We start from the raw sequence: 56921 nt of genomic DNA, 5'->3' as shown, positions 1-56921 counted from the left end.
TGCCGCTTTACCAACAGGATGATCAGCCAACCCATGCCCAGGATTCTGATTGTTGAAGATGAAGCGATTATTCGCAGCGCGCTAAAGCGCCTTCTGGAACGCCACGACTATACGGTCAGCGAAGCAGGCAGCGCTGAGGAGGCCAGCCAGCTTGAGCTCGCAGGGTTCGACCTCATCATCAGCGACCTGCGTCTGCCGGGCGAACCGGGCACCTCGCTGATCACCGCCGCAGCCCCCGTGCCGGTATTGATCATGACCAGCTACGCCAGCATGCGCTCTGCGGTGGAAGCGCTCAAACAGGGGGCCGTGGACTACGTTGCCAAGCCCTTTGACCACGCGGAGCTATTGGAGACCGTTGAGCGGATCCTGCACAAGCAGTCGATGCAGCAGAGTCCGCCCCCGGATATCACCGATGCAGGCGGCAGCCGGCAAACCATGATCGGCAACTGCGTTGCCATGCAGCAGGTCTACACCCGCATTAGTAAAACCGCCCCGGCCGATGTCACCGTATTGATTCTTGGCGAGTCAGGTACCGGCAAGGAGCTGGTGGCACGCGCCATTCACCAGCAGAGCAAGCGCGCCAAGGCACCATTGATCTGCGTCAACTGCGCGGCGATTCCTGAAACGCTGATCGAATCAGAGCTGTTTGGCCATGAGAAAGGCGCTTTTACCGGCGCCAGCGCTGCGCGCACCGGGTTAGTCGAAGCCGCTGATGGCGGTACGCTATTTTTGGATGAGATTGGTGAACTACCGCTGGATGCCCAGGCGCGTCTGCTGCGCGTTCTTCAAGAGGGTGAAATCCGTAAAATTGGCTCGGTGGAAACCCGCCACGTCAATGTCCGCCTGATTGCGGCCACCCATCGTGACCTGCGAGCACTGTCAAAAACCGGTGAGTTCCGCCTTGACCTTTACTACCGGCTGAACGTAATGCAGATCGAGCTGCCGCCGCTGCGCGAGCGCGAGGATGACGTGCTTGAGATCGCCGACATTCTGCTCGACAAGGCGTGTAAACGCCACGAACGCACGGGCCTGCGTTTGTCCCGCGCAGCCCGCCAGGATCTGCGCGACTACCCTTGGCCGGGTAACGTTCGCGAGCTGGAGAATGCCCTTGAGCGCGGAGTGATTCTTGCCGAGGGGCATCTGATCCATCCGGATGACCTGGGTCTAGCGCCGACCACCCCACGCCCCCATCCGTCCTCTGGCGCGTCCAGCACACCTGCTGCCAGTGGTGGCGGTGATAAAAGTGCTGAAGAGAATGAAGATGATCTCTCTTTAGAAGATTATTTTCAGCACTTTGTCCTAGAACACCAAGACCAAATGAGTGAAACCGAATTGGCACAAAAACTGGGCATTAGCCGTAAAAACCTTTGGGAACGACGCCAGCGGCTTGGCATACCGCGCAAAAAAACCGCCCGGCGCCCAGGTTAAGCACCTGGGCATTCCCATTCCCTCCTGTCTCCACACTACCCCTACGACCATCGTCTAATATGCTGATTTAAATAAGAAATATTCTGCCTTTCGCTACCCTGGCACTGTTACCTTCCCACACAATGCCGCGCACAAACGGGCGCGAAAGGGGTAACACTTCTCGCGCCGTAAAGTTCCGCAGCGACTTAAAAAACTCCAACCTTCTGAAATTTATAATTTATTAAATAGGTGGCACAGGGTCTGCAGTATTACTGGGTAAGAAAAACAAACTGGGCATAGCGCCAGGTCACCAACAAAAACAACATGACCTCGCCACAACCTGAGCCACAACAAAAACAACAGGGCCAGGTAGAGATAACGGTACTAACAAGAACAACAGGCTTGAATCTCATTACTTGCTTGCGCAGGCAACACAGGCGCAGCGAACAACAACAAAAGTTAGCAAGTGGCCCGAAAGGACGCGACGTACAATGTGACTTGGCATCCTAACAACAACAATAGCTGTCAGTGTGTACACCCCGGCGCCAATAATAATACCCCGGGGGGAGAAAAGTTCGCGGTTGGATTATTGTTTTGAATACGAGGCGGTCGGAACCATCGTGATCCTTACGCCTACCGACTGCGGTGCGTATTCAGGGCGATGTGCCATCATGAAGAAAAATAGCAGCACGGACGCTGATTAATTGCTTGATAGGGGAGGCTCTTTTAGCCTCCCCTTTCCGTGTTTGAAACCTGGGTTTAAAACCTGGGTTAGCCCCCGCCAGCGTCAAGTGCTTTGCAAGCCGCTACTTTGCAAGCCGCTCTTTGCAAGCCATGAAGGGTCGGCTACACTCAGCCACTCGTGGTTTATGTTCAGTACTCGTTTGAAGTGTTTTCTAACGACTATTTTTACGACCATTTTTTCGTACCTGCGAGTTGAAATCGTCGCATGTTTAAAGGATTTACCCGTTTCCTACACAGCCCGGGGGAGCAATTGAAAACCTTGCTTGATCCCCAAGAGAGCACCACCAGCGCCCTCACTCCGCGCAACATCCCTCGGTCCGAGCACCCTGTTTCTCGCCAGCATATTAGCGATGCCGCGTTAAAAGTGCTTTATCGCCTTAGCGGCGCGGGTTTCGACGCCTATTTGGTGGGCGGTTGCATTCGTGATGCGCTGCTGGGCAAGATGCCCAAAGATTTTGATGTCGCCACCAACGCCACGCCAGAGCAGGTTCGCGATCTATTTCGTAACTCGCGCCTGATCGGCCGCCGTTTTCGGATTGTCCATGTGCGCTTTGGCCGCGAGGTCATTGAGGTCACCACCTTCCGTGGCAAACCCCAAGACGAGCATGGCGACCACATTGCCCACCAGTCCGATGAAGGGTTACTGCTGCGCGACAATGTATGGGGCAATATCGAAGAAGACGCGCTGCGCCGCGATTTTACCGTTAATGCGCTCTACTACAATATCGCCGACTTCAGCATCACCGATTTTGCCAATGGTGCCGAGGACATTAAGACCCGCACCCTGCGCCTGATTGGCGACCCGGCGACACGCTACCGCGAAGACCCGGTACGTATGCTGCGGGCGGTGCGTTTTGCGGCTAAGCTGGATTTCACGCTAGACCCCGCCACTGAAGCGCCGATGTACGATCAGGCGCCGCTGCTGCTGCAGATTCCCCCAGCGCGGCTATTCGATGAAGTGCTCAAGCTGTTTATGTCGGGCCACGGCTTGGTTACCTTCCGGCTGCTCAGCCACTACGGCCTGTTCGGTATGCTGTTCCCCGAGGCCGAAGAAGCCATGGCCGATGCCGCCTGGGCCGAAGAGCTGATTGAGCAGGCGCTGACCAATACCGATAAACGTATCGCCGAAGAGCGCCCCGTCACCCCAGCGTTTCTGCTGGCTGCGTTTTTATGGGCACCGGTCAAACATCACCAGGAAGCACTGGAGCAGGAGGGCATGCCGCCCATTCCTGCGCTTCAAGCGGCGGCTCAGCAGGTGGTATCTCGTCAGTTAGAGTTCACATCGATTCCCAAGCGCTTTGGCATCCCGATGCGGGAAATTTGGGAATTACAGCAGCGCCTACCCCAGCGGCGCGGTAAAAAAGCCTTTCAAACCCGCGAACATTCGCGTTTCAGAGCGGGCTATGACCTGCTGCTGCTGCGCGAACAGGCGGGCGAGATACCGAGTGGTTTAGGCGAATGGTGGACGGCGTTTCAGCGCGGCGATGAGCACGAACAGCGCCGCTTACTGCAAAAAGTTGGCGGCGACCCCGCCAGCCAGGGCGATCGTCGTCGCAAACGGCGCCGTAAGCCGAGCGCGCCAGAGTAGTGGGTGCTCCTCCCCAGCTCGCCTATATTGGCTTGGGTAGCAATCTAGAGTCGCCTATCGTGCAGGTTCGCGAGGCCCTCAACGAGCTGGCAATGCTACCGCTAAGCCGATTGGTGGCAGCATCATCGCTTTACGCCAGCCGCCCGGTGGGGCCGCAAGATCAGCCGGACTTTATCAACGCGGTGGCCGCGCTGGAGACACGGCTCTCGCCGCTGGCGGTACTCGACCAGCTTCAGGCGTTAGAGCAGCAGCATCGCCGCCGCCGCCAGCGCCGCTGGGGGCCCCGAACGCTCGATCTTGACCTGCTGCTCTACGCTAATGACACTATCGATACGCCACGCCTACGCGTGCCGCACCCGCAAATAACTGCCCGGGCCTTTGTACTGCTCCCCCTCGCAGAGATCGCCCCCTCTCTAGACCTCCCCCAACAGCCGCTATCCACGTGGCTTGAGCAAGTTGAGAACCAAGGTTTGGAACGCTTACCCTGCGCCTAGTTGCGGCTAACGCTACCATTTGACACAAATCTCGACACCGACACCCCATTCAGGTAACAATTGCCGGTTACGCCACTTCGCGCATGCAGGGATGCAGCATCAATAATGGTCGGCTGCCTATGTCGCAGCGGCCTCACGTAAAACATGAGAGCACGCCATGAAAACCGTCACCCTAAGCACGCTGCAGGCCTATAAGCAGGCTGGCGAGACATTCAGTTGCCTAACCGCTTACGACGCCTCCTTTGCCCATGCGGCAAGCCAAGCAGGCATTGATGTCCTGCTCGTCGGTGATTCGCTGGGCATGGTGCTACAGGGCCATAACAGCACTCTGCCCGTCACTATTGAAGACATCGTTTACCACACCCGCTGCGCTGCGCGTGGTAAAGGCCATAGCCTGCTGATGGTAGACCTTCCCTTTATGAGCAACGCCACCACCGAGCGCCTGTTGGAAGATGCCGGTGCCGTGATGCGCGCGGGCGCGGAGCTGGTCAAACTGGAAGGCGAAGCGTGGATGGCCGATGGCATTCGTGAACTTACCCGCCGCGGCGTACCGGTATGTGCCCACCTGGGCTTAACCCCACAAACCGTGCATCAGCTAGGTGGCTATAAAGTGCAGGGGCGCGACGCTGCTCACGCTGAGCGCATCATTAATGACGCAAAAGTGCTTGTCGAGGCGGGCGCCTCGGTGATTCTGCTTGAGTGCGTCCCTGCCAGCCTGGGCAAAGCGGTCACCGAAGCGCTGGATGTACCGGTGATTGGCATTGGCGCAGGGCCGGATACCGATGGTCAGATTCTGGTAATGCACGATGTGCTCGGCATCACCCATGGCCGCACACCGCGCTTTGTAAAAAACTTCATGGCTGAGGCTGATAGCATTCAAGCAGCTTTCCAGGACTACCACGAAGCCGTCAAAACCCGCGCCTTCCCGGCTCAAGAGCATTGTTTTTAAGAACCGTTTTTAACAACTGTTTTTAAAACAGCTCGACTATCGACCATTTTTTGTTATTGACGCGAAACGACTATGCGCACTTTGCGAGACATTGATCAGCTACGCAGCACGCTGCGAGATTACCGCCAACGCGGCCAGCGTATTGCCCTGGTACCCACCATGGGCAACCTACATGCCGGGCACCTAGCGCTGGTCGACTGCGCGCGCCAGCACGCCGATATCGTGGTCGCAAGCCTGTTTGTCAATCCGATGCAGTTTGGCCCAGGCGAAGATTTAGACGGCTACCCGCGTACCTTTGATGCCGACCAAGCACAGCTTATCGAGGCCGGCTGCAACGTGCTGTTCGCCCCGACGGTGAGCTCGCTCTACCCCAACGGCTTGGACGCCCAGACCCGCGTGCATGTGCCCGTGGTGGGTGAGGGTCTGTGTGGCGGCTCACGACCCGGCCATTTTGACGGTGTCTCCACCGTGGTTAGCATGCTGTTTAATTTGGTGCAGCCCGACGTCGCCTGCTTTGGGGAGAAGGATTACCAACAGCTGGCGGTGATTCGTAAGCTGGTGTACGACCTGCACATGCCGATCGAGATTATCGGCGTGCCCATCGTGCGCGCAGAAGATGGCCTGGCACTGTCATCACGCAATGGCTATTTAAGTAGCGAGGAGCGTGCAATCGCCCCTGCGCTTTACCGCACGCTGTGTACGCTTCGCGATGCGCTAGAGCGCGGAGAACCTATCGAAAAGGTACTACACCAGGGCAACACCGCGCTGTATGATGCGGGCTTTACGCTAGACTATTTGGAACTGCGCGATGTCACGCTAGGCCCCATTAACCTAGCGACCCGCCATGCGGTACTGCTGGCCGCCGCCAAGCTGGGCCCGGCGCGATTAATCGATAACCTCACTGTTCAACTCCCGGCCAGCGCTGCCACTACTGGCAGAGAATAAACAAACAACGGGTAAAAATAGGAACTCACATGCATACCATCATGCTCAAAGCCAAGCTGCACATGGCACGCGTCACTCACGCGGTACTCAACTACGAAGGCTCTTGCGCCATCGATGGCGACCTGCTGGATATGGCGGGTATTCGTGAAAATGAGCAGATCCAGATTTACAACGTCGAGAATGGCGAACGCTTCACCACTTACGCTATTCGCGGTGAGGAAGGCTCCAAGCTCATTTCGATCAACGGCGCTGCGGCCCACCTCGCTGCCCCTGGCCACCGGATCATTATCTGCAGCTATGCCCACTACTCCGAAGCCGAACTGGAAAACCACCAGCCTGCTTTGGTGTATCTCCAGGAAGGCAACCACGTCAGCCACACCAGCAATATTATCCCGGTACAGTTGGCCTGATCACAACTGGCCTAATCTTAGCGCCTCTAATGCTTTCTTCTGACGGGCCACATGTTGGCCCGTTTTTATTTGCCCATAAAGGTTTATTGCCGCAACGCACCACCTTCCCCTATGCTGAAGAGACGGCTGACAGAGTACGAATAAAAGAGTACGGCTGACAGAGCACGCCTATCGGGCATCTGGTATCAGACTGTCTGTTAATTACTCCAGGAGTCATCTTATGCAAGAAGTAGTCATTGTTGCGGCACGCCGCACCGCTGTGGGCGCTTTCGGCGGCTCCCTCGCAGGTATTCCAGCGAGCGACCTAGGCGCTTTGGTGATCAAGGATATCCTTGCCTCAACCGGCGTTTCTCCCGATCAGGTTGACGAAGTACTGCTGGGCCAGGTGCTCACCGCGGGCGTTGGTCAAAACCCGGCGCGCCAAGCGGCTATTAAAGGCGGCCTACCGGACTCGGTACCGGCCATGACCATCAACAAAGTGTGTGGCTCAGGCCTTAAGGCACTGCATCTCGCTACGCAGGCCATTCGCTGCGGCGATGCCGAGCTGATTCTGGCCGGCGGCCAGGAGAATATGTCCGCTTCGCCCCATGTACTGCCCAATTCTCGCAACGGCCAGCGCATGGGCGATTGGAAGGCAATTGATTCCATGGTGCACGACGGCCTGTGGGATGCGTTCAACAACTACCATATGGGCATTACCGCCGAGAATTTAGCCGAGAAGTACGGTATCACTCGCGAAGCAATGGATGAGTTCGCCGCAGCCTCGCAGCAGAAAGCAGCTGCCGCCATCAAAGAAGGTAAGTTCAAAGGCCAAATCGTGCCGGTGGAAATTCCCCAGCGCAAAGGCGACCCGGTGGTGTTTGATACCGACGAGAATCCACGGGAAGTGACCGCGGAGAAGCTTGGCGGCATGCGCCCTGCGTTTAAGAAAGACGGCACCGTTACCGCCGGTAACGCCTCGGCGCTCAACGACGGCGCGGCGGTGGTTATGCTCTGCTCCGCCGAAAAAGCTAAGCAGTTGGGGCTAGAGCCACTGGCACGCATAGCGGCTTACTCCAACGCAGGCGTTGACCCTGCCATTATGGGTATCGGCCCCGCACCGGCCACTCGCCGCTGCCTGGAAAAAGCCGGCTGGAGCCTGGACGACCTGGACTTGGTCGAAGCCAACGAAGCGTTTGCCGCCCAGGCGCTATCTGTCAACAAAGAGCTCGGCTGGGATACGTCTAAAGTGAACGTCAACGGCGGCGCGATCGCTCTAGGCCACCCCATCGGTGCCTCCGGCTGCCGCGTACTGGTCACGCTGCTCCACGAAATGATCGCCCGCGACGCCAAGAAAGGCCTCGCGACGCTGTGCATCGGCGGCGGTCAGGGCGTAGCCTTGGCTATCGAGCGGCCTTAAAAACCTACCCTTCGCTCGCTTAACTAAGAACTAATATAAGCCCTTGTCAATTGACGAGGGCTTTTTCCGTTCGGGATGCACAAACCTCTTTATCTTGTTCTACTAACATCATCATTACCGAGCTAAATGGCACTAGTCGCCATTGGCCTCTGACGCGACAAGAGAAAATCGTTGTTGAGTCACCCATCTCCCCTCAGTATTCACGATCAACGCAAAATTTTTGCAGTAACACTGAATCGCCCTCTGTTTCGCCATCAACAAACGCACCTCATCTTCTATTCGTTCGAGTGCCTCTGGCCCACTCTCTCTGGCGACGGTGAGGTGAGGTATGCTGCCCGTATGGAGACCACCGTAGGGTGGGTAGTCTGGGAAGGCATCGACGAATGCTTTAATCAGCGAGATAAAAGGAGCGCTAGGGCTTGGCTGAAGATACACCGTGTCCGTGAATCGTCCCACACCCGATAGCCAAAACTCAAAAGCCGTGGTTTGTTTAGCAATCGCTTTAAGCTTGCGAAGATCTTTCTCGACAATCTCGTTAGGTGATACAAAGGGATAAAGTAGCGTTATGTGCGCGGGCACGCCTATAGCCGCTGTGGCATCATAGCGCTGACGAAGCTCGCCAACCACGGGTTCGGCTTCGCGAACAGGAACGATCAAGGCCGCTTGCGGTGCCACTCGGGTCATGACTGCATCGTCCAGTTCGGCGCATCCGTGCCAGGTGGCATCGAGGGCCGTGCGTAGCCTGCTGGCGTGCGCAGCAGTTGCGCGCTGGGACGCACCGCGCGTAACAGGCCGAAGCCAGAAATATCACTTGTCAGCCAGGGCGCAAAGTCGGGCCTAGCAGAGTCAAGACCTCCCTCGACGCGCCCCAACCCGCGCAGCCAGTGACCAGTCTGCGCCAACGAAACCTGCACATGCCAGCTCCCCCCTTCGTGCTGCTGATGCCACAGGGCGGCAGCTACCCCGAAGGCCATCAGGAAGCCACTGGCCTGGTCGAGAATCTGCATCGGCAGCGCACGTGGCTTGCCGTCATCGGCCGCTTCACCCTCAGCATGATTGAATCCCATCGCCGTCTGCACCAGCGAGTCAAAACCGCGGCGGTTGGCCCAGGGGCCCTGAGTACCGTAGGCGGTGAGCGACACGCTGACAATGCCGGGCCTACGAGCAGCCAGGGCCTCAGGAGAAAAACCGAGTGCGGCTAGCCCGCCAGGGCGGTAGCCCTGAGAGAATACCTGGGCATCCTCAATGAGCCGCCATAGTAACTTTCGCCCGGCAGCGGTGCGTAAATCGATATGCGCCGAGCGTTTGCCCCGGCTGGTCTCGGCGATGGCAGCGATATTGGGAAGGTTAGGTGAGTTCACCAGCATCACATCCGCACCCAATGAAGCTAACGCCCGCCCTCCCACCGGCCCAGCCAGGATGCGAGTGAGGTCGAGCACCCGCACTCCTGTGAGCGGACGGGCGTTATTTGCCAGAGTTGGCAGCGCGCGAGGCGGCGCATCGCCGATGCGGGTGATCGTCATCAGGGGCTGCGATGCGATGGCCTGGCCCTGGGGCGTTACATCCCACTCATCGAAGCGACGCAGCGCCGTGGCCACTAGGCCACGCTCAGCGCTCGCCTGCTCGAACGCCAGCGCCTGCCAGCGCAACAGTGCTTGCGCGGCATCTTCGCGTGTCGCCGATCTCTTATCCAGGCCCAGTAATCGGAGCGCGCCATCGCGATGGTGACGAAAGTTGGTGTGTACACGAACGTGCCCGTCGGCGCAGCGATATAAGCCGGAGAACGGATCCCAGAGGCTGGGTTCCTGGTCATCCAGGCTGAACCACCCCAAGCACTCAGCGGCAGCGTGCGCCATCTCCACCGCGACTGGCTGGCGGGAAGCCCCGCGTGAATGCCCCAACTCGCAGGCGGCAAGTGCCGTGGCAGCGATCGTCGTTTGCGCGGCGGCGCCAACGGCAAACGACGATGGGAAAACGGGATCATGGCCGGTCAACGTGATCTTGTCCAAAGCCTCCGCCGGCAAACCACCCAGTGACCAGAGCGCAGTCAGTGCATCGCGTGCTGTCATCGTATGAAAACTCATGCTAATGCCTCCAACAACGCCCACCCCTGAGGCCACTCCCCCAACTGACTTGCGGCGTTGATATGCCCGCAGGCGCCCACGTCAACAAAGTCGGCTTGCCATGTCGCAGCCTGCTGCCGGGCATAGTCCGTCGTCGCGTAGGGGTCGTCACTGCTGGCTACAACCAGCGCTGGAAATGGCAGAGGCCGAGCAGGAGCGTTGCGGAAATCGCTCGCTTCGGGTGGGAAAGCCTTTGCGCCAGGGTCAGGTACTGCCACCAGCAACGCGCCGCTTACCTGCGCCAATCGATGAGCTCTTTCATCGCTGCTATTGGCCTCCTGTACCCAGTGCGCCACCAGCAGGCACGCAAGACTGTGAGCAACGAGCAACACCGGTGCCTCAGCTTCATCAATGGCGGTATCCAATGCCTGCAGCCAATCGGTGAGATTCGGCTCATCCCAGGAGCCAGGCTGAAAACGGAGGCTATTAGGCCGCTTTAGCCCCCATAGTGACTGCCAGTGGTCGGCATCAGAATTGCCGAGACCGGGCAGAAATAGCAGCAGGGTCGCTGGCTTGTTAGTTGTCATTGCAGGTCTCCTTACGCGGTCGATAGCGCAGCTCGCCAGGAAAAGTCGTGGGCGGATTACCGGTGCGCAGCCACTCCATGGCAAGTGGCCAGAGCACGTCGCGAAAGCGCTTATGGAAAAAAGCGAAATGACCGATGCTTGGCTGGCCCACCGCAGTTGGCGCTAGCCGCAGGTGATAGCGTTCGCTACTACTGTAATACTCTAGAAGGCGATCAAGCGCGGGACGAGTGCCGAAAGGGTCATCATCGATGCCCAGCGCCAAAATCGGTGCCTGCACACGCGTGAAGCCCCGCACCAGCATCTCAGCTTCGGGCTCGCCCTCAGGTGTTTCACGTTTACGCCGCACGTTGTGCTCAAAGCGCGGCCCCATTCGCGCCCAATCCAGTGCTACGCCTTTGGGTGTATCTTCCATCCACCCCAGACGCTTGGCGGGTACGTAGCCGACCAAAAGTGCCAACAGTGGCATCGCTAGATGCCAACGCAAGAACATAGATCGCCGAGCCTCGGGTGCGTAGTCCCGCCAATAGGCATACTGTGCGCCCATGGTGAAGATGCGACGCACGCGATGGGCGGACTGGGCAAAGCCAATCACGAAACCGCCCGCAGAGTGACCCACCACATCGATAGGCTGACCAGGAAAACGTCTGGCGACGTAGCGTAGAACGCCTTCAAAATCATGCTGCCCCCAGTCGATCCAGTCGGCCTTGAGTTTGCGCAGCGAATGGTGGCGCGAATCGCCGATTCCCCGGTAGTCGTAGGTCACTACGTCCCACCCTTGCTGATACAAATAATCAGCAAAGGGCATGTAATAGCGTCAGCGCACCGAGGTGGCGGTGTTAATGATCACCACGGGGCCAGGGTGAGACGACGAAACACAAGGTCGGCGCCATACCCACCCGCGCAGCGCATAACTATCCGCCGCGCTGATATAGACGGGCTCAGGCATCAATGTTCTGTCGCCTTGCAGCTATACCGTTCTTAGCCCCAGTGACCGTAGCATGAAAGTCCGCAATCAGTTGCTGGGTGACAGGGCCCACGGGCCATTCGGTCTTCGCCTTATCTTCCACCAATGCCACAACCGGCTGAAGCTCGACCGAGGTGCCGGCAGTCAACACTTCGGTTGCAGCACGCAGTTCCTCGAGTGTAACCGCTCGCTCCTCTACCGACAGGCCTCTCTGACGTGCCAAACCCAACACATGGCGCTTGGTGATGCCATCAAGAAAACAGGTCGGCAGTGGGGTTACCAGTACGCCATCACTGACCAAAAGCAGATTAGTGGCTGTCGTTTCAGCGACTAAGCCGTCGCTATCGAGCAGTAACGCATCATCACAGCCTACTGCTATGGCCGCATGGCGGGCTAGCGTGCCGATCATATACAGTCCAGAACACTTAGAGGCAGTAGGCGCCGTATCAGGGGGCGGGCGTCGCCAGTTGGCCAGTTGCAGCCGAATACCTACCTCTGCCCGCCCCTGGGACGCCGCCGTAGGCCAATCCCAAGCGGCAATCGCCACATGGACACGTGCTTGAGGCGCCGCGATAGACACACTATCCGCGCCACGCCAGGCGATAGGGCGGATATACGCATCGGTTAGCTGATTGGCCCATAGCACCGCGTCAATCGCTTGGCTGAGCTCGCGGTGCGACCAGGGCAGCCGATAGTCCAGTAGTGCGGCGGAACGCTCTAAACGCTCCAAATGCGCGTCACCCAGAAAAACACGCCGCCCGTAGGCACGCATGCCTTCGAATACCGCTCCCCCCATGTGTAACGCATGGCTAAGCACGTGCAGGCGCGCCTCACGCCAAGGAAGCAGCTCACCATCGAGCCAGATCAACCCATCTCGGTCATCAAGAGCGTTTAGCATGGCCCCCACCCAGTAGCAGATTATCGATATCGTCAGTCTGTCCTCTGTATGTTTTAAAAACGAGTGAGTAAATCTCAAACTGGGCTGAGTTTTGCTCAGCGATTTTTACAGCGTGGTCAGCGCGGCTTCTTGTATGATCTGTTTATCAACCTTCGAGGGTGGGGGTAGCGATTATGCGGATTCCTGTGCCATTAAATGCTCTACGCGCTTTTGAGGCGACGGCGCGGCATCTTTCAATCAAGGAAGCGGCCATGGAGCTTTCGGTCACTCCTTCGGCCGTCAGTCACCAACTGCGCATACTGGAGGAGTTGTTTGGCGTCGTGCTTCTGCGCCGAGCAGGAACGCGTCTTGAGCTTACCGACGCGGGACACAAGCTAACACCTTACCTGCAACAAGGCTTTACGCAGATTGCCAAGGGGGTTGACTCACTTCGCCAAAAACGCCGTGACGGGCCGCTACGTCTCAACATGTTGCCTACTTTTGCAACCAACTGGCTGTCGCCACGGTTAAGCCTGTATCCCTTCGAGCGGCGTGGATTCTCGCTTGAGATATCCACTACGCAGGATGAGGTAGACCTTGCCGCGGGGGTGGCCGATGTGGGCATCTGGTACGGCAACGGGCATTGGCCGGAATTACAGGCCGATCTCCTCTTTGAAGCAACCATCGACCTTTATGCCCGTCCAGGCTTTGCTACCGGCTCCCATTGCGATCGCCTTGACCGTGTCAGCCAGGCCAATCTGTTTGTCTCCCGCCACTGCCTGACATGGCAACGCTGGATGGAGAGCCTTCCCGGCGGCCCCTTCAAACCCGCCGTGGTCACGCAGGTGGATTCCGGCGGATTAACCCTGCAGGCCGCCGCCGATGGGGTGGGTGTATCGATAGTGGTCTGCGAGCTGGCCGATAGCGCCGTGCGATTGGGGCGGCTAACGTCGGTATTCGAACATCCAGTCAACGCAGACGTTGGTTTCTGGTTAGTCTACCCAGATGCACTGCGCGAGGATCGCCGTTTGGATAATTTGCGTAGTTGGCTGCGCGAACAGCCAACATAGCCAGATACTTGCGCATTATTTATCGCTTACTTAACGACGCTTCTCCCCCACAATGCGTGACGGTGTTCGCCAGACCAACAGCGCCCCCAACAGAAATAACCCCGATGCGGCCCACATGGCAATGGGCAGGCTAGTGCCATCGACGATACGCCCGCCTAGCATGGCGCCCAGGCCAATGGACATATTGAAGGTAAACGCCATCAACGCCGTGGCGGCTTCGGTATTGGGTGCAGTGCGTATAATCCAGGTTTGAATGCTGACTGATACGCTGCCAAACACCGCGCCCCACATCATGAGCAACATGACACCGCTGCTCGGCTGAACACCCAGAAGAGGGAAAACAGCCACCACAATGAGCAGCAGGCTGGGAATCGCCAGCACCGCGCGGTAAGGGTGGCGCCCGGCAAACATGCCTGCCGCAATATTGCCCACAATGCCTGCCGCCCCATAAAGCAGCAGCAGGCTGCTCACATGGCGTTGGGAAATACCGCTGATCTCTTGCAGGATGGGGCTAATAAAGGTGTAGGCGGCAAAGTGGCCAACCACTACAAAGGCGGTGGTTAACACCGCGACTCGCACACCGCGATTGCTAAACTGCTGCGCCAATACCCGCAAACGCACAGGTTCTCGCGGTGGTAGCGGCGGTAGCCAAAACCACAGCGCAGCTGCCGTTAACAGGCTTAGCCCTCCCAGCGCCCCAAAGGCGACCCGCCAGTTGCTTAGATCCCCCAGCAGCGTGCCCAGTGGCACACCCAGCACCGAGGCCGCCGCGACACCACCAAAAATCATCGTCATCGCTTTTGGCACCTGAGCCTCTGGCACTAGGCGTGGGGCAATGCTGCCCGCCACCGCCCAAAAGCCACCAATACTAAGCCCCACAAGCACGCGGGCGGCAAGCAACAGGATAAAGCTGCTGGCCAATGCCGATAGCACACTCCCGGCCACCATTACGGCCATCAATGCCGTGAGCATAATGCGCCTGTCCAAGCGCCCCACCGCTACCGGCAGCAGCGGGGCTGAAAAGGCAGCGACCACGCCGGGCACGGTGACCATTAAGCCCGCCATGCCGGGGGTAACGCCCATGCTAGATGCCACCTGGGAAAGCAACCCAATCGGCAGCTGCTCTGCGGTCACCAGTAAAAAAATGCCGATCATCACGGCCACCACCGCCCACCAGCGCGGCGTTTGTTCCAGCTCCATCTGCAGCTCCTTGATTTTCTCTAAATCCCGGCTAACAAATCTATATCTGATACAAAGCCGATACCCCGCAAAAACAACGCCCCCGTAGCCAGAGGCTACGAGGGCGTTCTCAGAAACCTAGCTAGCGATTTAAATCGCCGCTTCAGTTTCCGCTGCTTCCGCGGTAAAAGCGGCTTTCTCTTCTTCGCTGATCTCTTTCATCGACAGCTTCACGCGGTTGCGGTTGTCGATATCCAGCACCTTAACGACCACGTCATCGCCTTCGTTCAAGAAGTCGCGCACGTTGTTAACCCGCTCGGCAACGATTTGCGAGATGTGAACCAGGCCATCGGTGCCGGGCATGATGTTAACGAACGCACCGAAGTCAGCAATACGCACGACCTTGCCGTGATACAGCTTGCCGATTTCCGCTTCAGCGGTAATCGCCAGTACGGTGTCGATGGCGCGCTTGGCGGCGGCTTTATCTTCCGCGTAAATACGCACGGTGCCATCGTCGTCGAGATCAATAGAGGCGCCGGTGTCTTCGCAGATTTTGCGAATGGTTGCGCCACCTTTACCGATAACGTCACGGATCTTGTCCGGATCGATTTTGATCGTTGCCATGGACGGCGCGTTGTCGGAGACATCGCTACGGCTCTGGCTGATCACGACATTCATTTGCTCGAGAATACTCAGTCGCGCGGTCAGTGCTTGCTGCAGCGCGAGCTCCATAATCTCTTCGTTGATGCCTTCGATCTTGATGTCCATCTGCAGGGCGGTGACGCCCTCTTCGGAACCGGCAACTTTAAAGTCCATATCGCCAAGGTGATCTTCGTCACCCAGAATATCGGTCAATACCGCAAAACCGTCCGGGTCTTTTACCAAGCCCATGGCAATACCGGCGACCGGTGCTTTTAACGGCACGCCTGCGTCCATCAGGGCCAGCGAAGAGCCACATACAGAGGCCATGGAGCTGGAGCCGTTAGACTCGGTAATTTCAGACACCACACGAATGGTGTAGGGGAAGACGTCTTCTGACGGCAGCATTGCCTGCACACCACGACGCGCTAAGCGGCCATGGCCGATTTCGCGACGCTTCGGGCCACCCATAAAGCCAGCTTCACCCACCGAGTAGGGAGGGAAGTTGTAGTGCAGCATAAAGCGGTCTTTACGCTCACCTTCCAGTGATTCGATTAGCTGTGAATCACGCAGCGTGCCCAGTGTTGCTACGGCAATCGCCTGGGTCTCACCACGCGTAAAGATGGCAGAACCATGAGCTTTCGGCAGCACACCGACTTCAATCGCCAGCGGGCGAACGGTTTGATTGTCACGACCGTCAATACGCGGTTCACCTTTTACCACCCGTGAACGCACAACGCGTTTTTCCAGGCTAGCAAAGGCACCTTTGACGTCATCTTTACTGAACTTGTCGTTAACGGGTTCGCCTTCATCGGCTGCCAGTTGTTCAATCGCCTGGTCTTTCAACTCAGCCAATGCATCCTGGCGCTGCATTTTGTCGGTGATGCGGTAAGCATCGCCCACTTTAGCTTCAAACGCATCGGCCATGGCGGCTTTGAGCGCCTGGTTCTCTTCGGCGGCCTGCCACTCCCAGCGCGGCTTGCCCGCTTCAGCAACCAGTTCGTTAATGGCACTGATCGCGACCTGCATTTCCTGGTGACCGAACAGAACGGCTCCCAGCATTTCGTCTTCGAGCAGCTCTTTGGCTTCAGACTCAACCATCAGCACGGCTTTTTCAGTACCGGCGACGACCATGTCGAGCTCAGAGGTGGCCAGTTCTTCAACCGTTGGGTTGAGGAAGTAGCCTTTCTCTTCGTTAAAACCAACGCGGGCTGCGCCAATCGGGCCACTAAACGGCACGCCAGAGATGCTCAGCGCTGCGGAAGTACCCAGCAGTGCGGCAATATCCGGATCGTGGTTACGGTCGGTGGAGAGAACGGTACAGACGACCTGCACTTCGTTCATAAAGCCTTTAGGGAACAGCGGACGGATTGGGCGATCAATCAGACGCGAGGTCAGCGTCTCTTTTTCAGTGGGACGACCTTCGCGCTTGAAGAAGCCGCCAGGAATCTTGCCCACTGCGTAGGTTTTCTCTTGGTAGTGTACCGAGAGAGGGAAAAAGGGTTGGCTCGGGTTTGCCTCTTTGCGAGCGACAACGGTACACAGCACGACGGTGTCATCCATGGTAACCATGACAGCGCCGGTAGCTTGGCGAGCAATACGCCCGGTTTCGAGCGTGACGGTGCTACGACCGTACTGGAACGTTTTCTTTACCGGATTCACAGCGACTTCCTTCAGCATTATCAATATCTACTTGTCTATTCGTTTAGGTCGTTTTGACTCGTTACCATTCTAGGCGCTGGAGCGCGATAGGGCTACCAGTTCCCTACTTGCCGTAAACACGAAACATAAAAAAACGGGCAGCTCACAAGGAGCTGCCCGTTTCTAATCGTTGCCGTTAACGCTTAACGACGCAGACCCAGACGCTGAATCAGGGACTGATAGCGTTCGAAATCTTTACGCTTTAGGTAGTCCAGCAGCTTACGACGCTGGTTAACCATGCGGATCAGACCACGACGCGAGTGGTGATCCTGTTTGTTGGTCTTGAAGTGATCCTGCAGGCCATTAATGTTGGCGCTCAGCAGTGCAACCTGCACTTCAGGGGAACCGGTATCGTTGTCGCCGCGGCCGTATTCAGTGACGATCTCGGCCTTCTTCTCAGCGGTTAAAGCCATCTGTCTCTCCAGTAAGCAATATGCCTAAAAATGAATGGGTGAGACCACGCATATTTGCAGTCTCAAGCTACTGTTTTCTACGTACACGTTTCGACGTGTACGTCGGATCTTGCAATTTTCACGTAGACGGTCGCCTCCTTGCAACGCTGTTTACGAGATAGCGACAGTGCTTAACAGTCGCTTAGGCGCCACTTCCTGAGCACCTTTCACTACGCCAAGGCCGATAAACGTCTCGGCGTAATAAAGTCGGGCTACTTCGTCCGCGGCTAATGCGCCGGTTTCGAGAGCAGCGGGCTGGCCATGGGCCAAACGAGAATGCGCGGTGTCGTCTACCGTCAGTAACGGTAAATGGTCCACCAACACATCCACGGGCATGAGCTCAGCTTCCAGTGCCGCTTGGTCGGCCAATGCTTCCAAGGCCTCTAGCGTCCACATCGCGTCGGCTAAAAAGGGCCCCGTTTTGAGCCTCCTTAGTTGACTGATGTGCGCACCACAGCCAAGCGCTTGGCCAATATCTTCGGCTAACGTGCGGATGTAAGTGCCTTTACTGCAGCTTACTTCCAGCTCAAAAGCAGTGCCTTCAAACGATAGCAGGCGCGCATCATACACGCTTACGCGCCGGGCTGCACGCTCTACCTGCTTGCCTTCACGGGCCAACTCGTAAAGTTTTTTGCCCTGATGCTTGAGGGCCGAATACATCGGCGGCACTTGGTCGATCTCACCGCGAAAACGGGTGAGCACAGCTTCCACGTCATCGACGCTTAGGCTGGGAACCTCATGCTGCTCAATAATCGTGCCTTCTGCATCGCCGGTATCCGTGATCACCCCTAGCTCTACCCGGGTGCGATACACCTTGTCGGCTTCCAGCAAGTGCGATGAAAACTTGGTCGCTTCACCTAGGCAAATCGGCAATAAGCCGGTTGCCATCGGGTCTAGCGTGCCGGTGTGCCCGGCTTTTTGAGCCTGGAACAGCCGACGCACACGCTGCAGCGCATGGTTGCTGGAAACGCCCTTGGGCTTATCCAGCAGCAGTACGCCATTAACCGGTAAACCTCGACGTTGACGCGCCACTAGCGAGTTTCCTCACTTTGCTGGGCGTCGCCGTCTGAGTCACTGTCTTGGCCAGCGTCTTGATAATCGTCATCATCGTTTTGATAGCGTGCACGATCCGTCGTCACCGCTTCATCAATCAATGAAGAAAGCTGCTGACCGCGCACCACGCTTTCATCGAAATGAAAACGCAGCTCCGGTACGTGACGTAGCTTGATGCGCTTGGCAATCTGGCTTCTTAGAAAACCAGCAGCACGCTTAAGCACCTGCAGATTCTCTTTAATACGCTCGGGCTCTTGCTCACCCAACAGAGTGACGTAGACGTCGGAGTAGCCAAGGTCACGGCTAACGGTGACACCGCTAACCGTGACCATGCCCAAACGCGGGTCTTTCACTTCTCGTTGGATCAGCACCGCCAGCTCCTTTTGGAGCTGGTCGGCTACCCGGTCGGTACGCTTAAATTCGCGCATGTTTAGCTCCTCGCAGCCTTACAGGCTACGCTCGACCTTCACTTGGTCGAAGACTTCGATCTTATCGCCGACTTGGACATCGTTGTAGTTCTTCACGCCGATGCCACACTCCATGCCGTTGCGCACTTCCTGCACATCGTCTTTGAAGCGGCGCAGCGATTCGAGCTCGCCTTCGTAGATCACCACGTCATCACGCAACACGCGGATCTTCTTATTACGATGCACGCTGCCTTCAACCACCATACAGCCGGCGATGGCACCAATCTTCGGCGCACGGAACACATCGCGCACTTCGGCAATACCGACGATTTCTTCTTTCCACTCAGGTGCGAGCATACCGCTCATCGCCTGTTTGACCTCGTCGATCAGCTGGTAAATAACGCTGTAGTAACGCAGATCCAGGCCTTCGCGCTCAACGATCTCGCGGGCAGCGGCGTCAGCACGGACGTTAAAGCCGACTACGATGGCTTCCGACGCAAGCGCCAAGTTGGCATCTGTACCGGTGATACCACCGACACCCGAAGAGACCACGGCGACTTCAACTTCACCGGTGGAGAGTTCTTCCAGGGCGCCTTTGATCGCTTCCAGAGAACCTTGAACGTCGGCTTTGAGGACGATGTTGACCTTGGCCACTTCGTCTTGGCCCATCTGGCTGAACATGTTCTCCAGCTTGGCCTTCTGCTGACGCGCCAGGCGCACTTCGCGGTATTTGCCTTGACGGAAGTTAGCCACTTCGCGGGCTTTCTTCTCGTCTGCAACGACCATAAAGTCATCACCGGCATCCGGCGTGCCGCCCAAGCCTTGAATCTCTACCGGCATGGCCGGGCCAACCGCATCGACTTGCTGGGCAAGTTCGTTGGTCAGCGCACGTACACGACCGTAGTGCAGGCCAGCCAGGACGATATCGCCTTTTTTCAGCGTACCGTTCTGAACCAGTACGGTGGCGACTGGACCACGACCTTTATCAAGGCGCGATTCAACCACCACGCCTTTACCCGGCGCAGAAGGAACGGCTTTAAGCTCAAGCACTTCAGAGACCAGTTGGATTGCTTCCAACAGTTCTTCAATACCTTCACCGGTCTTGGCGGAAACGTGAACAAACTGAGTATCACCGCCCCATTCTTCGGAGATCACGCCGTGCTGCGAAAGCTCATTCTTGATGCGATCAAGATCGATACCATCTTTATCGATCTTGTTGACCGCTACCACCATGGGCACTTCAGCGGCTTTGGAGTGTTCAATCGCCTCAATCGTCTGAGGCATCACGCCATCGTCGGCAGCCACAACCAGAATAACCACGTCTGTCGCCTTGGCACCACGGGCACGCATGGCGGTAAACGCCGCGTGGCCTGGGGTATCCAGGAAGGTCACGCCACCGTGGTTATCTTCCACGTGGTAGGCACCGATATGCTGGGTAATACCACCGGCTTCACCGGTCGCCACTTTCGCTTTACGGATGTAATCCAGCAGCGAGGTTTTACCGTGGTCAACGTGGCCCATCACCGTAACAACGGGTGAACGCGTGATCTCTTCGCCTTCATAGGAGATGCCTTCTAGCATTTCCGTTTCCAGCGCGTCATCTTTAACCAGCTTCGGTGTATGGCCCATCTCTTCCACCACGATCGCAGCCGTATCCTGATCGATGGTTTGGTTGATGGTAACCGCCGCGCCCATGTTAAACATGGCCTTGATCACTTCATTGGCCTTGATCGACATCTTGTCGGCCAATTCCGCCACGCTGATCGATTCAGGGATCGATACTTCACGCACGATCGGCTGAGTCGGCTTCTGGAAAGCGTGCTTGCCATTGCCGGTCTGGTTGCCACCACGGCGACCACCACGACGCTGTTCGGCACGTTTTACCTTCTTACCGCCGCCACCGCGCTTGCGCTCTTCGCGATCACCACGATCTTCATCGTCACGGCGACCTTTGTTCTTCGCCGCCGTCTTCTTGGGCGGAGCGGTACGACGGTCAGTGCGGCCCTCTTTCGGTGGCGCTGGCGGCATATCCTCACCGGACGGCGTATCGTCGATTTCAAGATTCGGCACAGGAATGTCTGGCGTAGCCGGTGCTTTGGCTGCTGCAGACGCTTTCGGCTTGGCTTCAGTCTCTTTATTGCTACGCGCCGTGTTACTTTGCGCCGTCGCTTCAGCCTCTTTATTGCTACGCGCGGTGGCTTCCGCTACCTGTGCAGCGCGGGCTTTCTTAGCAGCGGCTTTTTCTTCGGCTTCACGCGCATCAGACACTTTGCGCTCAGCTTCGGCTTCCGCCATATCGCCCACTAGCTGGCGCGGGCCGGTATAGCTAGGCTCCGGCGCTTTCGGCTTCTCATCTTCAGCGCTTTTGACGTAGGTCTTTTTCTTACGTACCTGCACTTCAATGGTTTTGCCGCGCTCGCCGGTATTGATACGGCTACGGGTTTTGCGTGTCAGCGTGATGCGGTTTTTGCCCGCTTCAGGGGTGTCGCTACCGCCGTGGCTCTTCTTCAAGAAACTCAGTAGCTTCTGCTTGTCTTCTTCAGACACAGCATCGCTTTCAGAAGCGTGCTTTAAACCCGCTTCTTTCATTTGCTCTAGTAGGCGAGGCACATCACGGCCCACCTTTCCTGCGAAATCTTTAACTGTCATATCTGACATATTGACCCTCCTCAGCCCGTGACCTGTTTACTGTGTGTTCGAATCCGATGCGTCATCGACTTCAAACCAGGGCGCACGGGCAGTCATGATCAGTGCCGCTGCGCGCGCTTCGTCCAACTCCTCGATATCGACCAGATCGTCGACAGACTGCTCGGCGAGATCTTCCATGGTAACGATGCCGCGACTGGCCAGAATGAAGGCCAGGTGGCGCTCCATGCCATCCATCTCCAGCAGATCTGCTGCAGGCTGGGCACCGTCTAGCGCTTCTTCCGTGGCAATTGCCATCGTCAGCAGCTCGTCTTTCGCACGTGCACGAAGCGCTTCGACTAAATCTTCATCGAACTCTTCGATTTCGAGCATCTCTTCCATCGGCACGTAGGCGACTTCTTCCAGGGTAGTGAACCCCTCATCCACCAACAGGCGAGCGACATCTTCATCCACATCGAGGTGCTGGATAAAAGAGTCAACCAGGCTATCAATCTCTTGATCGCGCTTAGACTCCGCTTCCTCTTCGGTCATGACATTAATGCGCCAGCCGGTAAGTTCAGAAGCCAAACGCACGTTCTGACCGCTCCGGCCAATCGCCTGAGCAAGGTTATCCTGCGCCACGGCCACGTCCATTGCGTGGGCGTCCTCGTCCACAAGGATAGACCCAACATCGGCAGGTGCCATGGCGTTAATCACCAATTGGGCGGGATTGTCATCCCACAGCACGATATCAACGCGTTCGTTTTGCAGCTCCGAAGAGACCGCCTGAACGCGCGAACCGCGCATACCCACACAGGCACCGACCGGGTCGATGCGGCGATCATTGGTTTTTACCGCAATTTTGGCCCGTGAACCGGGGTCACGCGCAGCACCTTTGATCTCAATCAACTGCTCTGCGATCTCTGGCACTTCAATTTTGAACAGCTCGATGATCAGCTCGGGACACGTCCGCGATAGCTGAAGCTGGGCACCGCGTGCATCGGGATCCACTTTGACCAACAGGGCGCGCACCCGCTCGTTCATGCGGTAACGCTCGCCGTGAATCATTTCATTGCGCGGCAAAAACGCCTCAGCGTTTTCGCCCAAATCAATGATCAGGCCATCACGTGTGGTCTTTTTAACGATGCCCGCAACCAGTTCACCTTCGCGATCGGCATATTGGCGCACGACTTCAGCCCGCTCGGCTTCGCGTACTTTCTGTACGATCACCTGTTTGGCGGTTTGTGCAGCAATACGGCCAAACGACGCATTTTCGATGCTTTTTTCGACCACATCGCCTAATTTCAGCGGCGGATCGCGCTGCTCGGCGATGCTCTCTTTAATTTCATAATCTGGCGTTTCGAATTCGTCATCTTCCACAACGGTCCAGGTGCGGAAGGTTTCGTATTCACCAGTGCGGCGGTCAATATGCACGCGCACATTGGCTTCTTCTCTTTCAAAACGCTTGCGTGACGCACTCGCAAGAGCGGCTTCTACCGCCTCGAAGATGACATCACGTGGGACGCCCTTCTCATTGGAGATCGCGTCAACGACCATTAAAATTTCTTTACTCATGCGTATGCCTCGCCAGAAAACCTATCCTTATGTGCATCACCCCGGCAGCCTGCCGGCAGCGCCGCCACCCGGTCAATCGTCGAACTGCGGTACAATGTGAGCAGAATCAATACTCTCAATTGGAAAGCAGTACTCTTCGCCATCCAGTTGTAGCAGTACTTCATCCCCCTCAACACCGACCAAAAGCCCTTGATACTTGCGCCGCCCGTCAAAGGCAGTGCGCAATTTCAGCGCGACGTGATGACCTTGAAAGCGGGTAAACTGATCCAGGGAATACAAGGGACGTGCCATGCCTGGCGAGGAGACTTCCAACCGGTACTCACCGGGAATGGGGTCTTCTACATCCATAACGGCACTGACTTGGCGGCTAATATCTGCGCAGTCTTCCACGCTGACACCACTCTCGCGCTCGATATAGATCACCAGCCGCGAATTTTTGCCCTGGGAAAGATGGTCGATGCCCCATAGCTCAAAGCCCATGGCAGCAACAACAGGTTCGATCAGCGCGTGAAGCGCAGCGTGTTTAGTGGCCACAGACAAAGCTCCTATAGCCGTTGCATCAGGCACCTGGCCAGGAGTTATTAGAAAAGCTAGGTGGCTGATTGGCGTTACTCGGGAATGTGTCTCCGGTTTTCCGGACGACATCCGCTATTAAGATATTCGTGCTAACGATATTCTGGCTAACAAAGCGGGGGGCGCCAATAAAACAGCGACCAGGCGCGCTTGCTAGTCAAAAGCTGCTAACAAAAAGCCCCTTCACTGGAAGGGGCTTTTTGAAAGAAACCTTGTGTACCATTTCTTAAGTACTACTTCCAGTACCGTCTTAGCAACATGTAACAGGCTGTACCTGAAATGACCGTTATTTCCAATACGTCTTAAAAATAACAATCTAGAACATGCTACTAGAAAATGGTAGCGGGGACCGGATTTGAACCGATGACCTTCGGGTTATGAGCCCGACGAGCTACCAGACTGCTCCACCCCGCATCAATCTAGGTCGACGATAATAGACACTAAAGCCACTTACGTCAAGAACTACTTGCTTCAAGAACCACTTACTTAAAGCTGTCTTTTTCGCCTCAGGTGCCAATGGGCATTCTGGTAACAAAAGAAACGTTCTGGGAAGCTGGCGTGCCAGCAAAACAGATGGTGCCGAAGGCGGGACTTGAACCCGCACGACCATACGGTCACTACCCCCTCAAGATAGCGTGTCTACCAATTCCACCACTTCGGCATCAGGGGAGGCTAAAAAACAGCAGCTGCTTACTCGCTGCTTTCCTCTAGCACTGGCGCGGTATTATCCACGTCCGCAGGCCTGTCGTCAAGCGTCGGGACGCTTTGCTGCTGCTCGATCAAGCGCGAATCGGGAATACCTGCTTCCGGTGCCTGGCCCGCCTGGGTGGCAAAGTAAGCTAGCGCCATTGAGGTGACGAAGAAACCCGCCGCCAAAATAGCCGTTGTGCGCGACAGGAAGTTACCACTACCCCGCGAACCGAATACCGTTTGTGATGCACCGCCCCCGAAAGCTGCACCGGCTTCGGCACCTTTACCCTGCTGAAGCAGAATGAGTACCACCAGGGCGACCGCAATCACCACATGAATCATAAGAATTGCAACTTGCATGGCGTTATCCTGCTGACTGACAAATGGCATAAAAATCATCGATCTTGAGTGAGGCTCCGCCCACTAGACCGCCGTCGATATCTGGCTGAGCAAGCAGCTCAGCCGCATTGCTTGCGTTCATACTGCCGCCGTAAAGCAAACGCAGTTGCTCGGCGAGGCCCTTATCGAAACCCGCCTGGTAGGCACGGATGCCTGCCATAACGTCCTGGGCTTGCTCAGGCGTTGCCGTGCGCCCAGTGCCAATGGCCCAAACAGGCTCATAGGCAATCACGACCTGCTTACGCTGGTCGGGCTCTAAGCGGGACATTACATGGCCCACTTGACGAAGCACCACATCCATCGTGCGCCCTGCGTCGCGCTCCTCCAGGGACTCACCCACACAGAGGATCGGCGTGATATCCACGCTCAATGCTGCTAGCAGGCGTGCAAAGATCTGTTCATCGCTCTCTTTGTAGAGCTGACGTCGTTCAGAGTGCCCCACCAATACGTAAGAGACCGCAAACTCTTTTAGCATGCGGCCACTTACTTCGCCGGTATGCGCCCCAGAGTGAATAGGGTTCAACGTTTGCGCGCCCAATGAAAGCACCGTACCTTCAAACGCGTGGCGCGCCGCATCCAAATAGGGGAACGGCGGAATGATAACGACATCCACGCTCGTTGGCGATACGGCGGCGGAGAAGGCCTGGCCGAATTCATTGATCAACGCCACGGAACCGTTCATTTTCCAGTTACCGGCGATTAAAGGCGTACGCATCGACTCTCCTCACTCAAGGTGGAGCGAAATGGTATAGGAGCGGCCTTGTCAAGACAACCGCTGTTATAGCCACAAGCTGGGTTTACCAAACCAGTTTACTGAACCGGTTAGCTGAACACATTTAATTAAGTAGCGCCTGAACCTGATCGGCCAAGCTATGCGCCAATTGATCGACGTCTAAATGGGCGCGTCCTTCCACCATTACTCGAATAAGCGGCTCAGTACCTGAGGGACGTAGCAACACTCGCCCCTCATCGCCTAACTCATGCTCTAACGCAGCCACTGCCTGCTGAAGCGGCGCAGATGCCATCACCTCTTTGGCGCTGGCATGAGCGGGCAAACGTACATTAACCAGCGCTTGGGGCACTTTCTCCAACTCTTTTAACAGTGTCGGGAGGCTTTTTTGCTCGCGCATCATCAGCGCCAATACCTGCAACGCGGAGACAATGCCGTCGCCGGTGGTCTGCACGTGGGCGCACACAATATGCCCCGACGACTCACCGCCCAGCTCCCAACCATTGGCGGCCATACGCTCCATCACAAAGCGGTCACCCACCTTTGCGCGCTCAAAGGGGATTCCCAGCTTATCCAGCGCCATCGACAGGCCAAAGTTTGACATCAGGGTGCCCACCACGCCGCCTTGAAGCAAGCCACGCTCGTGGCGATCTCGGGCAATCAGATAGAGAATATCGTCGCCGTCGACTTCGCGCCCGTCGCCATCTACCAGCAGCACGCGGTCGCCATCGCCATCAAAGGCGATCCCCAAATCAGCATTTTGCTGAATCACGGAAGCACGCAGAGCCGCGGGGTGCGTTGAGCCCACCTGCTGATTAATGTTTAACCCGTCAGGTGCAGAGCCAATGGTGGTGACATCAGCCCCCAGCTCGCGGAACACATTGGGCGCGATATGGTATGTGGCACCGTGAGCACAATCCAAGACGATTTTAAGGCCGTGCAGGCTAAGCCGGTCAGGCAAGGTCGATTTACAAAACTCGATATAACGGCCTGCAGCGTCGTCGATGCGTGTTGCCTTACCCAACTGCGCGGCCTCGGCCGTGGTCAGCGGCGCTTCCAGCATCGCTTCGATACGATCTTCCGTGTCATCGGGAAGTTTCTTACCCTCAGCGGAGAAGAACTTGATGCCGTTATCATCAAAAGGATTATGCGATGCCGAAATGACGATGCCTGCATCGGCACGAAATGTGCGCGTTAAATAGGCAATACCCGGCGTGGGCATTGGCCCCAGCAGCGAGACATCCACACCCGCCGCAGAAAGCCCAGCTTCTAGGGCGGATTCGAACATATAGCCAGAGATCCGGGTATCTTTGCCGATCAGTACCCGCGTTCGACCTTTATCACGGCGCAGCACCTGACCCGCCGCCCAGCCCAACTTAAGCATAAAATCAGCGGTAATCGGTGATTTACCCACCGTGCCGCGAATACCATCCGTCCCAAAATAGCGCCTTGTCATGCGTCAAACTCCTTATTTAGCGGCGGCTCGCAGCCTTCTTGTAGTACCGCCCACGCCATATTGACTGCATCGACCGTTGCAGCCACGTCATGCACGCGCAAAATATTTGCCCCACGCTCAACCGCCATGGCAGCGAGCGCCAAACCACCGGAGAGACGCTCCTCCACTGGTCGACCCAACACTTTACCAATCATGCTCTTGCGCGACATACCCACCAGCACTGGAAGCTCCAGCGATTGCAGAGACTCCATGTATTTGAGTAAGCGTAGATTGTGTTCGACGGTTTTGCCGAAGCCAAAACCAGGGTCGATCAGTAGACGGTTGCGGCGTAGCCCTGCAGCCTCGCATTCAGCAATCCGACGGGCCAAATAATCCGCCACCTCTTCCTCGACCGGGCGCTGATACGCGGGCGACTGCTGCATATCCTGCGGCTCGCCCTGGCGATGCATCAGGCAGACGGGCAACCCGCTACCCACCGCAGCCAGCAGGGCGCCTTCTCGCTCTAAGGCGCGCACATCATTAATCATACCAGCGCCCAGCTCGCTCGCCTCGCGTATAACCGTCGGGCAACTGGTATCCACCGACACCAACGCATCCAGCTCGCGCACCAGGACCTCCACCACCGGCGCCACCCGGTCTAGCTCTTCCTGGGGGCTGACAGGGATAGCCCCAGGGCGGGTCGATTCGCCGCCCACATCTATCATCGCCGCCCCTTCGGCCAGCATCCGCTCAGCGTGGCGCAAAGCGTCATCCAATGCCACGTGCTGGCCACCGTCAGAAAAAGAGTCCGGGGTCACATTAAGAATACCCATTACCCTGGGAAAGGAGAGATCCAACAGATGGCGCCCGCAACGCAGTTGGAGAGCATTTTCTGCGTTTCGTGAAGAGGACGTGTCCAGAATTGATTTCATGCTGCAGCCTGATCAAGAAATGAAACATTGCTGTTATGTATACAGCATATCAAAAAAGGCGCCCCATGACGGGGCGCCTTTGGCTCATACGGCAGTGCTGGCTTATGAGCCTGCAGGGCCACCTAGCGGGTCTGAGGGACGGCGACGCGGCCCGTCGTCATCTTCTTCGCTGTCACCACCGGACGCATCGCCTCCAGAAGCGTTTGAAGAAGCATCGTCTTCAGCCTTCGCTTGCGGCTTGTCATCGTTGACAGGCGTACCGCCACCGGATGAGTCACCGTCATCCCAACCTTCCGGCGGGCGCGGCTCACGACCTTCCATGATGTCCTTCAACTGCGTGGCATCAATGGTCTCGTACTTCATCAAGGCCTCGGCCATGGCGTCCAGCTTATCGCGATTATCGGTCAGGATTTGGCGTGCCTGCTCGTAGCAACCGTCGATGATTTTGCGGACTTCCTTATCAAGGCGCGTGGTGGTGTCACCAGATTTCATCTTGCCACCACCCTGACCCGGGCCACCGAGGAACTGATGCGACTCATCCTCGTCGTACATGATCGGGCCCATTTCGTCCGACAAGCCCCACTTGGCAACCATGTTATGGGCCAGCTCAGTAGCACGCTTGATGTCGTTTGAGGCGCCGGTCGTTACACCATTCGGGCCTAACGTCATCTCTTCGGCAATACGGCCACCAAACAGCGAGCAGATCTGCCCCAGAATTTGCTGACGGGAGAGGCTGTAGCGATCCTCTTCCGGCAGGAACATGGTGACACCCAGCGCACGGCCACGGGGAATAATCGTTACCTTATAGACCGGATCATGGGAAGGCACGACCAGACCGATAATGGCGTGACCCGATTCATGGTAAGCGGTATTGAGCTTCTCTTTGTCGGTCATGACCATCGATTTGCGCTCAGCGCCCATCATGATCTTATCCTTCGCGAGCTCAAGTTCTTCCATGCTGACCAAGCGCTTATTGCGGCGCGCGGCAAACAGAGCGGCTTCGTTGACCAAGTTGGCCAAATCCGCACCAGAGAAACCAGGCGTACCACGTGCGATAAGCTGCGGTTTTACGTCATCACCCAGCGGCACTTTACGCAGGTGAACGCCCAGAATGTGCTCACGGCCACGGATGTCCGGCAAACCGACCGTTACCTGGCGGTCAAAGCGGCCTGGGCGCATTAGCGCAGGGTCAAGTACGTCAGGACGGTTGGTCGCGGCGATAACAATGACGCCTTCGTTGGCTTCAAAGCCATCCATTTCAACTAGCAGTTGGTTCAACGTCTGCTCGCGCTCGTCGTTACCGCCACCCATACCGGTGCCACGTGAACGGCCTACCGCATCGATTTCGTCGATAAAGATAATGCACGGCGCTTGCTTCTTGGCCTGCTCGAACATGTCACGCACACGGGATGCACCGACACCAACAAACATTTCAACGAAGTCAGAACCCGAAATAGAGAAGAACGGCACTTTGGCTTCGCCCGCAATGGACTTTGCCAGCAGCGTTTTACCGGTACCCGGAGGGCCTACCATCAATACGCCGCGGGGAATCGTGCCGCCCAGGCGCTGGAATTTGGTTGGGTCACGCAGGAAGTCGACCAGCTCTTCTACTTCTTCCTTGGCTTCATCACAACCCGCCACGTCGGCAAAGGTTGTCTTAATCTGATCTTGTGAGAGCAGCTTGGCCTTCGATTTACCAAAGCTCATCGGGCCGCCTTTACCACCACCGGCTCCGCCCTGCATTTGGCGCATGAAGAACATAAAGATGCCCAAAATCAACAGAATCGGGAAGCTGGCGATCAGTAGCCGCGTCCAGATACTTTGCTGCTCTGGCTCTTTGCCCACCACCGTCACATTGTTGCTCAACAGGTCGTCCATCAGCTTCGGATCTTCCGCCGCTGGGCGGATGGTCTGGAACTGAGTGCCGTCCGTGCGCTCACCGCTGATGGTGTAACCATCAATCGTTACGCTACGTACCTGCTGATTTTGCACCTGCTGCACAAACTGGGAATAGTTTGTGTTTTGCGGTGCGCTTTCCGTACTGAAATTGTTGAACACTGTCAGTAGGACGGCCGCGATGACCAACCACAGAATCAGGTTCTTCGCCATATCATTCAAGGGGCTACCCTCATTACAAGAATCCGTCAGTTAAACCCTGGTGCTTCATAAAGTCTTTTACCAATAAGCTTAGTAATACGACATTACATCAGCATCAAGCGTTCAACCATTGCCAAAGCGTCTTATGCCTCGGGCCATCTGTGTCACGCGCACTTATGGCGACTAATGTGACACACGTTGCGCTTGCCTGTCTGGCAATCGCGCTGATAAATCTTGGCTATGAACCACACGGGCAGCCTCTCATGTTAAGGAGAGTCACCCGCGAAACCCTTCGGCCAGAAAATAGACTTCACGGGAACGCGCCCGGGAGGCGTCTGGCTTACGGGTTACTACCTTGTTAAAGCTGCCGCGCAATTCTTTCAAATAGGCGTCAAACCCTTCCCCCTGGAATACTTTAGCTAAAAACCGGCCACCAGGTGACAACGTTTCGCGGGCAAGTTCTAACGCTAGCTCCACTAAATACATCGCCTGGGGCTGATCAATCGCCGCCATGCCACTCATATTGGGGGCCATATCCGACATCACAAGGTCTACACGGCGATTATCCAGGCATTTTAGTATCGCCTCCAGCACCGCCTCTTCAGTGAAATCACCTTGGATAAAATCCACCCCGGCCAGTGCGTCCATCTCCAGAATATCAGAGGCAATCACCACACCTTCAGGCCCTACCCTTTCCGCTGCAATTTGACTCCACCCGCCGGGGGCGGCGCCCAGATCAATCACCGTCATACCGGGACGCAGCAGTTTATCTTTTTCATCCAACTCAATCAGCTTATAGCTGGCACGGGAACGGTAGCCATCTTGCCAGCTCTGCTTCACGTACTGGTCGTCAAAATGCTCCTTCTTCCAGTTATTGCTGGTCTTGCTAACGGAATGTTTTCGGTTCGGGGGCTTTTGCTGCATGTGGGAATCTAACACTGGAATAAGAGATGGGCGCATTCACGCGATCGCTTTCACTCGGTGACGTTTCACCGTAAGATGGAGCGTTAAGCGCTAACCGGGATACCGCAAGATACCATGAGCTTGTCACAGGCACAAAAGAAAGCATTTCGTAGCATTGGCCACCATCTTAACCCAGTGGTCACCGTTTCTGAGAACGGCGTCTCCGAAAATTTGCTCGCAGAACTTAACCGCGCACTCACTGATCACGAACTGATCAAAGTGAAACTTGCCCTTCCTGAGCGGGATGATCGTGCTGCCATGATAGCCGAACTGATCGCCAACAGCCGTGCCGACTTGGTGCAAACCATTGGCAAAATGGCGCTGCTCTATCGCAGAAATCCGCAGGTGAACCCGAAGCTTTCTAACGTTACCCGCTTTGAGAACCACCACGGCCGCCATTAAGCGTTAAATTCAACGCGTGCAATAGAGTGCCGCCGTACGAAAGCGCCCCTTCAACTGACTCCAGAGTCAATCGCAGGGGCGTTTTTTGTCATACGTGTTCGACGCTACCTACTTCGTACTCCACGTCACCGCCGGGTGTTTTGACCACCACGACATCACCCTCTTCTTTGCCGATCAGGGCACGGGCAATCGGTGAGGTAACCGAGATACGGCCAGACTTAATGTCCGCCTCATCTTCGCCGACGATACGGTAAGTGACTTCCGCATCAGTATCCAGATTCATTAGCGATACGGTAACGCCGAAAATCACTTTGCCGGTTTTGGGCAGCTTGGTGACATCAATCACTTGAGCGACGGATAGCTTACTTTCGATCTCCTGAATCCGCCCTTCGATAAACCCCTGCTGCTCGCGAGCGGCGTGATACTCGGCGTTCTCTTTAAGATCACCGTGTTCACGTGCTTCGGCGATGGCCGCGATCACCTGCGGACGAGCTTCGCTTTTAAGGTGGTCGAGCTCTTCACGAAGGCTTCTTTCTCCCGCAACTGTCATCGGGACCTTGTTCATTGACTTGCTCCTGCATGCAGATCCTGAAGGCGCCGCACCGTAATCTCCCTACCGTACTCAAGCGCCATGCAAACAGCATTAGCGCCCGCCAAGGTGGTCGCATAGGGCACCTTGCGCGAGAGAGCAGTACGGCGAATGACCGAAGAGTCGTTAATAGCCTGACGACCTTCAGTAGTGTTCACAATGTAGGCGATTTCGTCGTTCTTAAGCAGATCGACGATATGGGGACGGCCTTCGTAGACTTTATTGACGTGTTCCACGGCAAGCCCGGCAGCTTCCAAAGCAGCCGCTGTTCCCCGTGTAGCACATAGCGTAAAGCCTAATGCTAACAGAGAACGCCCCACTTCGATAATCCCCGCCTTGTCCGGTTCGCGCACGGAAAGAAACGCCTTGCGCTCACCGGTAAGCCCAGGAATGGCCTCACCTGCCCCCAGTTGCGCCTTGAAGAAGGCTTCTGCAAAGGTGTCGCCAGAGCCCATCACTTCGCCGGTGGACTTCATTTCCGGCGACAGAATCGGGTCGACACCGGGGAATTTATTGAACGGGAAGACCGCCTCTTTAACACTATAGAAGTGCGGCACGATCTCCTGCTCAAAGCCCTGCTCAGCCAGGGTTTTACCGGCCATGCAGCGGGCCGCAATCTGCGCCAGCGAGGTGCCAATGCACTTGGACACAAAGGGCACCGTACGCGAAGCGCGGGGATTCACCTCGATCACATAGATCTCGCCATCCTGCCAGGCCAACTGCACGTTCATTAAGCCTTTAACGCCCAGCTCAACCGCCATCTGCTTCACCTGATGGCGCATCTCGTCCTGCACATCCGCAGGCAGCGAGTAAGGCGGCAGCGCGCAGGCAGAGTCGCCGGAGTGAACGCCCGCTTGCTCTACGTGCTGCATGATGCCACCGATCACCACCTGCTGGCCATCCGACACCGCATCGATATCGATCTCGATTGCAGCACTCAGGAAGTGATCCAGCAGTACCGGGGAGTCGTTTGAGACCTTCACCGCATGGGTCATGTAGTTTTCAAGCTCGGAGGCGTCGTAGACGATCTCCATCGCCCGGCCACCCAATACGTAGCTGGGGCGAACTACCAGCGGGTAACCAATCGCTTCGGCTTTATCGAAGGCTTCGGCAAAGCTGCGTGCGGTCGCGTTGGGCGGCTGCTTCAGGCCCAGCTTGTCGATCATCACCTGGAAGCGTTCACGGTCTTCTGCGCGGTCGATAGCATCCGGCGTGGTACCAATGATCGGCACACCGGCAGCTTCTAGCTCACGGGCCAGTTTCAGCGGCGTCTGACCACCGAACTGGACGATCACGCCTACCGGCTTCTCTTTATCGGCGATTTCCAGCACGTCTTCCAGCGTTACCGGCTCGAAGTAGAGACGATCAGAGGTGTCGTAATCGGTCGAGACGGTTTCCGGGTTGCAGTTGACCATGATGGTTTCATAGCCATCGTCGCGCATGGCGAAGGCGGCGTGAACGCAGCAGTAATCAAACTCGATGCCCTGACCGATCCGGTTAGGGCCACCGCCCAATACCATGATCTTCTGACGGTCAGAGACATCCGCCTCGCACTCTTCTTCGTAAGTGGAGTACATATAGGCGGTATCAGAGGCGAACTCCGCGGCACAGGTATCGACACGCTTATAAACCGGGCGAATGCCGGCGGCCTGGCGGGTTTGACGGAACTCTTTTTCGCTGACATTCAGCAATTTGGCCAGGCGTGCATCGCCGAAACCTTTGCGCTTGAGCTGATAGAGCTCACGGGCAGAGAAGTCAGCCAGCGTACGTTTGGCGACGGCGTTTTCAGTCAGCACCAAATCTTCCAACTGCACCAGGAACCAAGGGTCGATATTGGTCAGGGCAAAGACGTCATCGACGCTCATGCCGGAACGCATGGCGTCCGCCACGTAGAAAATACGCTCTGCGCCGGCGGCCTGCAGCTCGCCCTGGATAATTGCCATGTTGTCCGGCGTGAAATCGGTAATGATCGGATCGAGACCATCGTTACCGGTTTCCAGGCCACGCAGGGCTTTCTGCAGCGACTCCTGGAAAGTACGCCCAATCGCCATCACCTCACCCACCGACTTCATCTGCGTCGTTAGGCGATCGTTGGCCTGGGGGAATTTCTCGAAGGTGAAGCGCGGAATTTTGGTGACCACGTAATCGATAGACGGCTCGAACGATGCCGGCGTTTGACCACCGGTAATATCGTTCTGCAGCTCGTCCAGGGTATAGCCAATCGCCAATTTCGCGGCGATTTTAGCAATCGGGAAACCGGTCGCCTTTGAGGCCAGCGCTGAAGAGCGTGACACCCGCGGGTTCATCTCGATAACTACCAAACGGCCGGTTTTGGGATCCATACCAAACTGGACGTTAGAGCCACCGGTCTCTACGCCAATCTCGCGCAGTACCGCGAGGCTGGCGTCACGCATGATCTGATACTCTTTATCGGTCAGCGTTTGCGCCGGCGCCACGGTGATGGAGTCGCCGGTGTGCACGCCCATGGGGTCGAAGTTCTCAATCGCGCAGACGATGATGCAGTTGTCGTTTTTATCACGCACAACTTCCATCTCGTACTCTTTCCACCCCAGCAGCGACTCATCGATGAGCAGCTCGTGGTTATTGGAAAGCTCAAAACCACGGGTACAGATTTCTTCGAACTCTTCCTTGTTGTACGCCACGCCGCCGCCGGAGCCGCCCATGGTGTAGGAAGGGCGAATAATGGTCGGGAAACCCAGTTCAGCCTGAATCTCCCAGGCTTCATCCATGGTGTGGGCGACTTTCGCTTTCGGGCACTCCAAGCCAATGCGCTTCATGGCCTGATCGAACAGATCACGGTCTTCGGCCATGTTAATCGCATCGGCGTTGGCACCGATCATCTCGACGCCGAACTTCTCCAGCACGCCATGCTTTTCAAGCTCGAGGGCGCAGTTCAGCGCCGTCTGACCACCCATGGTCGGCAGAATGGCATCAGGGCGCTCGGCTTCGATGATCTTCTCCACCGCCTGCCAGGTAATCGGCTCGATGTAGGTGGCATCGGCCATGGCCGGGTCAGTCATGATGGTGGCGGGGTTGGAGTTAACCAAAATAACCCGGTAACCCTCCTCGCGCAGCGCTTTACACGCCTGGGCGCCGGAGTAGTCGAATTCGCAGGCCTGGCCGATCACAATCGGGCCAGCGCCAATGATCAAGATACTGTTGATGTCGGTACGCTTAGGCATAACGGTTCCCGCAAAAAATGGTGACGATGAGCGACAAAAGACGGCGATACGGTGATGCTAGGGACGCGTTAACGGCGTGCCTGCATCATAGCCACGAAGCGATCAAACAGCGGCGCCACATCACGCGGGCCGGGACTCGCTTCCGGGTGGCCTTGAAAGCTGAACGCCGGTCGGTCGGTAAGCTCGATTCCCTGCAAGGTGCCGTCGAACAGCGAACGGTGCGTGGCGCGCACGTTAGCGGGCAGGGTCGCTTCATCCGCCGCAAAGCCGTGATTCTGGCTGGTGATCATTACCGTACCACTATCCAGATCCTGCACCGGGTGGTTGGCACCGTGGTGGCCGTGGCTCATTTTGACCGTCTTCGCCCCGGCGGCGAGCGCCAGCAGTTGGTGGCCCAGGCAGATACCAAACACCGGAATATTGGTTTCCAGCACGTCCTGAATTGCCTTGATGGCGTAATCGCAGGGCTCCGGGTCACCAGGGCCGTTGGCTAAAAACACGCCATCCGGATTCATCGCCAGCACCTCAGCGGCAGGCGTTTGCGCGGGCACGACTGTCAGGCGGCAGCCGCGAGCGGCCAGCATGCGCAGGATGTTGAATTTCACACCGTAGTCGTACGCCACCACATGGTAGGGGCGCTCGATTTTGGAAGCATCAGCGTAGCCTTCACCCAGCGTCCACTCACCTTCCGACCACTCGTAGGCTTGTGTACACGACACCTCTTTGGCCAGATCCATCCCCTTCAGGCCAGGGAAAGCCTTGGCGGCTTCCAGCGCCCGTGTGACCGCCTCGTCGCCTTCCGCATCAGTACCCGCCAAAATCGCCCCGTTCTGCGCACCTTTATCACGCAAAATGCGCGTTAGGCGGCGGGTATCGATATCGGCAATACCCAGCACGTTCTGGCTTTTCAGGTAGTCCGACAGCGACTGCTCAGAGCGGAAGCTGCTGGCCATTAGCGGTAAATCGCGAATCACCAAACCTGCTGCGGCAATAGAAGCTGACTCAATGTCTTCAGCGTTAATGCCAGTATTGCCGATGTGGGGATAGGTGAGGGTAACGATTTGGCGGGTGTAGGAAGGGTCGGTGAGGATTTCTTGATAGCCGGTCATGGCCGTATTGAACACCACCTCACCGCTTGTTAATCCGTCCGCGCCAATGGCAATGCCGTGGAACACGCTTCCATCTTCCAGGGCCAATATTGCGGGTTTGCTCAATGCGGGGTTATTCAAAACAAGATCCTCCCATGCTGGTGGGAGCCTGTGGGGCGCAGGCTCAGCAATTTCTTGATTATCCGCGACGTAACACTATCGCTAATAAAAACTATCACTAGTAAAACTGGGGTCGTAAAAAAGCGGGACGAAGCCGATAAAAAGAATCGGTTTCATCCCGCTTGTTGTTCGATGCCTTTCTGATTCGCTTAGCCTCTAGCGTTACGCTTAACAGCAGCACCGCTTTATAGCAGCAAACCCTGAGGAGGCAGGCTTTGGGTTGACCAACGCAACAAGCGCGCCGTTTAAGATTTCCAGGCCACCCGGCCAAAATTTTTGAAATGTTACAGGAATTCTTGATCGAAGACTACCCCTTGATGGCAGGACTGTTCTAGCGCCCTGCTCAAGCAGTGACAGGCAATCCCTTACTCTAACCCCAATACATCCTGCATGTCGTAACGGCCGCTCTCTTTGCCAGCGACCCAGCGCGCCGCACGAACCGCACCTTTGGCAAAGGTCATCCGGCTGGAGGCCTTGTGAGTGATTTCGATGCGCTCACCTTCGGTAGCAAACATTACCGTGTGTTCACCCACGATATCGCCCGCGCGCACGGTGGCAAAGCCGATCTCTTTGTCGGTGCGTGGGCCGCACTGCCCGACTCGCTCAAACACGCCGTGCTCTTTAAGGTTACGCCCCAGGCTGTCGGCAATTACTTCGCCCATTTTGATCGCGGTGCCGGAAGGCGCATCAACCTTATGGCGATGGTGAGACTCGATCACTTCAATATCGTAGCCTTCATCGCCCAGCGCTTTGGCAGCGGTTTCGAGCAGTTTCAGGGTCAGATTAACCCCGACGCTCATATTGGGTGCGAACACCATGGCTACCTTGTCGCGGTAGCTATCGAGCTGAGCCAACTCATCATCGCTCATGCCAGTAGTACCAATCACGATACGTTTGCCGTGCTCTGCGCAGAACGCCAGATTACCAAGCGTGACCTGAGGGGCCGTGAAGTCGATCAGCACATCAAATTCATCGACAATCGACGTGAGCGAATCGACCGCGACAACACCGCGCTTCCCGACACCCGCAAGCTCGCCAATATCAGCGCCCGCCAAGGAGCTACCTGGCTCCACGATCCCGCCGGCTAGCGTCGCCTCAGCATCTTGCTCTACAGCATTTACCAACGTACGGCCCATGCGGCCAGCCACGCCTACAATGGCAATTCGGGTCATGCGAACTCCTGAGCTCTAGGTTTCAGTGCGTAAGACTTATGTTTCAAAATCAGCGCGATTATAGCAGACCCATCGATGCCTTCGACGCTCTCCGTTTATGGCTGACCAGTCGTTATCTAGTTCTCCCACACAATCGCCAACTCTTCATCACCGGCCATACGCATTAGGTGGCGCTCGACGACCCCCTCCAACTCATCCAGATGCTCCTCTTCAAGGGTTTCGAGGGCCACCACCAGTTTATCGGCCTCAGCAACCATTAAGCAGGTGCCAGTGGCAAACGTAATAGTGGCCTGCTGATCGCTTTGCTCGACCTCCAGCTTATGCGCCCAGTGTTTACAGAGCCGATTAATTAAACGCTCGGCGGAAGGCGTGGCAACTTCGACACGAGATAAAGGCATAGCGGCCTCTCCAAAAAATGTAAGTACTTACAAACCAAGTAATCCTTCAACAATGTCTTGCCGTTAGAGCCAAATATGTGAAGCCATCACCGTAGGATAAATGCTCAGTGTAAAGCGTAGCATGTTGACCATTAAGCGCGGCACCCCAATAATGCCGCCCAAACGCTAATCAGTTACAATAGCAATTGCATCTCTGTGCTATCACCGTTAATGCGCATCAGCGATGCCGCCCTGTTAACCAATATCGACCAACGAGTTAAAAAATGCTCAATTCTCCGCGCTTAAAAATCCTGCTTGGTACGCTTATCACGTTTGCTTGCGGCGCCACTGCTATGGCTGACGCTATCACCGTCACCGATGTCGCTGGCCGCGAAATCACTCTGGATGGCCCTGCCGAGCGGGTTATTTTAGGCGAAGGGCGGCAAATTTATCTGCTCGGTTTACTCGAACCTGAAGCTCCTTTTGCCCACGTGGTCGGTTGGCGCGAAGACTTTTCTCAGGCGGATCCCGACAACTATGCCCGTTACGCCGAACGCTTCCCTGAGATTGAAGCGATCCCCACCTTTGGCGGCTTTAAAGACGGCACTTTTGATGTAGAGCAGGCCGCTTCGCTTAATCCTGACGTAGTGCTGATGAACATCGAGGCCAAAGCCGCCACAGAAGACGCCGCCTACGACGACAAGCTGGCACAACTCGGCATTCCCATCGTCTATGTGGATTTTCGCGAAGACCCGATTGAACACACCATTCCCTCCATGCGCATCATCGGCCAGATCATGGACGATGAAGAAGCGGCGGAAGAGTTCATCGAGTTTGCCGAGACACAGTTGGCACGGGTAACCGATGTCATCGCCGAAGCGAACCCAGAGCGCCCCAGCGTGTTTATTGACCGGGCCGGTGGCTACTCCGACGAGTGCTGCATGAGCTTTGGCCCTGCCAACTTTGGCGACTATGTCACCCTGGCTGGCGGTAGCAATATTGCCGAGGGCATCATTCCTAACAGTTTCGGCAACCTGAACCCTGAACAGATTATTGCTGCCAATCCTGATCATGTGGTTGTCACCGGCGGCAACTGGGATGCCTATGTGCCGGGCGGCAACTGGGTCGGCGTAGGCCCAGGGTCTGATATGCAAAACGCTCGCGCTAAGCTTGAAGCACTGACCGAGCGCACCGCGATGACCGGCATCAAGGCGGTGGAATCCGGTAACTTCCACGCCATTTGGCACCAGTTTTACAATAGCCCCTACTACTTTGTGGCCGTGCAGCAGTTAGCCAAATGGCTACACCCAGAGCTGTTTGAAGACCTGGATCCCAACGCCACGATGGAAGCGCTACACGAGCGTTTCTTGCCCATCGATTATGAACCCGGCTATTGGATCTCGCTCCATGACGACTGAAACGAAGTTCACTGAAGCCAGTCTTTCAGAGACCAGGCACCCAGAAACTGCGTTAGCAGAGCATGTTTCACAGGGTCGCGCCTTCTACCATAGCCAGGTTTTCCGCCGCCAGATGATACTGGTGGCACTGGTTTTAGCGCTGTTTTTTAGCCTCTGTGTTGACCTGGCGCTGGGGCCTGCCCGCTATAGCCTGGGTGAAGTCATCGCAGCGCTGTTTACGCCAGACAGCGTTAGCCAGCAGGCGCGAGTCATTCTGTGGGAAATTCGTATGCCAGTGGCGCTGATGGCGCTAGTAGTGGGCGCCAGCTTGTCGGTGGCCGGGGCACAGATGCAAACCATTCTGAGCAACCCGCTAGCCAGCCCATTCACCCTGGGGATCTCCGCCGGGGCCAGTTTTGGCGCCGCGTTGGGGCTTGCTTTTGGTGTCGCCATTGTTCCCGCAGCCATTGAGTTTGTGGTGCCCATCAATGCCTTCGTGATGGCCATGTTCACCGCGTTCTTAATTCATGCTTTAAGCCTTAAGCGCGGCGTGACGGTAGAGACGATTGTGCTGCTCGGCATCGCCATGGTGTTTATCTTCAACTCGCTGATGGCGCTGATTCAGTTCTTTGCCAGCCAGGAAGCGGTCTCCGCGGTGGTGTTTTGGACGATGGGCAGCTTAACCAAAGCCACCTGGCCCAAGTTCTGGATCGCCCTTAGCATTCTTGCCTTATCCATGCCGCTGCTTGCCCGGCATGGTTGGGCGCTGACGGCCATGCGCCTGGGCGACGCCAAAGCCGAGAGCATGGGCGTCAATCCCCGCGCGCTGCGTTTGGAAGTGCTGGTGCTGGTGTCACTACTTGCCGCCATCGCGGTGGCGTTCGTGGGCACCATTGGGTTTATTGGCTTGGTGGGGCCGCATATCGCGCGCATTTTACTGGGCGAGGATCAGCGTTTCTTCCTACCAGGCTCGGCCCTGTGCGGCGCACTGATCCTCTCCGTTGGCTCGGTCATCTCCAAGATTATTATCCCTGGCACCATTATTCCCATTGGCATTATCACCTCGCTGGTGGGCATTCCCTTCTTTCTGTTTCTGGTGCTTAACCACAAGAAGGCCTCATGGTAACCCTACAACTGAACCGTGTATCCGCCCGCTATGGGCGTCGCCCTATTCTGGAAGAGATCACCACGCCCTGCTTTCAAGGGGGGCAAGTCGTCGCTCTGCTAGGGCCCAACGCAGCAGGTAAATCGACGCTTTTTCGCCGCGTATTAGGACTATTGAAAGGCGAAGGCGAAGTGATTATCAGCGGCACCAGCGCCGCACGTCCCGTGGGCTATATGCCCCAGGACACCGGTGCCAAGGCCGTACTGACGGTATATGAATCAGTGCTTTTGGCACGTATGCAGGGGCGTGGATTAAAAGTGCAGCCTGAGGATTTAGCGCAGGTTGATCGCGCGCTGGAAGAACTCAGCATTACGGCCCTTGGCGAACGGGATATTGGCGACCTTAGCGGCGGCCAGCGCCAGTTGGTCAGCGCTGCCCAGGCCCTGGTGCAAGAGCCCGAGATTCTGATGCTGGATGAGCCCACCTCGGCACTCGATTTGAACCGCCAGATCAGCCTGCTGACGGTGCTGCGCCGGTTAGCCGATGAGCGCCAGATGCTGATTCTGGTGGCGCTCCATGACCTGGGGCATGCACTACGTTTCGCCGATGCCGCCATGATGCTCGAAAATGGCCGCTTGATCGCCTGCGGCTCCACTGCCGAAGTGATTACCCCTGCGCTGCTACGCCAGGTTTATCGGGTATCTACGCGTATCGAGTCCTGCTCGAAAGGCCAGCCGCAGCTTATCGTCGAAGCCGCTATCTAGCCCTTTGCCTAAGCCGCCGCCCTTCCATCGCCGCTAGCGCTACCCCACTTAACATCAGCGGTAGCGCTAGCAGGAAGCCGCTGGAGACCGGTATTCCAAACAGCACCCAATCGGCGAGCACAGGCCACACCAGGGCAATATATTCAAAAGGTGCCAAACGCGACGCCTCGGCGTAGCGTAGAGCTAATGTCATCGCGATATGCGCAGCACCGCCAAACAGACCCGAGAGCACCAACAACGAAAACTCTACCCGGTTGAGTGCTGCCCAGCCCAGTGGGAGCGTTGCCAGCCCGGCTAGCGCGGCCACTAAAATAAAGTAGAAGGCGATTGAAGCCGCTGTCTCGGTGCGTGAAATACGCCTGACGGTTAATAAAGCACCTGCCGTTAGCAGCGCACCCAACGCCCCTAGCGCATACCCGGCCACTTGGCCGTTACTGGAACTGGCATTGAGCCCAGGCAAAATCAGCACGGCCACCCCGGCAAGCGCTAGCACCACGCCACCCGCGCGATTAAGCGAGCAGCGCTCCCCCAGCAGCAGAACACCACCAATCGCCATAAAGACCGGGGTAAGCTGAGCGAGCAATGTTGCCTCGGCCACTGGCAACAGCGCCACCGCAGCAAAGGAGGCAAACATCGCCGCCGCCCCCAACCCAGAGCGCAGCGCATGACCCAGCGGGCGGCGCGTAGCCAACCCACGTGGAAACTCCCGCCGCAGCAAAAGGAAAACGACGATAGGCAGCAGCGCAAACAGCGAGCGGTAAAATACCGACTGCCCCACAGGCACTTCGTCACTGACTGCCTTAATACACACCAGCATCCCGGTAAACAGGGCGCCTGACAGTATCCGCAACCCAATGCCCAACCCTGGGCGGTCTTCTTCAGCTGCCATCATTTCCCTTGTCCTTTGCAGAAAACCACTTCCAAACAGAGCGTTAAATAGAGAACCAGGATTGCACGAAGCGCCAACTTGCCCTGTTATATAGCCAATAAAGGCCAACCATTTTACATCAGTGAGCACCCCGTTTTACCTGAAAGGCGTGCTAACCTTCGCAGCAACGTTATGCACCGCTAGAGACACAACATGATGGATGAAACACTAAGCTGTCTGAACACTCTAAGAGTTGGCCACAGCCGTGGCCGCTTGGCCCCCAACAAGCCCTGCCTCTTATTGGCGATTATTTGTGAAATCCAGAGCGGACATATAAAAACACCGACTGTAGCTATTGATGACAGACTTATATCGCGCTACTTCGACCTCTATGAGGCCACTACCGGGCAACGTCAGTCAGCCAATCCTCAGCTTCCGCTTTGGCATCTCAAAAGCGATCAAGGCCCGTCCGGCCATCTATGGAAACTACTATTCGCTACAAATATTGCCACCCTTGCACCGCAATTAGGCCAACCAAAATCCATCACTGCCCTAAGGAAGCTTTTCACCGAAGCACTACTGGATCCCGGGCTGTTTAAAATATTTCAGAACAGCCAGAGGGCTCACGACGCCAGCGCACTCCTTGTAACCAAATATCTCTATGATGAGCAATACAGCCAGCAAGACATTCACCGTTACCTGACAAGCGCGTTAGACAGCTTCGAATATGAAAAGCACCCTGAAAAACTGATCGGCAATGTCAGAGAGGAGCGTCAACAGCAGGCCCGCTCTGCTGCCTTTCGCTCCTTGGTTCTTGAAGCCTATGACTACCGGTGCGCGGCAAGTCGTCTCCGCTACATTACGCCCGACTATCGCTACCTTGTTGAAGCTGCCCACCTAGTTCCTTTCTCAGAAAGCCAAGATGATCGCCCAACGAACGGTCTCGCGCTCACACCAAACCTGCATTGGGCGATGGATAACCACCTTATCTCCCCTGGGCCAGACCTCAAATGGCATGTAAGTCCAAGCATTGACCGTTTCGTGGCCGATAACTGCTGGCTTTGGGAATTAGACGGGCAGATGTTAGTACTACCCAGATCGGCACGGTACCAGCCTGATCGCGAGGCGCTAGCTTGGCGCATGGATCACCTGCAGCAATAGATCATCTACAAAAAAACGCCCCAGCACCTAAAAGATGCTGGGGCGTTGATCATGCAGCGAAGCGCGTCGTCGCCGTTACGGCTTCATATCTTCAAAGAAGCTTTTCACGCTGTCGAAGAAGCCGGTTTTCTTCGGCGAGTGGTTGTGGCTATTGCTGTCGTCGAAGCTTTGTTGCAGCTTGCGCAACAGATCGCGCTGCTCGTCGTTAAGCTTCACCGGTGTTTCCACGACCACCTTGCACAGCAGGTCGCCGGGCATACCACCGCGCACGGGCTTCACGCCTTTACCGCGCAGGCGGAACAGCTTGCCTGTTTGGGTTTCCGGCGGAATCTTCAGCTTCACGCGGCCATCTAGCGTCGGCACTTCAAGCTCGCCACCTAGCGCTGCATCAACAAAGTTGATCGGCACATCGCACTGCAGGTGCTTGCCGTCACGCTGGAAGATGTGGTGCGGCTTGATCGCCACCTGCACATACAGATCCCCAGGCGGGCCACCGTTCACGCCGCTTTCGCCTTCGCCATTCAAGCGAATACGGTCGCCGGTATCCACACCGGGCGGAATCTTAACGGACAGCGTGCGTGTCTCACGTACACGGCCTTCGCCATTACACTTATGGCACGGCACTTTAATGTGCTGGCCAGAGCCATGACAGGTCGGGCAAGTCTGCTGCACAGCAAAGAAGCCTTGCTGCATACGTACTTGACCGTGACCGTGGCAGGTAGGGCACGTCTCTTTAGAAGAGCCGGGCTCAGCGCCGCCGCCATCACAACGATCACACTCGATATGCCGCGGCACACGGATATCCACCGTGGTGCCTGAAACGGCGTTTTCCAGATCCAGCTCTAGGTTATAACGCAGGTCGGAACCGCGTGCCGGGGCATTGGGGCCACGGCGGCGACCGCCACCTCCGCCAAAAATATCGCCAAACACATCGCCGAAAATGTCGCTGAAATCACCAGCGCCAGCACCGCCGAAACCGCCGCCACCTTGGCCATCAACGCCCGCATGGCCGAACTGGTCATAAGCAGCGCGTTTTTCGCCGTCGCTAAGCACTTCATACGCTTCGGACACTTCGCGGAATTTTTCCGCGGAGGTGGTATCGTCCGGGTTTCGATCAGGGTGGAATTTTTGCGCCAGACGGCGATAGGCCTTCTTGATCTCTTTCTGATCGGCCCCTTTTTCGACACCCAGGACTTCGTAATAATCGCGTTTGGACATAGGCCCTACGCCTCCTGGTTAGCTACGCACTCAACTGCACATTTAGCTATGTATTCAACTGTATATTTAACTACGTGATACTTAACTACGTGCGTCTTGGCCGCGGAAACAGCAACGCGGGAGTAAGCTCCCGCGTCACCGCTTTCCTTGGCAGAAAGAGGATGTTACTGCTTTTTCTGATCGTCGTTGACTTCTTCGTACTCGGCGTCAACCACGTCTTCTTCCGGCTTGGTGCCCGCGTTTTCGGCACCTTCACCGCCCTCTTGCTGCGCCGCTTCGGCCTGCTCGGCGTACATCTTCTGGGCTAGCTGGCCAGAGGCTTCGGTCAGTGCATCCAGTTTCTTCTGAATGTTATCGACGTCGTCACCTTTAACCGCTTCTTCCAGCTCGCTGATGGCCGTTTCAATCGCCTGCTTCTCGTCGTCAGTCGCTTTGTCGCCAGCTTCTTCCAACGTTTTGCGCGTAGCGTGAATCATGCCGTCAGCTTGGTTACGCAGCTGCACCAGCTCTTCGAACTTTTTGTCCTCTTCGGCGTGAGCTTCAGCATCACGTACCATCTGCTCGACTTCTTCCTCGGACAGACCGCTAGACGCCTTGATGACAATCGACTGCTCTTTGCCAGTGGCCTTGTCTTTTGCCGATACGTTCAGAATACCGTTGGCATCCAAGTCGAAGGCGACTTCGATCTGCGGCACGCCGCGTGGTGCAGGCGGAATGTCAGCAAGATCAAAACGACCCAGCGACTTATTCTGCGACACTTGCTTGCGCTCACCCTGCACGGCGTGAATGGTCACCGCCGTTTGGTTGTCATCCGCCGTAGAGAAGGTTTGTGTCTTCTTGGTCGGGATGGTGGTGTTCTTTTCAATCAGCGGCGTCATCACGCCACCCAGGGTTTCGATACCCAGGGTCAGCGGGGTAACGTCGAGCAGCAGAACGTCTTTAACGTCGCCACCCAGTACGCCGCCCTGAATCGCGGCACCAACGGCAACCGCTTCGTCCGGGTTAACGTCTTTACGTGCTTCTTTGCCGAAGAAGTCAGCGGCTTTCTTCTGCACCATCGGCATACGTGTCTGGCCACCGACCAGGATCACTTCGTCGATTTCAGAGGCAGATAGGCCTGCATCTTTCAGGGCCATTTTGCACGGCTCGAGCGAGCGCTGAACCAGCTCTTCCACCAGTGACTCCAGCTTGGCACGAGTCACCTTAACGTTAAGGTGTTTCGGGCCAGTGTTGTCGGCGGTGATGTAAGGCAGGTTCACATCGGTCTGCTGAGCGCTAGACAGCTCAATTTTGGCTTTTTCGGCAGCTTCTTTCAGACGCTGCATGGCCAGGTTGTCGCCAGACAGATCAATGCCGCTGTCAGACTTGAACTGGTCTACCAGGTAGTTGATCAGCGCCAAGTCAAAGTCTTCGCCGCCCAGGAAGGTGTCACCGTTGGTGGCCAACACTTCAAACTGGGTTTCGCCGTCGACATCGGCAATTTCGATGATCGAGATATCGAAGGTGCCGCCACCCAGGTCGTAGACCGCGATGGTTTTGTCGCCGCGGGATTTGTCCATACCGTAGGCCAGTGCGGCAGCGGTCGGCTCGTTAATAATGCGCTTAACGTCCAGACCGGCAATGCGGCCGGCGTCTTTGGTCGCCTGACGCTGGCTGTCGTTGAAGTAGGCCGGTACGGTAATGACCGCTTCGGTGACTGCTTCGCCCAGGTAGTCTTCGGCAGTCTTCTTCATTTTCTTCAGCACTTCCGCGCTTACCTGCGGCGGTGCCATTTTTTTGCCTTTTACTTCAACCCAAGCGTCACCGTTATCAGCTTCGCTGATTTTGTACGGCACCATCTTGATGTCTTTCTGGACAACGTCGTCTTTAAAGCGACGGCCAATTAGACGCTTGATGGCGTACAGGGTGTTTTCTGGGTTAGTAACGGCCTGACGTTTAGCCGCCTGACCTACCAGCGTTTCACCATCATCGGTGTAGGCGATGATAGAAGGCGTCGTACGACCGCCTTCGGCGTTTTCGATAACTTTAGCGCTGTCACCATCGAGCACGGCCACACAAGAGTTAGTGGTGCCCAGGTCGATACCAATTATACGTCCCATAGCAATACCTCGAATTCGGTTGTTACAAAACTGAAAATTTAGTTTTTAAAGCTTGTCTGCGGGTTTCCCCGCGGGGTTGCCCTTTATTTGGGGGCCGCCGCTGACATTTCAAGGGCTTTTTTTCACACACTTTTTCAAACTCTGTGCCGCCAGTGGCTTAATCGGCTTTTTTACTCACTACAACCATCGCTGGGCGCACCAAGCGTCCATTGAGTAAATAGCCTTTCTGCATAACGTCCATCACGGTGTTCGGATCGAGATCCGGGTTAGGCACCATGGTCATGGCTTCGTGCACTTGCGGGTCAAAGGGCTCACCATGGGGTTCAATGCTTTCTACGCCGAACTTGTTGAGTACATCCAGCTGCATTTTCAAGGTCATGGAAACACCTTCACGGTGAACTTCCGATGCACCCTCTTCCATGGTCTCAAGCGCTTTTTCCAGGCTATCCACCACTGGCAGCAGCTCTTTAACGAACTTCTCCAGGGCAAACTTGCGGGCTTTTTCCGCTTCCTGCTCCGCACGGCGGCGCACGTTTTGCGCTTCAGCGGCGGCGCGCAGGGCCTGATCCTTGGCTTCGGCCAAGCTCTGCTCTAACTCACCTACTTGGGCTGCCAGCATTTCCGCTTCCGGGTTGTCGACGCTGTCTTCTAGCGCCTCTTCGTCATTGATCAAACCTTCCAGCTCGCCCTCCATCAAGCGCTCTTCAGCAACCTTCTCAGCTGCTTGCTCGGCGCCATCGGCGTCTTGCTCGTGGCGGGCCAGCTCATCGTCCATTGGTGTTTGCGGTTCTTTCGCCATGTTGTGCTCCTAAAAAGTAGAGCGCGGCCACGCGGGCGGCGCGCAAAGAAGTAAGCTTTAAGTCACTCGCTTTGACTGATCATGCACGCTATATGGGGGCCATAAATTCCATCTCAAGAGGTGCATTGAAGTGAGTTATTAACTACTGTATAAATCAACAACTATTGGATAAGTATCCAGCTTCTATGCTGTACCGCCTCAGGAGGCGCCATGCTTACTCAGCTAGCTATTCAAGATTTCGCCATTGTCGATCACTTAGAACTCGACTTGACCGGCGGTATGACCGCGATTACCGGGGAAACCGGCGCGGGCAAATCGATCCTGTTAGGCGCCCTTGGGCTCTGCCTGGGCGAGCGTGCCGACGCCGGAAGCGTGCGTCACGGCCGCGAGCGTACGGATCTCTCCGCACGCTTCGACATTCAGCACCTGCCTGCCGCCGTCGAGTGGCTAACGGCGCGGGAGCTCCCCGCTGAGGAATGCTTGCTGCGCCGAGTGGTCACCGCCAACGGCCGTTCCAAAGCGTGGATTAACGGCCAACCCGCGACTATCTCGGATCTAAAATCCCTCGGCGAACAGCTGATTCAAATTCATGGACAGCATGCTCACCATGCGCTGATGCGCGAAGAGACCCACCTTGCCCTGCTGGACGATTACGCAGGCCTAAACGATGCCACCACTCAATTAGCTGAAACGTTCCGCGAGTGGCGCAGTGCGCGTCGGCAGCTGAAGAAGCTAAGCGAAGAAGGCAGTGAAGTTGAGGCCAAACGGCAGTTGCTGCGTTACCAAGTAGAAGAGCTGGATCAGCTCGGTTTAGCGGAAGGTGAATTAGCCACGTTAGAGGAAGAGCAGCACACCCTGGCTCACGCGGAAGAGACCCTGCGCGAAACCCAGTTTGCCGCCGACTGCTGCGCCAGTGACGAGGGCGGTGCGCTCTCTTTGCTCAACCAAGCGTTCACCCACTTAAGCGCCCTGCCAGGTAGCGACAAAGGCACCCTGGCGAACACGCTTGCCATGCTGAGCGATGCGCGCATTCAAGTGGAAGAGGCCTCCAGCGAGCTTAATCGCCTCGCCAGCACCACCGAATTAGACCCTGAGCGGCTCGCCTGGGTTGAAGAACGAATGACCGACGTACACCGGATTGCCCGCAAGCACCACGTTGCTCCTGATGAGCTATGCGCCCTGCATGCTGACCTACAGCGGGAAGTCGCGCAGTTAGAAGAGGGTGGCAATGACCTGGAGGCACTCAGTGCGCGGGTCGTCGAGCTACGCGAAGACTATCGCCAAGAGGCAAAAAAACTCAGCGAGAGCCGTCAAAAAGCCGCACTTCGCTTGGGTAAAGAGGTGCAGCAGCAACTGGGCTTTTTGGCCATGGGCAAAGCCCGTTTTGAAGTGGAGGTCACCGCTAAAGACGCGCCCTCCCCTGAAGGCCTTGATCGCGTGCAGTTTTTGATTAGCGCCAACCCTGGCCAGCCCGCTCGCCCATTGACCAAAGTCGCCTCCGGCGGTGAATTGTCGCGGATTAGCCTGGCGATTCAAGTGGTCGCGGCGACGCACTCAACGGTTCCCAGCCTGGTGTTTGACGAAGTGGATGTGGGTATCTCGGGGGCCACCGCAGAGATCGTTGGCCAACTACTGCGCAAACTGGGCGAAAACGGCCAGGTCATGACCGTGACCCACCTACCCCAGGTGGCAGCACAGGCGCACCAGCACCTGCATATCGAGAAACAGGCGAAGCGCGATACAACGCTGACCCAGATGGCGCTACTCGACGAACAGGGCCGCATCAGCGAACTGGCGCGCATGCTGGGCGGTGTCACGCTTTCTGACCAAACCCTGGCCCACGCTCGGGAGATGCTGCACGCCAGCCAACGCCCGCCGCACTGATTGAGCGGGCGCCCTGCGCCGTTTCTGTGCATTTCTATAGCGCACAGCTATACAGCACATCTGCACACAGCAAAACAAACGCCCCTGATCCACTTGGCGAATTCAGTTAACCAGGAATTCGGCCAAATGGCTCAGGGGCGCTTATATTTCGAACCGCGATTAACGGTCTGCGACTAACAGCGACCTACGAACACTATTTCTTGTTCGTCGGCCCGCTGTCCTGGCGCGTCACGTCGGAACCGCGCGGACGTACATAGAGCACCAGAGCATGATCCACTAGTTCGTAGCCGTGCTCTTCAGCGATTTCTTGCTGACGGCGTTCAATGATTTCATCAACGAACTCAATGATTTCGCCGCTTTCAAGGCACACCATGTGGTCATGGTGATCCTCTTGGGTCATCTCGAATACCGCATGGCCTCCGTCGAAATTATGACGAATTACCAAGCCCGCTGACTCGAACTGAGTCAATACGCGGTATACGGTTGCCAAGCCAACATCTTCGCCCGCATCAATCAGTGTTTTGTACACTTCTTCCGCGCTAAGGTGGTGCTGACCCGAAACATTTTCGAGAATTTGAAGTATCTTGACGCGCGGCAGGGTCACTTTTAGACCGGCTTTGCGCAATTCATGGTTCTGATCGGCCATGGTCGCTCTTCGCAGTAACTGGTTAGGTCGGGTATGATCAACCGAAACCACGATAGTGAAGAATAGGCCCAAATGCAAAAATTGACTCAAATCATCACGCTCTCCGTTGCCCTTACTGTCATTAGCGGCTGCAGCTACGTAGGCGTGTACAAGCGCGATATTCCCCAAGGCAACCTGGTCACTCAGGAAATGGTCAGCCAGCTTCAGCCAGGCATGACCCAAGAGCAGGTGACTTACGTAATGGGCAGGCCATTGCTGGAAGCGCCCTTTGACGCCAGCCAGTGGGATTATGTGTTTCGTTTAGATAAAGCGTATGGCGATGTAGAGCAGCGTCGCGTAACGCTCACCTTCGATCCCCAGGGCCGCCTGGTGAACATTGAGCAAGAAGGGGATCTATCCAAAGAGCTACCGTTTGAAGGCGATAGCAGCATGGGGCCTGCAACGGAAGGCGTTGATCCAATGGATGCCCTCCCTACAGAGAGCACCCAGACGCGGCCACCTGAGGGCACACAGCCTGTTCAACAGCCTTAAAAGCGGTTAACGCTTCGGGTCGCTCGCTTGACGCTTAGCGCGCTCTAGGCGAGCGGCCTTGGGGTCGATCGCCAACGGCCGGTAAACTTCGACCCGATCCCCGTCGCGTAATAGATGGGTATCGGGTTCACGTAGCGCTTTACCGAAAATGCCCAGCGGCGCCTGAGCAAAGGTTTCGCCGGGCACATCAGGAAAGAGCGTGGGCAAATCGGCCAAGGCAACGGCCTGACGTGCCGTAGTGCCCTCAGGCACGCGCAGAGCCACTATGCGCTGTTTGGAAGGCAACGCGAAGGCTACCTCAACCGCAAGCGCTTCAGCGCCCATACAGCTCGTTTGCGCGCTTGGTAAAGGCATCGACTAGCTGGCCAGCGATTTGCTGAAAGAGTTTGCCGAACGCCATACTGAGCAGCCGGTTGGCGAACTCAAACTCCATCTCAAGGCTCACCTTGCAGGCATCCTCCCCCATGGGGATAAACAGCCAGCGACCTTTAAGCCGCTTGAACGGCCCTTTTACCAGCGACAGCTCAATACGCTCGGGCGCAAAAAGTTCGTTGCGCGTGGTGATGGTTTGCTCAACACCGGCACGACCCAGGGTCATTTCGCCGATCAGATGCACATCATCATGTTCGAGCAAACGCGCCTGGCGGCAGCCTGGCAAAAACTCCGGGTAGCGTTCGAAGTCGTTAACCAGATCGAACATTTTCTGGGGGGTGTGCCGCACTAAGGCGGAACGATTGACGGTTGGCATTGACCTCTCCGCTGACTTCACAGTGCCCAAAGCGTATCATGGGAAACATTTTTCAGACCCTAAATGGTATCACGCCTCCCCAAATAACGAAGGGGAAGCCACTGACAGATTAATTATGAGGTTCCATGGCCACTAAGAAAGGTAACAGTAAGGGCCCCGGTAGCAGCGTTATTGCCCAAAACAAGAAGGCACGGTTTGAGTACCATATCGATGAGACCTTCGAGGCAGGGCTATCGCTCGCTGGCTGGGAAGTGAAGAGCCTGCGCGCCGGTAAGGCTCAGCTCACCGATACCTATATTTTGGTTCGTAACGGCGAAGCGTTTCTGCTGGGTAGTCATATCATGCCGCTGAATACTGCGAGCACACACGAGATTGCTGACCCGACGCGCACCCGCAAACTGCTGCTGCATCGCAAAGAGATCGCCAAAATCTTTTCGATCACCCAGGACAAAGGCCACACCTGTGTGCCCCTCAAGCTTTACTGGAAACGCAATAAAGTGAAGTGCGAGCTGGCGCTAGTGACCGGTAAACAGCTGCATGACAAACGCGCAACAGAAAAAGATCGCGACTGGAGCCGCCAAAAAGGTCGAATTATGCGGGAACATAACAAGGCATAACTGGTCAATCAGGTGTGAGCACGTTAGAATGCTCAACTGAAATAAGGGGGCGACATGGTTTCGACGCCGGTGACAACCCTTGCGGTGCATGCCGAGAGCGTGATGTATCTCGTAAATCCCACATCACGAAAAATAGTCGCAAATGACGAAAACTACGCTCAAGGCGCGCTAGCAGCTTAAACACTGTTAGCTTCTTGTCTGGCCCCAAGGTGATGTGCCTATTCATCGCTGAGGGGATACGAGCTAAAGCTGATAGGATCGCGTTTGGTGGTGTCTTCTCGCCAAGCGCTAAACTTTAGAAGACTCGCGTGGCTGAATCCTGATCGTCGGAGTCAGTTGCGTTAAATCAAATGACGAAATCTAAGCATGTAGAGCCAATAGGCGCGTGCTGGCGGACGCGGGTTCAATTCCCGCCGCCTCCACCACCTTACTATACAAATCAAGCACCTACGGGTGCTTTTTTTGTTTCCATTCGAGACAGAAGCAGCCCCTTACCGCATTTCTGGTCTTGCAACACCATTTAGCCATGGGCAATACAGCAGTATTGTCCGAAAGGAGCTAGTCCCGATATGAAAGTGCCGAGAACGTTACTGCACGCTTGTTGCTGAGCCTTGACCTTACCTCACATCAATATTAGGGCGGCTAAATGCTCAGCCCCAATGGTCACAGCTACCTCGTAATCAGTGACTTATATATGCACGAAACGCGGTATGACGGCATTTACACCTTTCACTCGATCAACAAGTTCTTGTAAGACGAGTCCAATATTCACCATGGAACTGCATCCCAGACGTTTGTGATCATACTCTTTACCCCATCTGCGAAATGAAAGAGACTGATAGTTTTATATATGCGTTCATTTCTTGGTATCTTGGGTGTTAAAAGAATGTAGTAAAACCAAAAAAGGCAGGGAACATGGATATAACACAAAAAATTGCAGCGCTGGCCAGCCGCGCGCAAGAACAAATTGATCATATAGTGAACGAAGAAGCGACAAAGAACGCCATGGTCATGCCCTTCATACAAAGCTTGGGATATGACGTATTCAACCCAACCGAAGTGCTTCCAGAATTCACAGCTGACGTTGGATTGAAAAAAGGTGAGAAAGTGGATTACGCCATCAAAAATGAAGGCGTTCTATCTATACTAATCGAGTGCAAGCCCCGAACCACCGATCTCGCTAACGCTCAATTTAGCCAGTTATACCGCTATTTTAATTGCACTGAAGCCAAATTTGCCATTCTTACCAACGGCATTGAGTACCGTTTCTACTCTGATCTCGATGATGCAAACAAGCTGGATACTCGCCCTTTTTTCACCTTCCGTTTAACGGACTACAACGAAAGAGATATTGAAGAACTGAAAAAATTTGCAAAACCCGTCTTCAATGTCGACACCATTCTCAGCACTGCCAATCGCCTTAAGTACACCAACCTCGCCATGACATCCTTCAGCAAGTTAATGAAAGAACCGCCACGCGATTTTATCAAATTTATCGCTCAAGACTTCTTTGATGGACGAATGACACAACAGGTACTTGATGAGTTCACCCCCATCATTCGTGACGCAATGGCCCAGCACATTAAAGAGCAAGTTTCACAACGCTTAAAATTGGCATTAGCCACAACTAGTGGTGAAGAATCATCGCCCATCATCGCACAACCTGGCCAAGACAATATCGAAGTGCCTTTAAAGGCTGAAGACGAGATCGTTACGACCCAGGAAGAAATTGATGGATACAACATGGTCAGGGCAATCGTAGCCAGCGAAGTTGCTCCCGAACGCGTATACATGCGAGATGCAAAATCCTATTGTGCAATCCTGCTGGATGACAACAACCGAAAACCTATTTGCCGCCTACATTTCAACTCAAAAACCCTTAAGCGATTAGAAATTCGCCAAGATGATCAGCAAGTTAAGCATGATCTTGCCACGCTGACTGATATTTTCAGCCACAGTGAAGCGTTATTGGCAGCTGTAAAAAGTTACGAATAGCTTTTTCGAGTCGGCTTTATGCCGACTTCCCATAAACAACCTTAATAACTTAATAACTTAATAACATAGCCAAATAAATATATTGTTCGCTTTCTGACGATCACGTTGGCTTATAGCTCGCTGTAGGTTTGCGGGTAACACTTTGACCATAGGCTGCATCCGTTTCACGTCCCGACCTGTGAGCTCTCTTACTTCACCTGGTTTATTCGTAAGGCGCGTTTTCATAGCGTCTTATCTCCCATGCGCTGGCCTTTCAGCCAGCTGAAGCTCATCCTCGACCAGTAAAATTCTCACCATAGCACCTTATATCGACGCCGCCGAACGCTTGCCAGGGCGAGGACGGCTGTAAACACCGAGCCTACTCACACTAGGTTGCGGCAACATTGCATCCCCAGCAAGAAGCCGTTGCGGCCACCATTAGCGGCGTGCCTTCGAACATGCGCGTCACTGCCAGACTTTTAGCAGCGAAGGCGAGGAATACCACTGGGTGGGGAACTGCAACACGGTACGGTCGGCTTCAAGCAGCCGCGGGGATGAGCTGCTGGAGCGCGGCCGCGGTACGATTCGCCAAACGCTAGCCGTAACCGGCACCGAAGCGGAGCGTAGGGAACCATAGCCCGCAAGGGATATGGTGTCCGGTTGACCGCCTGGTTATGGGCCCGTTCACCCATTGTTTTGGCACCCGATACCGGATGCCGACTCCTTGATACTTTGCACCAACAGAACCCATGGCGCTACGAACCAGAACACTGAATGTGCAGGTTTACCCGGAGGACTCGCCGGATGGCATGATTGGGTGCCTGTCCACCAACCGGCTTCGCTTCCTACCGGCTAGTTTTCCGGCGCTCCATCGCTGCGGCGATGCTCTCTTCGTTCTCCTCGCCCCAGCCGCAAAGCGGCTCCATGGCCCGCACCAGACTTGCCCCGAAGGGCGTCAGCGAGTAGTCGACGCGCAGCGGGATCTCCCCATAGTCGGTTCGCTGGACGATGCCGTCGGACTCCAGCTCCTTCAACTGCTGGATCAACATTTTGTCGCTCACGCCTCGGACGCTTCGCTTGAGCTCGCCGTAACGCATCGGGCCCTTGTTTAAAAAGAACAGAATCAAAGGCTTCCACTTCCCGGAGATCACGTGCAGCGTCGCATGCAGGCCGCAAATGAAACGTGGGTTTTCTGAGTTTTCTTTCGCCATAACGGATACTTACCAAAAGGTGCATACTTGAACATTTGTAAGTGGGTATATACCGTAAAAGCGAACCGAGTCAATACACACGGAGACCCAACCATGAGCCGGCTAAACGGTAAAATCGCACTGATCACAGGCGGAGCCAGCGGCATCGGCCTGGCCTCGGCCCAACGCCTCATCGACGAAGGCGCCTTCGTCTTTATCGCCGGACGGCGCCAGGACGTCCTCGACAACGCGGCTGAGGCACTGGGATCCAGCGCCCAGGGCGTCCAGGCGGATGTGACAAAGCCAGAGGATCTCGACCGCGTCTTCGAAACGATCCAGAAAGAAAAAGGACACCTGGACGTACTGGTAGCCAACGCGGGCGTCGGCGAATTCGCCAGCCTGGGACAGATCACCGAGGAGCACTACGACTACATCTTCGACATCAACGTCAAAGGCACCCTCTTCACCGTCCAGAAGGCCCTTCCCCTGATGACGAACGGCGGCTCCATCATCCTCACCGGTTCCACGGTCGGCAGCATGGGCACCCCCGCGATGAGCATCTACAGCGCCTCCAAGGCGGCCGTCCGAAACCTGGTGCGCAGTTGGGCCCATGATCTCAGGGGCACCGGCATTCGCGTGAACGTCATGTCTCCTGGCCCGACCAAAACAGACAAGCTGACGGAACTGCTCCCATCCGCAGCCCTGAGCGAGATGAAACGGACCGTACCGCTTGAGCGTCTGGGCGATCTCAAAGAAACCGCAGGCGCGGTCGCGTTCCTGGCGTCCGACGATAGCAGCTTTATGACGGGGAGCGAGGTGTTCGTTGACGGGGGCTACGCGCAGGTTTAGGGGCTAGGCGAAGAACGGGAGGCAATGAACCAAAAGGGGTCAGATAGATTTTAAATCAGTCAGCTTGGTTAAAAACAAATCAACCTGCCCCATTTACATGGATCAAAATAAAATCGATCTGACCCCTTTAATTTTGGTTTCCCTTACACATAATGCCGCCAACACTCGCGGCTTTGTAATGGAGGCGAAGCCGGGATGAAAAAGCCGTCGCCGTGCTTGGCATTGTTATGTGATGACTGCAATGAAGCCCCCAAGAATAGTTGCGAGCAGCGCCAAAATACTAAGTTGATGGCGGCGCTGGATTGCCCCCCAACCGGAATCGGTTAGCTTCCAAATTGGCCCAGAGGAACTAAACATAGGGCCATCCGGTAATGAGCCATCATTCCCCAACTTTCCCTTTGGCACGGAATTCTGAAGAGGCTCAACCCAGCCGCGCATGTAGCAAGTTTTAAGAAGCGCGTCCGTCTCTTCATTGTCTTCAACTGCATACTCTATAACCCACACATTACCAGGCTGCAAAACCATTCCTACGCGTTGCTTTGCTAAGCGTTTAAGAAGCCTATGAATCCGTATGTTATAAGCTATCAGCTCAAGCATGATACTCCTTGAATCACATAACGCAGAGCGCACCGGTGGCCTTGGCGCAGCGAAGCGGAGACAAGGGCATCCAAGTGACGTGCATTGTTAGAGAATCCTTGAGGATTACTCGTGCTGTAAGACATTAATGAGCTTCCCGAATGGATCTCGTACATAAAACCGGCGGACACCCCATGGCTCACTTACTGGTCCGTACTCTATTGCAATATTTCCGCCTGTCACTCTCTCCAAAGCAACCTCCAAGTTATCGACTTCTATAGAGAGATCAGGGACTGGCGTGCCAGAGCCACCTTCCGACGCCACGCTTACCTGAGTGGTCATTTCCTCGCCCGAGCTATAGGTCCTTATCCACCCATGATCCATCACAACCTTGAGCCCAAAGATGTCCGCATAGAACCTCTCTGCTTCTGATGGGCTAGCTGCCGCGATATTGGAGACTATGCGTTTTACTATCGTTCTGGCTCCAAAAGGTTGAACTCAACTCGCTCTAACAGTGAAGCATTTATTCGCCGTGCG

56 protein-coding genes, 2 tRNA genes and 1 other RNA gene (1 of these 59 running past the window's edge) are annotated in these 56921 nt (G+C 55.9%); 21 read left to right on the top strand and 38 right to left on the bottom strand.

The window, feature by feature from the left end:
- The 8 genes from K7H09_RS19135 to K7H09_RS19100 all read left to right on the top strand — a co-directional run.
- Positions 1–56: the final stretch of an ATP-binding protein gene (locus tag K7H09_RS19135; RefSeq protein WP_230805527.1), read on the top strand. The gene continues 2893 nt to the left of window position 1, outside the view; the window shows 56 of its 2949 coding nt (coding positions 2894–2949); its start codon lies beyond the left edge, outside the window; its stop codon occupies positions 54–56.
- Complete coding sequence (locus K7H09_RS19130; RefSeq protein WP_138801358.1) at positions 34–1428, top strand: sigma-54-dependent transcriptional regulator; 1395 nt, start codon at positions 34–36, stop codon at positions 1426–1428. The genes K7H09_RS19135 and K7H09_RS19130 overlap by 23 nt, the downstream gene beginning before the upstream one ends.
- A gap of 928 nt (positions 1429–2356) precedes the next feature.
- Positions 2357–3739: a polynucleotide adenylyltransferase PcnB gene (gene pcnB / locus K7H09_RS19125; protein WP_230805513.1), complete on the top strand. Its 1383-nt coding sequence runs from the start codon at positions 2357–2359 to the stop codon at positions 3737–3739.
- The gene (folK, locus tag K7H09_RS19120; RefSeq protein WP_230805511.1) at positions 3739–4233 is read left to right on the top strand and encodes a 2-amino-4-hydroxy-6-hydroxymethyldihydropteridine diphosphokinase; all 495 of its coding nucleotides are present in this window, start codon (positions 3739–3741) and stop codon (positions 4231–4233) included. Before pcnB ends, folK begins: the two co-directional genes overlap by 1 nt.
- Positions 4234–4390: 157 nt before the next feature.
- On the top strand, positions 4391–5182 hold the full coding sequence (gene panB / locus K7H09_RS19115) for a 3-methyl-2-oxobutanoate hydroxymethyltransferase (protein ID WP_138801360.1): 792 nt from the start codon (positions 4391–4393) through the stop codon (positions 5180–5182).
- A 72-nt stretch (positions 5183–5254) separates the two neighbouring features.
- The gene (panC, locus tag K7H09_RS19110) at positions 5255–6127 is read left to right on the top strand and encodes a pantoate--beta-alanine ligase (protein WP_230805509.1); all 873 of its coding nucleotides are present in this window, start codon (positions 5255–5257) and stop codon (positions 6125–6127) included.
- Positions 6128–6156: 29 nt separating this feature from the next.
- Positions 6157–6537, top strand: coding sequence for an aspartate 1-decarboxylase (gene panD, locus K7H09_RS19105; RefSeq protein ID WP_007111819.1), 381 nt, complete (start codon positions 6157–6159; stop codon positions 6535–6537).
- A gap of 220 nt (positions 6538–6757) precedes the next feature.
- Positions 6758–7936 (top strand): acetyl-CoA C-acetyltransferase, encoded by a 1179-nt coding sequence (locus tag K7H09_RS19100; protein ID WP_022520696.1) that lies wholly within the window; start codon positions 6758–6760, stop codon positions 7934–7936.
- Between the two features lie 132 nt (positions 7937–8068).
- Here the strand turns inward: K7H09_RS19100 and K7H09_RS19095 are convergent, their stop codons facing one another.
- From K7H09_RS19095 to K7H09_RS19075, 6 genes are read right to left on the bottom strand one after another with little or no spacing between them, the layout of a single operon-like run.
- Positions 8069–8620 (bottom strand): 2'-5' RNA ligase family protein, encoded by a 552-nt coding sequence (locus tag K7H09_RS19095; protein ID WP_230805507.1) that lies wholly within the window; start codon positions 8618–8620, stop codon positions 8069–8071.
- Positions 8617–10020: a CoA transferase gene (locus tag K7H09_RS19090; protein WP_208797122.1), complete on the bottom strand. Its 1404-nt coding sequence runs from the start codon at positions 10018–10020 to the stop codon at positions 8617–8619. The genes K7H09_RS19095 and K7H09_RS19090 overlap by 4 nt, the downstream gene beginning before the upstream one ends.
- Positions 10017–10586, bottom strand: coding sequence for an RBBP9/YdeN family alpha/beta hydrolase (locus K7H09_RS19085; protein ID WP_141440088.1), 570 nt, complete (start codon positions 10584–10586; stop codon positions 10017–10019). Before K7H09_RS19085 ends, K7H09_RS19090 begins: the two co-directional genes overlap by 4 nt.
- Positions 10576–11391, bottom strand: coding sequence for an alpha/beta hydrolase family protein (locus tag K7H09_RS19080; RefSeq protein WP_208797120.1), 816 nt, complete (start codon positions 11389–11391; stop codon positions 10576–10578). The genes K7H09_RS19085 and K7H09_RS19080 overlap by 11 nt, the downstream gene beginning before the upstream one ends.
- Before the next feature lie 9 nt (positions 11392–11400).
- On the bottom strand, positions 11401–11532 hold the full coding sequence (locus tag K7H09_RS24500; RefSeq protein WP_269064052.1) for a hypothetical protein: 132 nt from the start codon (positions 11530–11532) through the stop codon (positions 11401–11403).
- The gene (locus K7H09_RS19075; protein WP_141440089.1) at positions 11525–12448 is read right to left on the bottom strand and encodes an aminotransferase class IV; all 924 of its coding nucleotides are present in this window, start codon (positions 12446–12448) and stop codon (positions 11525–11527) included. Before K7H09_RS19075 ends, K7H09_RS24500 begins: the two co-directional genes overlap by 8 nt.
- Before the next feature lie 173 nt (positions 12449–12621).
- On the opposite strand from K7H09_RS19075, the gene K7H09_RS19070 reads away from it, so the two are divergent.
- On the top strand, positions 12622–13497 hold the full coding sequence (locus tag K7H09_RS19070) for a LysR substrate-binding domain-containing protein (protein WP_084625520.1): 876 nt from the start codon (positions 12622–12624) through the stop codon (positions 13495–13497).
- Positions 13498–13527: 30 nt separating this feature from the next.
- Here the strand turns inward: K7H09_RS19070 and K7H09_RS19065 are convergent, their stop codons facing one another.
- From K7H09_RS19065 to rlmE, 16 genes are all read right to left on the bottom strand, one after another.
- The gene (locus tag K7H09_RS19065; protein WP_009287930.1) at positions 13528–14697 is read right to left on the bottom strand and encodes an MFS transporter; all 1170 of its coding nucleotides are present in this window, start codon (positions 14695–14697) and stop codon (positions 13528–13530) included.
- Positions 14698–14826: 129 nt separating this feature from the next.
- The gene (gene pnp / locus K7H09_RS19060; RefSeq protein WP_022520704.1) at positions 14827–16995 is read right to left on the bottom strand and encodes a polyribonucleotide nucleotidyltransferase; all 2169 of its coding nucleotides are present in this window, start codon (positions 16993–16995) and stop codon (positions 14827–14829) included.
- Positions 16996–17159: 164 nt separating this feature from the next.
- On the bottom strand, positions 17160–17429 hold the full coding sequence (gene rpsO, locus K7H09_RS19055; RefSeq protein ID WP_007111823.1) for a 30S ribosomal protein S15: 270 nt from the start codon (positions 17427–17429) through the stop codon (positions 17160–17162).
- A gap of 150 nt (positions 17430–17579) precedes the next feature.
- Positions 17580–18500: a tRNA pseudouridine(55) synthase TruB gene (truB, locus tag K7H09_RS19050; protein ID WP_009287928.1), complete on the bottom strand. Its 921-nt coding sequence runs from the start codon at positions 18498–18500 to the stop codon at positions 17580–17582.
- A complete protein-coding gene (rbfA, locus tag K7H09_RS19045; protein ID WP_141440091.1) occupies positions 18500–18949 on the bottom strand; it encodes a 30S ribosome-binding factor RbfA in 450 nt (149 codons plus the stop codon). The genes truB and rbfA overlap by 1 nt, the downstream gene beginning before the upstream one ends.
- 18 nt (positions 18950–18967) lie before the next feature.
- Positions 18968–21586, bottom strand: coding sequence for a translation initiation factor IF-2 (gene infB / locus K7H09_RS19040; protein WP_027958246.1), 2619 nt, complete (start codon positions 21584–21586; stop codon positions 18968–18970).
- 27 nt (positions 21587–21613) lie between these two features.
- On the bottom strand, positions 21614–23128 hold the full coding sequence (nusA, locus tag K7H09_RS19035) for a transcription termination factor NusA (RefSeq protein WP_009287927.1): 1515 nt from the start codon (positions 23126–23128) through the stop codon (positions 21614–21616).
- 72 nt (positions 23129–23200) lie between these two features.
- Positions 23201–23662, bottom strand: coding sequence for a ribosome maturation factor RimP (gene rimP, locus K7H09_RS19030; RefSeq protein ID WP_022520707.1), 462 nt, complete (start codon positions 23660–23662; stop codon positions 23201–23203).
- Positions 23663–24038: 376 nt separating this feature from the next.
- Positions 24039–24115 (bottom strand) — tRNA-Met (locus K7H09_RS19025).
- Between the two features lie 160 nt (positions 24116–24275).
- Positions 24276–24362, bottom strand: a tRNA-Leu gene (locus tag K7H09_RS19020).
- A gap of 29 nt (positions 24363–24391) precedes the next feature.
- Positions 24392–24751 carry a preprotein translocase subunit SecG gene (gene secG / locus K7H09_RS19015; RefSeq protein ID WP_022520708.1) on the bottom strand — a complete coding sequence of 120 codons (360 nt, stop codon included), beginning with the start codon at positions 24749–24751 and terminating at the stop codon, positions 24392–24394.
- A gap of 4 nt (positions 24752–24755) precedes the next feature.
- Positions 24756–25505 (bottom strand): triose-phosphate isomerase, encoded by a 750-nt coding sequence (gene tpiA, locus K7H09_RS19010; protein ID WP_141440092.1) that lies wholly within the window; start codon positions 25503–25505, stop codon positions 24756–24758.
- 121 nt (positions 25506–25626) lie between these two features.
- Positions 25627–26976 (bottom strand): phosphoglucosamine mutase, encoded by a 1350-nt coding sequence (gene glmM / locus K7H09_RS19005; RefSeq protein ID WP_009287924.1) that lies wholly within the window; start codon positions 26974–26976, stop codon positions 25627–25629.
- The gene (gene folP, locus K7H09_RS19000) at positions 26973–27887 is read right to left on the bottom strand and encodes a dihydropteroate synthase (RefSeq protein ID WP_009287923.1); all 915 of its coding nucleotides are present in this window, start codon (positions 27885–27887) and stop codon (positions 26973–26975) included. Before folP ends, glmM begins: the two co-directional genes overlap by 4 nt.
- Positions 27888–27989: 102 nt before the next feature.
- Entirely contained in the window at positions 27990–30005 is a 2016-nt protein-coding gene (ftsH, locus tag K7H09_RS18995; RefSeq protein WP_009287922.1) for an ATP-dependent zinc metalloprotease FtsH, read from the bottom strand.
- A gap of 255 nt (positions 30006–30260) precedes the next feature.
- Entirely contained in the window at positions 30261–30908 is a 648-nt protein-coding gene (rlmE, locus tag K7H09_RS18990) for a 23S rRNA (uridine(2552)-2'-O)-methyltransferase RlmE (RefSeq protein WP_027958245.1), read from the bottom strand.
- A 114-nt stretch (positions 30909–31022) separates the two neighbouring features.
- Between rlmE and yhbY the strand changes: the two genes are divergently transcribed.
- Positions 31023–31349, top strand: coding sequence for a ribosome assembly RNA-binding protein YhbY (gene yhbY / locus K7H09_RS18985; RefSeq protein WP_022520713.1), 327 nt, complete (start codon positions 31023–31025; stop codon positions 31347–31349).
- A gap of 88 nt (positions 31350–31437) precedes the next feature.
- Here the strand turns inward: yhbY and greA are convergent, their stop codons facing one another.
- The 5 genes from greA to K7H09_RS18960 all read right to left on the bottom strand — a co-directional run bounded on the left by greA (position 31438) and on the right by K7H09_RS18960 (position 37979).
- Positions 31438–31914, bottom strand: coding sequence for a transcription elongation factor GreA (gene greA / locus K7H09_RS18980; RefSeq protein ID WP_009287920.1), 477 nt, complete (start codon positions 31912–31914; stop codon positions 31438–31440).
- Positions 31911–35141, bottom strand: a complete 3231-nt coding sequence (carB, locus tag K7H09_RS18975; RefSeq protein ID WP_022520714.1) for a carbamoyl-phosphate synthase large subunit — start codon at positions 35139–35141, stop codon at positions 31911–31913. The genes greA and carB overlap by 4 nt, the downstream gene beginning before the upstream one ends.
- Positions 35142–35209: 68 nt before the next feature.
- Positions 35210–36355, bottom strand: coding sequence for a glutamine-hydrolyzing carbamoyl-phosphate synthase small subunit (gene carA / locus K7H09_RS18970; RefSeq protein WP_208797176.1), 1146 nt, complete (start codon positions 36353–36355; stop codon positions 35210–35212).
- Positions 36356–36774: 419 nt separating this feature from the next.
- Positions 36775–37581 carry a 4-hydroxy-tetrahydrodipicolinate reductase gene (dapB, locus tag K7H09_RS18965; protein ID WP_041159424.1) on the bottom strand — a complete coding sequence of 269 codons (807 nt, stop codon included), beginning with the start codon at positions 37579–37581 and terminating at the stop codon, positions 36775–36777.
- A 116-nt stretch (positions 37582–37697) separates the two neighbouring features.
- Positions 37698–37979, bottom strand: coding sequence for a DUF2218 domain-containing protein (locus K7H09_RS18960; protein ID WP_022520719.1), 282 nt, complete (start codon positions 37977–37979; stop codon positions 37698–37700).
- A 263-nt stretch (positions 37980–38242) separates the two neighbouring features.
- Between K7H09_RS18960 and K7H09_RS18955 the strand changes: the two genes are divergently transcribed.
- Genes K7H09_RS18955 through K7H09_RS18945 form a run of 3 tightly spaced genes read left to right on the top strand, consistent with a single transcriptional unit; the run spans position 38243 to position 41224 of the window.
- Positions 38243–39376 (top strand): ABC transporter substrate-binding protein, encoded by a 1134-nt coding sequence (locus K7H09_RS18955; protein WP_141440094.1) that lies wholly within the window; start codon positions 38243–38245, stop codon positions 39374–39376.
- Complete coding sequence (locus K7H09_RS18950) at positions 39366–40481, top strand: FecCD family ABC transporter permease (protein ID WP_051052127.1); 1116 nt, start codon at positions 39366–39368, stop codon at positions 40479–40481. The genes K7H09_RS18955 and K7H09_RS18950 overlap by 11 nt, the downstream gene beginning before the upstream one ends.
- Complete coding sequence (locus K7H09_RS18945; protein ID WP_039859997.1) at positions 40475–41224, top strand: ABC transporter ATP-binding protein; 750 nt, start codon at positions 40475–40477, stop codon at positions 41222–41224. Before K7H09_RS18950 ends, K7H09_RS18945 begins: the two co-directional genes overlap by 7 nt.
- On the opposite strand, the gene K7H09_RS18940 is transcribed toward K7H09_RS18945, so the two are convergent.
- Positions 41217–42116, bottom strand: a complete 900-nt coding sequence (locus K7H09_RS18940; RefSeq protein ID WP_422822627.1) for a DMT family transporter — start codon at positions 42114–42116, stop codon at positions 41217–41219. The two genes, K7H09_RS18945 and K7H09_RS18940, sit on opposite strands and share 8 nt — an antisense overlap.
- 189 nt (positions 42117–42305) lie before the next feature.
- On the opposite strand from K7H09_RS18940, the gene K7H09_RS18935 reads away from it, so the two are divergent.
- Positions 42306–43253 (top strand): HNH endonuclease, encoded by a 948-nt coding sequence (locus tag K7H09_RS18935; RefSeq protein WP_230805505.1) that lies wholly within the window; start codon positions 42306–42308, stop codon positions 43251–43253.
- A 75-nt stretch (positions 43254–43328) separates the two neighbouring features.
- On the opposite strand, the gene dnaJ is transcribed toward K7H09_RS18935, so the two are convergent.
- The 3 genes from dnaJ to grpE all read right to left on the bottom strand — a co-directional run bounded on the left by dnaJ (position 43329) and on the right by grpE (position 47369).
- On the bottom strand, positions 43329–44471 hold the full coding sequence (gene dnaJ, locus K7H09_RS18930) for a molecular chaperone DnaJ (RefSeq protein ID WP_022520724.1): 1143 nt from the start codon (positions 44469–44471) through the stop codon (positions 43329–43331).
- Between the two features lie 164 nt (positions 44472–44635).
- Complete coding sequence (dnaK, locus tag K7H09_RS18925) at positions 44636–46570, bottom strand: molecular chaperone DnaK (RefSeq protein WP_009287914.1); 1935 nt, start codon at positions 46568–46570, stop codon at positions 44636–44638.
- A 157-nt stretch (positions 46571–46727) separates the two neighbouring features.
- Complete coding sequence (gene grpE, locus K7H09_RS18920) at positions 46728–47369, bottom strand: nucleotide exchange factor GrpE (RefSeq protein WP_009287913.1); 642 nt, start codon at positions 47367–47369, stop codon at positions 46728–46730.
- Between the two features lie 210 nt (positions 47370–47579).
- On the opposite strand from grpE, the gene recN reads away from it, so the two are divergent.
- Positions 47580–49253 (top strand): DNA repair protein RecN, encoded by a 1674-nt coding sequence (recN, locus tag K7H09_RS18915; RefSeq protein ID WP_159175951.1) that lies wholly within the window; start codon positions 47580–47582, stop codon positions 49251–49253.
- A 193-nt stretch (positions 49254–49446) separates the two neighbouring features.
- Here the strand turns inward: recN and fur are convergent, their stop codons facing one another.
- Entirely contained in the window at positions 49447–49899 is a 453-nt protein-coding gene (gene fur / locus K7H09_RS18910) for a ferric iron uptake transcriptional regulator (RefSeq protein WP_007111850.1), read from the bottom strand.
- Positions 49900–49971: 72 nt separating this feature from the next.
- Between fur and bamE the strand changes: the two genes are divergently transcribed.
- Positions 49972–50430: an outer membrane protein assembly factor BamE gene (bamE, locus tag K7H09_RS18905; protein ID WP_022520726.1), complete on the top strand. Its 459-nt coding sequence runs from the start codon at positions 49972–49974 to the stop codon at positions 50428–50430.
- 6 nt (positions 50431–50436) lie between these two features.
- On the opposite strand, the gene K7H09_RS18900 is transcribed toward bamE, so the two are convergent.
- Complete coding sequence (locus tag K7H09_RS18900; protein ID WP_022520727.1) at positions 50437–50754, bottom strand: RnfH family protein; 318 nt, start codon at positions 50752–50754, stop codon at positions 50437–50439.
- Positions 50744–51178, bottom strand: coding sequence for a type II toxin-antitoxin system RatA family toxin (locus K7H09_RS18895; protein ID WP_022520728.1), 435 nt, complete (start codon positions 51176–51178; stop codon positions 50744–50746). Before K7H09_RS18895 ends, K7H09_RS18900 begins: the two co-directional genes overlap by 11 nt.
- 125 nt (positions 51179–51303) lie before the next feature.
- On the opposite strand from K7H09_RS18895, the gene smpB reads away from it, so the two are divergent.
- The 3 genes from smpB to K7H09_RS18880 all read left to right on the top strand — a co-directional run bounded on the left by smpB (position 51304) and on the right by K7H09_RS18880 (position 53790).
- Positions 51304–51795: an SsrA-binding protein SmpB gene (smpB, locus tag K7H09_RS18890; protein WP_008958772.1), complete on the top strand. Its 492-nt coding sequence runs from the start codon at positions 51304–51306 to the stop codon at positions 51793–51795.
- A gap of 45 nt (positions 51796–51840) precedes the next feature.
- Positions 51841–52220: a transfer-messenger RNA gene (gene ssrA / locus K7H09_RS18885) on the top strand.
- Between the two features lie 490 nt (positions 52221–52710).
- Complete coding sequence (locus K7H09_RS18880; RefSeq protein ID WP_022520730.1) at positions 52711–53790, top strand: type I restriction endonuclease; 1080 nt, start codon at positions 52711–52713, stop codon at positions 53788–53790.
- Between the two features lie 444 nt (positions 53791–54234).
- Here the strand turns inward: K7H09_RS18880 and K7H09_RS24630 are convergent, their stop codons facing one another.
- Complete coding sequence (locus K7H09_RS24630; protein ID WP_412768187.1) at positions 54235–54294, bottom strand: hypothetical protein; 60 nt, start codon at positions 54292–54294, stop codon at positions 54235–54237.
- On the opposite strand from K7H09_RS24630, the gene K7H09_RS24495 reads away from it, so the two are divergent.
- Positions 54278–54406, top strand: coding sequence for a hypothetical protein (locus K7H09_RS24495; protein ID WP_269064051.1), 129 nt, complete (start codon positions 54278–54280; stop codon positions 54404–54406). The two genes, K7H09_RS24630 and K7H09_RS24495, sit on opposite strands and share 17 nt — an antisense overlap.
- 208 nt (positions 54407–54614) lie before the next feature.
- On the opposite strand, the gene K7H09_RS18875 is transcribed toward K7H09_RS24495, so the two are convergent.
- Positions 54615–54980 (bottom strand): winged helix-turn-helix transcriptional regulator, encoded by a 366-nt coding sequence (locus tag K7H09_RS18875; protein WP_141440097.1) that lies wholly within the window; start codon positions 54978–54980, stop codon positions 54615–54617.
- 93 nt (positions 54981–55073) lie between these two features.
- Here K7H09_RS18875 and K7H09_RS18870 point away from each other — a divergent pair, with 93 nt between their 5' ends.
- Complete coding sequence (locus K7H09_RS18870) at positions 55074–55808, top strand: SDR family NAD(P)-dependent oxidoreductase (protein WP_230805503.1); 735 nt, start codon at positions 55074–55076, stop codon at positions 55806–55808.
- A gap of 225 nt (positions 55809–56033) precedes the next feature.
- Here K7H09_RS18870 and K7H09_RS18865 read toward each other — a convergent pair whose 3' ends face one another.
- Positions 56034–56405, bottom strand: coding sequence for a hypothetical protein (locus tag K7H09_RS18865; protein WP_041158985.1), 372 nt, complete (start codon positions 56403–56405; stop codon positions 56034–56036).
- A 105-nt stretch (positions 56406–56510) separates the two neighbouring features.
- On the bottom strand, positions 56511–56834 hold the full coding sequence (locus K7H09_RS18860) for a VOC family protein (protein ID WP_330165623.1): 324 nt from the start codon (positions 56832–56834) through the stop codon (positions 56511–56513).
- Positions 56835–56921: the final 87 nt, after the last annotated feature.

The sequence above is a fragment of the Halomonas sp. IOP_14 genome (assembly GCF_021021315.1).
Lineage (GTDB): Bacteria > Pseudomonadota > Gammaproteobacteria > Pseudomonadales > Halomonadaceae > Vreelandella > Vreelandella titanicae.
Note: the sequence above shows the minus strand (reverse complement) of the source record. Positions and strands in the feature narration are given on the sequence as shown.

Excerpts from the sequence above, each read along its gene's own strand:
- K7H09_RS19130 (WP_138801358.1), top strand. The coding sequence starts at position 34 with ATGCCCAGGATTCTGATTGTTGAAGATGAAGCGATTATTCGCAGCGCG.
- pcnB (WP_230805513.1), top strand. The coding sequence starts at position 2,357 with ATGTTTAAAGGATTTACCCGTTTCCTACACAGCCCGGGGGAGCAATTG.
- panB (WP_138801360.1), top strand. The coding sequence starts at position 4,391 with ATGAAAACCGTCACCCTAAGCACGCTGCAGGCCTATAAGCAGGCTGGC.
- panC (WP_230805509.1), top strand. The coding sequence starts at position 5,255 with ATGCGCACTTTGCGAGACATTGATCAGCTACGCAGCACGCTGCGAGAT.
- panD (WP_007111819.1), top strand. The coding sequence starts at position 6,157 with ATGCATACCATCATGCTCAAAGCCAAGCTGCACATGGCACGCGTCACT.
- K7H09_RS19100 (WP_022520696.1), top strand. The coding sequence starts at position 6,758 with ATGCAAGAAGTAGTCATTGTTGCGGCACGCCGCACCGCTGTGGGCGCT.
- K7H09_RS19095 (WP_230805507.1), bottom strand. The coding sequence starts at position 8,620 with ATGACCCGAGTGGCACCGCAAGCGGCCTTGATCGTTCCTGTTCGCGAA.
- K7H09_RS19090 (WP_208797122.1), bottom strand. The coding sequence starts at position 10,020 with ATGAGTTTTCATACGATGACAGCACGCGATGCACTGACTGCGCTCTGG.
- K7H09_RS19085 (WP_141440088.1), bottom strand. The coding sequence starts at position 10,586 with ATGACAACTAACAAGCCAGCGACCCTGCTGCTATTTCTGCCCGGTCTC.
- K7H09_RS19080 (WP_208797120.1), bottom strand. The coding sequence starts at position 11,391 with ATGCCCTTTGCTGATTATTTGTATCAGCAAGGGTGGGACGTAGTGACC.
- K7H09_RS24500 (WP_269064052.1), bottom strand. The coding sequence starts at position 11,532 with ATGCCTGAGCCCGTCTATATCAGCGCGGCGGATAGTTATGCGCTGCGC.
- K7H09_RS19075 (WP_141440089.1), bottom strand. The coding sequence starts at position 12,448 with ATGCTAAACGCTCTTGATGACCGAGATGGGTTGATCTGGCTCGATGGT.
- K7H09_RS19070 (WP_084625520.1), top strand. The coding sequence starts at position 12,622 with ATGCGGATTCCTGTGCCATTAAATGCTCTACGCGCTTTTGAGGCGACG.
- K7H09_RS19065 (WP_009287930.1), bottom strand. The coding sequence starts at position 14,697 with ATGGAGCTGGAACAAACGCCGCGCTGGTGGGCGGTGGTGGCCGTGATG.
- pnp (WP_022520704.1), bottom strand. The coding sequence starts at position 16,995 with ATGCTGAAGGAAGTCGCTGTGAATCCGGTAAAGAAAACGTTCCAGTAC.
- rpsO (WP_007111823.1), bottom strand. The coding sequence starts at position 17,429 with ATGGCTTTAACCGCTGAGAAGAAGGCCGAGATCGTCACTGAATACGGC.
- rbfA (WP_141440091.1), bottom strand. The coding sequence starts at position 18,949 with ATGCGCGAATTTAAGCGTACCGACCGGGTAGCCGACCAGCTCCAAAAG.
- infB (WP_027958246.1), bottom strand. The coding sequence starts at position 21,586 with ATGTCAGATATGACAGTTAAAGATTTCGCAGGAAAGGTGGGCCGTGAT.
- nusA (WP_009287927.1), bottom strand. The coding sequence starts at position 23,128 with ATGAGTAAAGAAATTTTAATGGTCGTTGACGCGATCTCCAATGAGAAG.
- secG (WP_022520708.1), bottom strand. The coding sequence starts at position 24,751 with ATGCAAGTTGCAATTCTTATGATTCATGTGGTGATTGCGGTCGCCCTG.
- tpiA (WP_141440092.1), bottom strand. The coding sequence starts at position 25,505 with ATGCGTACGCCTTTAATCGCCGGTAACTGGAAAATGAACGGTTCCGTG.
- glmM (WP_009287924.1), bottom strand. The coding sequence starts at position 26,976 with ATGACAAGGCGCTATTTTGGGACGGATGGTATTCGCGGCACGGTGGGT.
- folP (WP_009287923.1), bottom strand. The coding sequence starts at position 27,887 with ATGAAATCAATTCTGGACACGTCCTCTTCACGAAACGCAGAAAATGCT.
- rlmE (WP_027958245.1), bottom strand. The coding sequence starts at position 30,908 with ATGCAGCAAAAGCCCCCGAACCGAAAACATTCCGTTAGCAAGACCAGC.
- yhbY (WP_022520713.1), top strand. The coding sequence starts at position 31,023 with ATGAGCTTGTCACAGGCACAAAAGAAAGCATTTCGTAGCATTGGCCAC.
- greA (WP_009287920.1), bottom strand. The coding sequence starts at position 31,914 with ATGAACAAGGTCCCGATGACAGTTGCGGGAGAAAGAAGCCTTCGTGAA.
- carB (WP_022520714.1), bottom strand. The coding sequence starts at position 35,141 with ATGCCTAAGCGTACCGACATCAACAGTATCTTGATCATTGGCGCTGGC.
- dapB (WP_041159424.1), bottom strand. The coding sequence starts at position 37,581 with ATGACCCGAATTGCCATTGTAGGCGTGGCTGGCCGCATGGGCCGTACG.
- K7H09_RS18960 (WP_022520719.1), bottom strand. The coding sequence starts at position 37,979 with ATGCCTTTATCTCGTGTCGAAGTTGCCACGCCTTCCGCCGAGCGTTTA.
- K7H09_RS18955 (WP_141440094.1), top strand. The coding sequence starts at position 38,243 with ATGCTCAATTCTCCGCGCTTAAAAATCCTGCTTGGTACGCTTATCACG.
- K7H09_RS18950 (WP_051052127.1), top strand. The coding sequence starts at position 39,366 with ATGACGACTGAAACGAAGTTCACTGAAGCCAGTCTTTCAGAGACCAGG.
- K7H09_RS18945 (WP_039859997.1), top strand. The coding sequence starts at position 40,475 with ATGGTAACCCTACAACTGAACCGTGTATCCGCCCGCTATGGGCGTCGC.
- K7H09_RS18940 (WP_422822627.1), bottom strand. The coding sequence starts at position 42,116 with ATGATGGCAGCTGAAGAAGACCGCCCAGGGTTGGGCATTGGGTTGCGG.
- K7H09_RS18935 (WP_230805505.1), top strand. The coding sequence starts at position 42,306 with ATGATGGATGAAACACTAAGCTGTCTGAACACTCTAAGAGTTGGCCAC.
- dnaJ (WP_022520724.1), bottom strand. The coding sequence starts at position 44,471 with ATGTCCAAACGCGATTATTACGAAGTCCTGGGTGTCGAAAAAGGGGCC.
- dnaK (WP_009287914.1), bottom strand. The coding sequence starts at position 46,570 with ATGGGACGTATAATTGGTATCGACCTGGGCACCACTAACTCTTGTGTG.
- grpE (WP_009287913.1), bottom strand. The coding sequence starts at position 47,369 with ATGGCGAAAGAACCGCAAACACCAATGGACGATGAGCTGGCCCGCCAC.
- recN (WP_159175951.1), top strand. The coding sequence starts at position 47,580 with ATGCTTACTCAGCTAGCTATTCAAGATTTCGCCATTGTCGATCACTTA.
- fur (WP_007111850.1), bottom strand. The coding sequence starts at position 49,899 with ATGGCCGATCAGAACCATGAATTGCGCAAAGCCGGTCTAAAAGTGACC.
- bamE (WP_022520726.1), top strand. The coding sequence starts at position 49,972 with ATGCAAAAATTGACTCAAATCATCACGCTCTCCGTTGCCCTTACTGTC.
- K7H09_RS18900 (WP_022520727.1), bottom strand. The coding sequence starts at position 50,754 with ATGGGCGCTGAAGCGCTTGCGGTTGAGGTAGCCTTCGCGTTGCCTTCC.
- K7H09_RS18895 (WP_022520728.1), bottom strand. The coding sequence starts at position 51,178 with ATGCCAACCGTCAATCGTTCCGCCTTAGTGCGGCACACCCCCCAGAAA.
- smpB (WP_008958772.1), top strand. The coding sequence starts at position 51,304 with ATGGCCACTAAGAAAGGTAACAGTAAGGGCCCCGGTAGCAGCGTTATT.
- K7H09_RS18880 (WP_022520730.1), top strand. The coding sequence starts at position 52,711 with ATGGATATAACACAAAAAATTGCAGCGCTGGCCAGCCGCGCGCAAGAA.
- K7H09_RS18875 (WP_141440097.1), bottom strand. The coding sequence starts at position 54,980 with ATGGCGAAAGAAAACTCAGAAAACCCACGTTTCATTTGCGGCCTGCAT.
- K7H09_RS18870 (WP_230805503.1), top strand. The coding sequence starts at position 55,074 with ATGAGCCGGCTAAACGGTAAAATCGCACTGATCACAGGCGGAGCCAGC.
- K7H09_RS18865 (WP_041158985.1), bottom strand. The coding sequence starts at position 56,405 with ATGCTTGAGCTGATAGCTTATAACATACGGATTCATAGGCTTCTTAAA.